The 55,645-nt window shown below is 47.7% G+C and carries 65 protein-coding genes (1 of these 65 only partly in view); 18 read left to right on the top strand and 47 right to left on the bottom strand.

What is annotated here, in order from left to right:
* Positions 1-41 precede the first annotated feature (41 nt).
* The 6 genes from ACQKD4_RS05565 to xerD form a co-directional block, all read right to left on the bottom strand.
* Complete coding sequence (locus ACQKD4_RS05565) at positions 42-398, bottom strand: GCN5 family acetyltransferase (protein ID WP_031423428.1); 357 nt, start codon at positions 396-398, stop codon at positions 42-44.
* An 89-nt stretch (positions 399-487) separates the two neighbouring features.
* Positions 488-928, bottom strand: a complete 441-nt coding sequence (locus ACQKD4_RS05560) for a peptidylprolyl isomerase (RefSeq protein ID WP_074033238.1) — start codon at positions 926-928, stop codon at positions 488-490.
* Positions 929-1,043: 115 nt separating this feature from the next.
* Positions 1,044-2,345: a pyrimidine-nucleoside phosphorylase gene (locus tag ACQKD4_RS05555; RefSeq protein WP_074033239.1), complete on the bottom strand. Its 1,302-nt coding sequence runs from the start codon at positions 2,343-2,345 to the stop codon at positions 1,044-1,046.
* A 28-nt stretch (positions 2,346-2,373) separates the two neighbouring features.
* Positions 2,374-3,183 carry a purine-nucleoside phosphorylase gene (locus ACQKD4_RS05550; RefSeq protein ID WP_214748190.1) on the bottom strand — a complete coding sequence of 270 codons (810 nt, stop codon included), beginning with the start codon at positions 3,181-3,183 and terminating at the stop codon, positions 2,374-2,376.
* A 13-nt stretch (positions 3,184-3,196) separates the two neighbouring features.
* Positions 3,197-4,363, bottom strand: a complete 1,167-nt coding sequence (deoB, locus tag ACQKD4_RS05545) for a phosphopentomutase (RefSeq protein WP_337873982.1) — start codon at positions 4,361-4,363, stop codon at positions 3,197-3,199.
* A 23-nt stretch (positions 4,364-4,386) separates the two neighbouring features.
* Positions 4,387-5,271, bottom strand: coding sequence for a site-specific tyrosine recombinase XerD (gene xerD / locus ACQKD4_RS05540; protein WP_214761483.1), 885 nt, complete (start codon positions 5,269-5,271; stop codon positions 4,387-4,389).
* Positions 5,272-5,493: 222 nt separating this feature from the next.
* On the opposite strand from xerD, the gene ACQKD4_RS05535 reads away from it, so the two are divergent.
* From ACQKD4_RS05535 to ACQKD4_RS05520, 4 genes are read left to right on the top strand one after another with little or no spacing between them, the layout of a single operon-like run.
* A complete protein-coding gene (locus tag ACQKD4_RS05535; RefSeq protein ID WP_427372696.1) occupies positions 5,494-6,507 on the top strand; it encodes an ROK family protein in 1,014 nt (337 codons plus the stop codon).
* The gene (locus ACQKD4_RS05530) at positions 6,504-7,661 is read left to right on the top strand and encodes an MFS transporter (protein ID WP_427372695.1); all 1,158 of its coding nucleotides are present in this window, start codon (positions 6,504-6,506) and stop codon (positions 7,659-7,661) included. Before ACQKD4_RS05535 ends, ACQKD4_RS05530 begins: the two co-directional genes overlap by 4 nt.
* An 11-nt stretch (positions 7,662-7,672) precedes the next feature.
* Positions 7,673-8,053, top strand: coding sequence for a VOC family protein (locus ACQKD4_RS05525; RefSeq protein WP_427372694.1), 381 nt, complete (start codon positions 7,673-7,675; stop codon positions 8,051-8,053).
* A gap of 20 nt (positions 8,054-8,073) precedes the next feature.
* Positions 8,074-8,910: a Cof-type HAD-IIB family hydrolase gene (locus tag ACQKD4_RS05520; RefSeq protein WP_427372693.1), complete on the top strand. Its 837-nt coding sequence runs from the start codon at positions 8,074-8,076 to the stop codon at positions 8,908-8,910.
* Between the two features lie 43 nt (positions 8,911-8,953).
* On the opposite strand, the gene ACQKD4_RS05515 is transcribed toward ACQKD4_RS05520, so the two are convergent.
* Together ACQKD4_RS05515 and ACQKD4_RS05510 are read right to left on the bottom strand one after the other, a co-directional pair.
* Complete coding sequence (locus tag ACQKD4_RS05515) at positions 8,954-9,433, bottom strand: Fur family transcriptional regulator (protein WP_012726507.1); 480 nt, start codon at positions 9,431-9,433, stop codon at positions 8,954-8,956.
* A 112-nt stretch (positions 9,434-9,545) separates the two neighbouring features.
* Positions 9,546-10,076 (bottom strand): NUDIX hydrolase, encoded by a 531-nt coding sequence (locus tag ACQKD4_RS05510; protein WP_214692812.1) that lies wholly within the window; start codon positions 10,074-10,076, stop codon positions 9,546-9,548.
* 72 nt (positions 10,077-10,148) lie between these two features.
* On the opposite strand from ACQKD4_RS05510, the gene ACQKD4_RS05505 reads away from it, so the two are divergent.
* A complete protein-coding gene (locus ACQKD4_RS05505) occupies positions 10,149-10,979 on the top strand; it encodes an aldo/keto reductase (protein WP_427372691.1) in 831 nt (276 codons plus the stop codon).
* 6 nt (positions 10,980-10,985) lie between these two features.
* Here ACQKD4_RS05505 and ACQKD4_RS05500 read toward each other — a convergent pair whose 3' ends face one another.
* The gene (locus ACQKD4_RS05500) at positions 10,986-11,528 is read right to left on the bottom strand and encodes a PadR family transcriptional regulator (RefSeq protein ID WP_074033894.1); all 543 of its coding nucleotides are present in this window, start codon (positions 11,526-11,528) and stop codon (positions 10,986-10,988) included.
* A gap of 129 nt (positions 11,529-11,657) precedes the next feature.
* On the opposite strand from ACQKD4_RS05500, the gene ACQKD4_RS05495 reads away from it, so the two are divergent.
* Both ACQKD4_RS05495 and ACQKD4_RS05490 read left to right on the top strand, forming a co-directional pair.
* Positions 11,658-11,972, top strand: a complete 315-nt coding sequence (locus ACQKD4_RS05495) for a thioredoxin family protein (RefSeq protein WP_427372690.1) — start codon at positions 11,658-11,660, stop codon at positions 11,970-11,972.
* 102 nt (positions 11,973-12,074) lie between these two features.
* Positions 12,075-12,428 carry a hypothetical protein gene (locus tag ACQKD4_RS05490; RefSeq protein WP_427372689.1) on the top strand — a complete coding sequence of 118 codons (354 nt, stop codon included), beginning with the start codon at positions 12,075-12,077 and terminating at the stop codon, positions 12,426-12,428.
* A gap of 16 nt (positions 12,429-12,444) precedes the next feature.
* Here the strand turns inward: ACQKD4_RS05490 and ACQKD4_RS05485 are convergent, their stop codons facing one another.
* The 9 genes from ACQKD4_RS05485 to ACQKD4_RS05445 all read right to left on the bottom strand — a co-directional run bounded on the left by ACQKD4_RS05485 (position 12,445) and on the right by ACQKD4_RS05445 (position 20,739).
* A complete protein-coding gene (locus tag ACQKD4_RS05485) occupies positions 12,445-13,371 on the bottom strand; it encodes an NAD(P)/FAD-dependent oxidoreductase (RefSeq protein WP_427372687.1) in 927 nt (308 codons plus the stop codon).
* Entirely contained in the window at positions 13,368-13,949 is a 582-nt protein-coding gene (locus ACQKD4_RS05480) for a CDP-alcohol phosphatidyltransferase family protein (protein WP_224861370.1), read from the bottom strand. Before ACQKD4_RS05480 ends, ACQKD4_RS05485 begins: the two co-directional genes overlap by 4 nt.
* Positions 13,942-14,829, bottom strand: a complete 888-nt coding sequence (locus ACQKD4_RS05475; protein WP_427372685.1) for an ABC transporter ATP-binding protein — start codon at positions 14,827-14,829, stop codon at positions 13,942-13,944. The genes ACQKD4_RS05480 and ACQKD4_RS05475 overlap by 8 nt, the downstream gene beginning before the upstream one ends.
* Positions 14,826-15,533, bottom strand: coding sequence for an ABC transporter permease subunit (locus ACQKD4_RS05470; RefSeq protein WP_427372684.1), 708 nt, complete (start codon positions 15,531-15,533; stop codon positions 14,826-14,828). The genes ACQKD4_RS05475 and ACQKD4_RS05470 overlap by 4 nt, the downstream gene beginning before the upstream one ends.
* Entirely contained in the window at positions 15,530-16,303 is a 774-nt protein-coding gene (locus ACQKD4_RS05465; RefSeq protein ID WP_427372683.1) for an ABC transporter permease, read from the bottom strand. Before ACQKD4_RS05465 ends, ACQKD4_RS05470 begins: the two co-directional genes overlap by 4 nt.
* A complete protein-coding gene (locus ACQKD4_RS05460; RefSeq protein WP_427372682.1) occupies positions 16,290-17,465 on the bottom strand; it encodes an ABC transporter substrate-binding protein in 1,176 nt (391 codons plus the stop codon). Before ACQKD4_RS05460 ends, ACQKD4_RS05465 begins: the two co-directional genes overlap by 14 nt.
* A gap of 14 nt (positions 17,466-17,479) precedes the next feature.
* A complete protein-coding gene (locus ACQKD4_RS05455; protein WP_427372681.1) occupies positions 17,480-18,223 on the bottom strand; it encodes an SDR family NAD(P)-dependent oxidoreductase in 744 nt (247 codons plus the stop codon).
* Positions 18,220-19,194 (bottom strand): MBL fold metallo-hydrolase, encoded by a 975-nt coding sequence (locus tag ACQKD4_RS05450; protein WP_427372680.1) that lies wholly within the window; start codon positions 19,192-19,194, stop codon positions 18,220-18,222. Before ACQKD4_RS05450 ends, ACQKD4_RS05455 begins: the two co-directional genes overlap by 4 nt.
* Before the next feature lie 108 nt (positions 19,195-19,302).
* The gene (locus ACQKD4_RS05445) at positions 19,303-20,739 is read right to left on the bottom strand and encodes an NADP-dependent glyceraldehyde-3-phosphate dehydrogenase (RefSeq protein WP_074033255.1); all 1,437 of its coding nucleotides are present in this window, start codon (positions 20,737-20,739) and stop codon (positions 19,303-19,305) included.
* A gap of 222 nt (positions 20,740-20,961) precedes the next feature.
* Between ACQKD4_RS05445 and ACQKD4_RS05440 the strand changes: the two genes are divergently transcribed.
* On the top strand, positions 20,962-21,843 hold the full coding sequence (locus ACQKD4_RS05440) for a chemotaxis protein CheV (RefSeq protein ID WP_074033256.1): 882 nt from the start codon (positions 20,962-20,964) through the stop codon (positions 21,841-21,843).
* 36 nt (positions 21,844-21,879) lie between these two features.
* Here the strand turns inward: ACQKD4_RS05440 and ACQKD4_RS05435 are convergent, their stop codons facing one another.
* Complete coding sequence (locus ACQKD4_RS05435) at positions 21,880-22,242, bottom strand: Hpt domain-containing protein (protein WP_427373275.1); 363 nt, start codon at positions 22,240-22,242, stop codon at positions 21,880-21,882.
* 156 nt (positions 22,243-22,398) lie between these two features.
* Here ACQKD4_RS05435 and ACQKD4_RS05430 point away from each other — a divergent pair, with 156 nt between their 5' ends.
* Entirely contained in the window at positions 22,399-23,334 is a 936-nt protein-coding gene (locus ACQKD4_RS05430) for a magnesium transporter CorA family protein (protein ID WP_074033258.1), read from the top strand.
* Positions 23,335-23,373: 39 nt separating this feature from the next.
* Here ACQKD4_RS05430 and ACQKD4_RS05425 read toward each other — a convergent pair whose 3' ends face one another.
* A complete protein-coding gene (locus ACQKD4_RS05425; protein WP_427372679.1) occupies positions 23,374-24,486 on the bottom strand; it encodes a PP2C family protein-serine/threonine phosphatase in 1,113 nt (370 codons plus the stop codon).
* Positions 24,487-24,630: 144 nt separating this feature from the next.
* Between ACQKD4_RS05425 and ytzI the strand changes: the two genes are divergently transcribed.
* On the top strand, positions 24,631-24,822 hold the full coding sequence (gene ytzI / locus ACQKD4_RS05420) for a YtzI protein (protein ID WP_214692862.1): 192 nt from the start codon (positions 24,631-24,633) through the stop codon (positions 24,820-24,822).
* Between the two features lie 15 nt (positions 24,823-24,837).
* Here ytzI and ACQKD4_RS05415 read toward each other — a convergent pair whose 3' ends face one another.
* On the bottom strand, positions 24,838-26,964 hold the full coding sequence (locus tag ACQKD4_RS05415) for a DNA topoisomerase III (protein ID WP_427372678.1): 2,127 nt from the start codon (positions 26,962-26,964) through the stop codon (positions 24,838-24,840).
* Positions 26,965-27,164: 200 nt separating this feature from the next.
* On the opposite strand from ACQKD4_RS05415, the gene ACQKD4_RS05410 reads away from it, so the two are divergent.
* The gene (locus ACQKD4_RS05410; RefSeq protein WP_427372677.1) at positions 27,165-28,028 is read left to right on the top strand and encodes a DMT family transporter; all 864 of its coding nucleotides are present in this window, start codon (positions 27,165-27,167) and stop codon (positions 28,026-28,028) included.
* Here the strand turns inward: ACQKD4_RS05410 and ACQKD4_RS05405 are convergent, their stop codons facing one another.
* From ACQKD4_RS05405 to ACQKD4_RS05395, 3 genes are all read right to left on the bottom strand, one after another.
* Positions 28,029-29,426: an MATE family efflux transporter gene (locus ACQKD4_RS05405; RefSeq protein WP_427372676.1), complete on the bottom strand. Its 1,398-nt coding sequence runs from the start codon at positions 29,424-29,426 to the stop codon at positions 28,029-28,031. It abuts the gene before it with no gap.
* Between the two features lie 78 nt (positions 29,427-29,504).
* Positions 29,505-30,752 carry a peptidase U32 family protein gene (locus ACQKD4_RS05400; RefSeq protein ID WP_427372675.1) on the bottom strand — a complete coding sequence of 416 codons (1,248 nt, stop codon included), beginning with the start codon at positions 30,750-30,752 and terminating at the stop codon, positions 29,505-29,507.
* Positions 30,753-30,755: 3 nt separating this feature from the next.
* Positions 30,756-31,652, bottom strand: a complete 897-nt coding sequence (locus tag ACQKD4_RS05395) for a peptidase U32 family protein (RefSeq protein WP_427373273.1) — start codon at positions 31,650-31,652, stop codon at positions 30,756-30,758.
* A 154-nt stretch (positions 31,653-31,806) separates the two neighbouring features.
* On the opposite strand from ACQKD4_RS05395, the gene ACQKD4_RS05390 reads away from it, so the two are divergent.
* Positions 31,807-32,598, top strand: coding sequence for an SDR family NAD(P)-dependent oxidoreductase (locus ACQKD4_RS05390; protein ID WP_427372674.1), 792 nt, complete (start codon positions 31,807-31,809; stop codon positions 32,596-32,598).
* A 31-nt stretch (positions 32,599-32,629) separates the two neighbouring features.
* On the opposite strand, the gene ACQKD4_RS05385 is transcribed toward ACQKD4_RS05390, so the two are convergent.
* Genes ACQKD4_RS05385 through rnz form a run of 7 tightly spaced genes read right to left on the bottom strand, consistent with a single transcriptional unit; the run spans position 32,630 to position 37,291 of the window.
* Positions 32,630-32,962 carry a hypothetical protein gene (locus ACQKD4_RS05385; RefSeq protein ID WP_427372673.1) on the bottom strand — a complete coding sequence of 111 codons (333 nt, stop codon included), beginning with the start codon at positions 32,960-32,962 and terminating at the stop codon, positions 32,630-32,632.
* Between the two features lie 41 nt (positions 32,963-33,003).
* The gene (locus ACQKD4_RS05380) at positions 33,004-33,549 is read right to left on the bottom strand and encodes a hypothetical protein (protein ID WP_427372672.1); all 546 of its coding nucleotides are present in this window, start codon (positions 33,547-33,549) and stop codon (positions 33,004-33,006) included.
* A complete protein-coding gene (locus ACQKD4_RS05375; protein WP_427372671.1) occupies positions 33,522-34,478 on the bottom strand; it encodes an ATP-binding cassette domain-containing protein in 957 nt (318 codons plus the stop codon). The genes ACQKD4_RS05380 and ACQKD4_RS05375 overlap by 28 nt, the downstream gene beginning before the upstream one ends.
* Positions 34,456-35,142, bottom strand: coding sequence for a hypothetical protein (locus ACQKD4_RS05370; protein WP_427372670.1), 687 nt, complete (start codon positions 35,140-35,142; stop codon positions 34,456-34,458). Before ACQKD4_RS05370 ends, ACQKD4_RS05375 begins: the two co-directional genes overlap by 23 nt.
* Positions 35,093-35,500 (bottom strand): DUF4430 domain-containing protein, encoded by a 408-nt coding sequence (locus tag ACQKD4_RS05365; RefSeq protein WP_074033270.1) that lies wholly within the window; start codon positions 35,498-35,500, stop codon positions 35,093-35,095. Before ACQKD4_RS05365 ends, ACQKD4_RS05370 begins: the two co-directional genes overlap by 50 nt.
* Positions 35,497-36,384 carry a hypothetical protein gene (locus ACQKD4_RS05360; protein WP_274665026.1) on the bottom strand — a complete coding sequence of 296 codons (888 nt, stop codon included), beginning with the start codon at positions 36,382-36,384 and terminating at the stop codon, positions 35,497-35,499. Before ACQKD4_RS05360 ends, ACQKD4_RS05365 begins: the two co-directional genes overlap by 4 nt.
* A gap of 1 nt (position 36,385) precedes the next feature.
* Complete coding sequence (gene rnz, locus ACQKD4_RS05355; protein ID WP_427372669.1) at positions 36,386-37,291, bottom strand: ribonuclease Z; 906 nt, start codon at positions 37,289-37,291, stop codon at positions 36,386-36,388.
* A gap of 71 nt (positions 37,292-37,362) precedes the next feature.
* Between rnz and ACQKD4_RS05350 the strand changes: the two genes are divergently transcribed.
* Entirely contained in the window at positions 37,363-37,539 is a 177-nt protein-coding gene (locus ACQKD4_RS05350) for a hypothetical protein (RefSeq protein WP_214821769.1), read from the top strand.
* A 45-nt stretch (positions 37,540-37,584) separates the two neighbouring features.
* On the opposite strand, the gene ACQKD4_RS05345 is transcribed toward ACQKD4_RS05350, so the two are convergent.
* A complete protein-coding gene (locus ACQKD4_RS05345) occupies positions 37,585-38,712 on the bottom strand; it encodes a M20/M25/M40 family metallo-hydrolase (RefSeq protein WP_214784020.1) in 1,128 nt (375 codons plus the stop codon).
* 173 nt (positions 38,713-38,885) lie between these two features.
* A complete protein-coding gene (locus tag ACQKD4_RS05340) occupies positions 38,886-39,884 on the bottom strand; it encodes an aromatic acid exporter family protein (RefSeq protein ID WP_427372668.1) in 999 nt (332 codons plus the stop codon).
* 77 nt (positions 39,885-39,961) lie between these two features.
* Here ACQKD4_RS05340 and ACQKD4_RS05335 point away from each other — a divergent pair, with 77 nt between their 5' ends.
* The gene (locus tag ACQKD4_RS05335; RefSeq protein ID WP_427372667.1) at positions 39,962-41,032 is read left to right on the top strand and encodes an N-acetylglucosaminidase; all 1,071 of its coding nucleotides are present in this window, start codon (positions 39,962-39,964) and stop codon (positions 41,030-41,032) included.
* A gap of 47 nt (positions 41,033-41,079) precedes the next feature.
* Here the strand turns inward: ACQKD4_RS05335 and ACQKD4_RS05330 are convergent, their stop codons facing one another.
* Positions 41,080-41,625, bottom strand: a complete 546-nt coding sequence (locus ACQKD4_RS05330; RefSeq protein ID WP_427372666.1) for a hypothetical protein — start codon at positions 41,623-41,625, stop codon at positions 41,080-41,082.
* A gap of 255 nt (positions 41,626-41,880) precedes the next feature.
* On the opposite strand from ACQKD4_RS05330, the gene fadH reads away from it, so the two are divergent.
* The gene (fadH, locus tag ACQKD4_RS05325; protein ID WP_427373271.1) at positions 41,881-42,651 is read left to right on the top strand and encodes a 2,4-dienoyl-CoA reductase; all 771 of its coding nucleotides are present in this window, start codon (positions 41,881-41,883) and stop codon (positions 42,649-42,651) included.
* Positions 42,652-42,694: 43 nt separating this feature from the next.
* Here the strand turns inward: fadH and ACQKD4_RS05320 are convergent, their stop codons facing one another.
* The 8 genes from ACQKD4_RS05320 to ACQKD4_RS05285 all read right to left on the bottom strand — a co-directional run bounded on the left by ACQKD4_RS05320 (position 42,695) and on the right by ACQKD4_RS05285 (position 48,437).
* Positions 42,695-43,270, bottom strand: a complete 576-nt coding sequence (locus ACQKD4_RS05320) for an HD domain-containing protein (protein ID WP_427372665.1) — start codon at positions 43,268-43,270, stop codon at positions 42,695-42,697.
* 2 nt (positions 43,271-43,272) lie between these two features.
* Positions 43,273-43,947, bottom strand: coding sequence for a metal-dependent hydrolase (locus ACQKD4_RS05315; protein ID WP_214748101.1), 675 nt, complete (start codon positions 43,945-43,947; stop codon positions 43,273-43,275).
* Positions 43,948-43,977: 30 nt separating this feature from the next.
* A complete protein-coding gene (locus ACQKD4_RS05310) occupies positions 43,978-44,700 on the bottom strand; it encodes an amino acid ABC transporter ATP-binding protein (protein ID WP_074033278.1) in 723 nt (240 codons plus the stop codon).
* Entirely contained in the window at positions 44,697-45,356 is a 660-nt protein-coding gene (locus ACQKD4_RS05305; protein WP_012726548.1) for an amino acid ABC transporter permease, read from the bottom strand. The genes ACQKD4_RS05310 and ACQKD4_RS05305 overlap by 4 nt, the downstream gene beginning before the upstream one ends.
* Positions 45,357-45,416: 60 nt before the next feature.
* A complete protein-coding gene (locus ACQKD4_RS05300) occupies positions 45,417-46,208 on the bottom strand; it encodes a transporter substrate-binding domain-containing protein (RefSeq protein ID WP_031423361.1) in 792 nt (263 codons plus the stop codon).
* A 182-nt stretch (positions 46,209-46,390) separates the two neighbouring features.
* Positions 46,391-46,732: a DUF952 domain-containing protein gene (locus ACQKD4_RS05295; RefSeq protein WP_074033280.1), complete on the bottom strand. Its 342-nt coding sequence runs from the start codon at positions 46,730-46,732 to the stop codon at positions 46,391-46,393.
* Positions 46,733-46,788: 56 nt separating this feature from the next.
* A complete protein-coding gene (locus ACQKD4_RS05290; RefSeq protein WP_012726551.1) occupies positions 46,789-47,217 on the bottom strand; it encodes a BrxA/BrxB family bacilliredoxin in 429 nt (142 codons plus the stop codon).
* A gap of 35 nt (positions 47,218-47,252) precedes the next feature.
* On the bottom strand, positions 47,253-48,437 hold the full coding sequence (locus ACQKD4_RS05285) for a class I SAM-dependent methyltransferase (RefSeq protein ID WP_427372664.1): 1,185 nt from the start codon (positions 48,435-48,437) through the stop codon (positions 47,253-47,255).
* Between the two features lie 99 nt (positions 48,438-48,536).
* Here ACQKD4_RS05285 and ACQKD4_RS05280 point away from each other — a divergent pair, with 99 nt between their 5' ends.
* The 3 genes from ACQKD4_RS05280 (at position 48,537) to ACQKD4_RS05270 (ending at position 50,041) form a co-directional block, all read left to right on the top strand.
* Positions 48,537-49,310 carry a sporulation protein gene (locus ACQKD4_RS05280; protein WP_427372663.1) on the top strand — a complete coding sequence of 258 codons (774 nt, stop codon included), beginning with the start codon at positions 48,537-48,539 and terminating at the stop codon, positions 49,308-49,310.
* 118 nt (positions 49,311-49,428) lie between these two features.
* Positions 49,429-49,809, top strand: a complete 381-nt coding sequence (locus ACQKD4_RS05275) for a hypothetical protein (protein WP_427372662.1) — start codon at positions 49,429-49,431, stop codon at positions 49,807-49,809.
* A 16-nt stretch (positions 49,810-49,825) separates the two neighbouring features.
* Positions 49,826-50,041 (top strand): hypothetical protein, encoded by a 216-nt coding sequence (locus ACQKD4_RS05270; protein ID WP_214748082.1) that lies wholly within the window; start codon positions 49,826-49,828, stop codon positions 50,039-50,041.
* A gap of 40 nt (positions 50,042-50,081) precedes the next feature.
* Here the strand turns inward: ACQKD4_RS05270 and ACQKD4_RS05265 are convergent, their stop codons facing one another.
* The 5 genes in view from ACQKD4_RS05265 to buk are tightly spaced (at most 12 nt apart) and all read right to left on the bottom strand, a layout consistent with a single transcriptional unit that may run on beyond the window.
* Positions 50,082-51,404, bottom strand: coding sequence for a dihydrolipoamide acetyltransferase family protein (locus ACQKD4_RS05265; RefSeq protein ID WP_427372661.1), 1,323 nt, complete (start codon positions 51,402-51,404; stop codon positions 50,082-50,084).
* Positions 51,405-51,416: 12 nt separating this feature from the next.
* Positions 51,417-52,394, bottom strand: a complete 978-nt coding sequence (locus ACQKD4_RS05260; protein ID WP_214782433.1) for an alpha-ketoacid dehydrogenase subunit beta — start codon at positions 52,392-52,394, stop codon at positions 51,417-51,419.
* Positions 52,394-53,401: a thiamine pyrophosphate-dependent dehydrogenase E1 component subunit alpha gene (locus tag ACQKD4_RS05255; protein WP_374193974.1), complete on the bottom strand. Its 1,008-nt coding sequence runs from the start codon at positions 53,399-53,401 to the stop codon at positions 52,394-52,396. Before ACQKD4_RS05255 ends, ACQKD4_RS05260 begins: the two co-directional genes overlap by 1 nt.
* A gap of 12 nt (positions 53,402-53,413) precedes the next feature.
* Complete coding sequence (lpdA, locus tag ACQKD4_RS05250) at positions 53,414-54,823, bottom strand: dihydrolipoyl dehydrogenase (RefSeq protein WP_427372660.1); 1,410 nt, start codon at positions 54,821-54,823, stop codon at positions 53,414-53,416.
* Positions 54,807-55,645, bottom strand: the 3' portion of a protein-coding gene (buk, locus tag ACQKD4_RS05245; protein ID WP_427372659.1) for a butyrate kinase. The gene runs 253 nt beyond the window's last position; 839 of the gene's 1,092 nt are visible here — the last part of the coding sequence; the start codon falls outside the window, past its right edge — the gene reads right to left on this strand; it ends in the stop codon at positions 54,807-54,809. The genes lpdA and buk overlap by 17 nt, the downstream gene beginning before the upstream one ends.

The following is a 55,645-nucleotide window of genomic DNA, read 5'->3' as shown; positions in this document are numbered from 1 at the left end:
AACCCCCATAATCACAATCGTGATTACGGGGGTTTTTGTCATCAGACGACTAATTGATTCCATTTATCCAATAAATCGCCCGTCTTGCCTGTACCGGTTAACGTCAAATCAAGTGGAAGTACGTTTCTCACCTCGTCTAGAAGCTCGTAAGAACGTTTCTCGCCACGGAATGATGGCGACAAGGCGATATGGTCAATGACCATCGTCGTTCCTTGTTGCTCCATTCCAATGATGCCGACGAAGTCTTCACCGACTTTCCACAAATAGAGGAACTTCGACTCTTCCTCGTCATACGATCGGACGAGTTCAAGCAAGCTAAGCGGAGATTTGTCACTGCATGAGAATGCGAGTAGACCCATCGCCGTCTTTTCATAAGAACGTTTATATTTGACCAGCATCGCTGGGTTCACCACCTTTAGTCATTCAAGTTTCACGATGTGAAGACGTGAGAGACATGGTTCATTGTGCCATAACCTTCAGGCAAAAATCAATTCTCGTCCCAAACCTTCACTTCTGCCATCTTCGTTCCTTGACGAAGTTTGACGGCATGTTCAAGACCAGATGTCACTTTACCGAAAACTGTATGGACACCATCCAAGTGTGGTTGTGGCTCATGGACGATGAAGAACTGTGAAGACCCTGTGTTACGTCCTGCGTGTGCCATCGAGAGTGATCCCGCTTCGTGTTTGTGTGGGAAAGAAGTCGATGTCTCACATGGAATCGTATAACCAGCTCCACCCATTCCAGTACCATCCGGGCAACCACCTTGGCTGACGAATCCAGGAATGACACGGTGGAATGTTAATCCGTTGTAGAACCCGCTGTTCGCAAGTTTTTCGAAGTTTTCGACCGTGATCGGTGCCTCGTTGTGGAATAAATCAAATTCAATCATTTCGCCATTTTCAAGTTTCATAGAACCTTTTTTCATGTTTCAAGCAACCCCTTTATTTGAATATGTATCCTGCTGTTTTACACTCACATTACCCATCTTATCAAAAAAACACGTCTGTCTCCACTTTTTTTGTGGAAACAGACGTTCTGCCTTACTGGATGACAGCGTGAACGAGAGGACGAGCTTCTGGTTTCGTCGCACCGATTGTATACGCGTGATCTAGACGTTCGACAGCCGAAGACATGTCTTCCATGTTCGAGCGGAGCACGGCAATCACATCGCCCGCCTCGACACGGTCGCCAACTTTCTTCTCGAGCGTGATGCCCGCCGCGAAGTCGATCTTGTCTTCTTTCGTCGCACGACCTGCTCCGAGAAGCATCGCTGCGACACCGACTTCGTCTGCGATGATTGACTCGACATAACCTGCTTCTTTTGCGACGAATGTCGTCTCGTAGGAAGCTTGTGGTAATTTTGTCACGTCATCGACGAGCGACGCGTCTCCACCTTGTGCTTCGACGAACTTACGGAACACCTCGAGGGCATGACCGTCAGCAATTCGTTTTTCAAGGTCTGCATATGCTTCGTCAAACGTTGGATAGAAATCACCAAGAACAGCCATATGTCCTGCAATCGTGAGCGCGATTGTTTTCAAGTCTTCTACTTCTTTACCTGAAAGAACTTCAATCGCTTCTTTTACTTCGTTCGCGTTCCCGATTTCAAAGCCGAGCGGTTGGTCCATGTCTGTGATGACAGCGACCGTCTTACGACCGACGTTCTTCCCGATTGCGACCATCTCTTCTGCGAGTGCTTTCGCATCATCGAACGACTTCATGAACGCACCAGAACCCGTCTTGACGTCGAGGACGATACTGTCAGCTCCTGCTGCGATCTTTTTCGACATGATTGAACTCGCGATGAGTGGAATCGACTCAACGGTAGCCGTCACATCACGGAGGGCATAAAGACGTTTGTCAGCTGGCGTCAAGTTCCCCGTCTGACCGATAATCGACATCTTAATGTCGTTTACTTGTTTCGTGAATTGTTCTTCCGTCAATTCGACGTTAAAACCTGGGAACGATTCGAGTTTATCAATCGTACCACCCGTATGACCCAGACCACGGCCACTCATTTTCGCGACCGGGATCCCGATTGACGCGACGAGTGGTGCGACAATCAAGCTGATCTTGTCACCGACTCCGCCCGTTGAGTGCTTATCGACTTTCTTCCCTTCGATGTTCGAAAGATCGATCGTATCGCCCGACTTCACCATTTCCATCGTCAAGGCTGCCGTCTCGTTTTCAGTCATCCCGTTAAAATAGATGGCCATCGACAATGCCGACATCTGATAGTCAGGAATCGTTTCGTTCGTGAATCCTTCGACGACGAAGCGAATCTCCTCTTCGTTCAATTCTCCACCGTTACGTTTTTTCAAAATCAAATCGACCATACGCATAACTGTCGTCCTCCTAGAAATAAGTTACTTACATGCTTTTAATCGTGCCGCGCACGAGTGAAAGGAAGTCTTGACGAACACGTTCTGTCGTCTCGATGACTTCTTCATGGTTAAGTGGTTGATCTAAAATCCCTGCCGCCATGTTCGATACACACGAAATCCCGAGGACGCGCATATCCGAGTGACGCGCGACGATGACTTCTGGTACCGTCGACATCCCGACGACGTCACCACCGAGAAGACGTGCCATTTTTACTTCTGCTGGTGTCTCGTATGTTGGGCCTGTGTTTCCGAAGTATACCCCTTTTTGGACAGTGAGTCCGAGGTCAGAAGCGACGCGTTCTGTCAATTTCACGAGCTCTTTATCGTACGCTTCAGACATATCTGGGAAGCGAGTCCCGAATTCACTCGCATTCTTCCCGATGAGTGGGCTCGTCCCGAAGAAGTTGATGTGATCCGTGATGATCATCAAATCACCAGGGTTGAACGACTCGTTACACGCGCCCGCCGCGTTCGTGACGATGAGTGTCTCGACACCGATCAATTTGAGGACACGAACCGGGAACGTCACCTGTTCCATCGAGTATCCTTCATAAAAGTGGAACCGTCCCTGCATCGCGACGACGCGTTTTCCTTCAAGTTCTCCGAACACGAGTTGTCCTGCATGCCCTTCGACGGTTGATACTGGGAAGTGTGGAATCTCTTCATAAGGGATTGCAACCGGATTCTCAATTTCGTCCGCGAGGACTCCAAGGCCTGACCCGAGAATGAGTCCGATTTCTGGTGTATCACCCATACGCTCCTGCAAAAACGCTTTTGTTTCGTTCCAATTTACCATGAATATTGCCTCCTCAAATTTCGTTTAAGAAACTCTTTCCGTTTGATGGTGCCGCAACGTCAAAGTTGTCAGCTACTGTCGCACCGATATCTGCGAACGTACCTCGAATGCCTAGATCAACTGCTTTCGCTCCAGTGTGATGTACGATGAGCGGTACATATTCACGCGTGTGATCTGTACCAGCATGTACTGGGTCATTCCCGTGGTCTGCCGTGATGATGAGTAAGTCGTCTTCACGGAGACGCTCCATCACTTCAGGTAGACGGGCATCATATTCTTCAAGCGCGACGGCGTAGCCTTCCGGATCACGACGATGACCGAACAATGCGTCAAAGTCGACCAAGTTCAAGAAGCAAAGCCCTTCGAAATCTTCTTCGAGTGATTCGACCAACTTGTCCATCCCGTCCATATTCGATTTCGTACGGACCGCTTTCGTCACACCTTCACCGTCGTAGATATCACTGATTTTCCCGAGAGCGATGACATCTTTCCCAGCCTCTTCGAGCGTATTCATGACTGTCTTACCGAAAGGTTTGAGTGCGTAGTCATGACGATTTGCCGTACGTACCCATGCACCCGGTGTGCCGATGAACGGACGGGCGATAATACGACCGAGCATATACGGGTCTTCACGTGTAATCTCACGCGCGTATTCACAAATCCGGTACAACTCGTCGATTGGCACAATCTCTTCGTGAGCGGCGATCTGTAGAACCGAGTCTGCAGATGTATAAACGATGAGCGCGCCTGTCTCGACATGTTCTTCACCGAGCTCATCTAGAATGGCCGTACCTGATGCCGGCTTGTTTCCGATGATTTTACGGCCACTGAACTCTTCTAGACGATGAATCAAATCGTCCGGGAACTCTTCAAAGACACGGAACGGCGTCTCGATATGAAGACCCATGATTTCCCAGTGTCCTGTCATCGTATCTTTACCAGCCGAGATTTCTTCCATGCGACCATACGCGCTTGGCGTTTCCGACACGTCGATTCCTTGAATCGGTTTAATGTTCGCGAGTCCGAGTTTTCCCATATTCGGCATGTTCAATCCGTTATGTTCACGAGCGATATGTCCGAGCGTATCGGCCCCTTTGTCACCGAACTGTTCAGCATCCGGTGCTTCACCGATACCGACCGAGTCCATGACCACTAAAAAAATACGTTTAAACTTCTTCACAAAAAATTCCTCCTTTTCAATGTCTAGGCACGAGGGTGATGCTTGCGATACACATCATGTAGCCGCGACTTATTGACGTGTGTATACACTTGCGTCGTCGCTAAATCCGCATGACCGAGCATTTGTTGAATGGCACGTAAGTCAGCACCGTTCTCGAGCAAGTGTGTCGCAAAGGAATGACGGAGAACGTGAGGTGTGATCTCCTTATCAATTCCGGCAAGCTTGGCACGTCGTTTGATCATCTTCCAAAATCCTTGACGACTGAGCCGTCCACCTCTGCCGTTTAAAAAGAGCGCTTCGGTCTCTCTGCCGCCGAGTCCGTTTCGAGCTTGTTGAATATATCGCTCAACAAACCCTTGCGCGACCGACGAAACCGGAATGATTCGAGCGCGCTCGCCTTTCCCTTCACATTGTAGATACCCCAATTCGAACTGCAAATCATCCAAATCAAGACCTAAAAGTTCACTGACCCGCATTCCGGTCCCATAAAGCAACTCGAGCATCGCACGGTCCCGAAGTGAGAGCGGGTCGGATGTCGGGACGCTATCTAAGAGACGCTCGACTTCCGCTTGCGACCAAGTATCCGGAAGTTGCTTTTCTGCTTTCGGCGTCTCTAGATACAGAGATGGATCGGTTGTCGTGACCCCGGTCATTTTTAGATGATGATGGAACATCCGGATTGAACTGACAGCTCGTCTCAAAGAGGACGAAGCACGTCCCGCCTGTGACAGTTCTTCGATATGCTTAACGATATGAGAACGTGTCACGTCGTTCCAATCTTTCACCCCCAACTGGTTTAAGGTTGATGCGTACTGCGTCAAGTCGCTCGCATACGCCTGTCTCGTGTTAGCGGACATCCGCTTTTCAACCGTCATGTACTGAAGAAATGACTCGATATGCGAACGCATCATACCCTCCTCCTTCCTCATTTCACCTGAATACGCTTACAGCATATCACTTATGTAAACCGTTGTGAAGATGTCTGACCTCATTTTTTATTCACTTTTTTGTGAACATTGATGTGATATAAATGCATCTTAATTTCTTATTTTTCTGGCATATTTCAAAAAGAGGCAGTATACTACGAATGACTTATTAAAATAATTTAAAAAGTAGATTGGAGTGTGGTCGTGTTGAAAGATCTACAACATGAATTACTAGTCGATATCCGAAAGCAGATCGTTCTGCACAACGTATCGACAATCTCTGAATTGAGTAAAGTCACACACGTTTCATTCCCTACCGTCAAAAAGATGATCGATGACATGATTGTACGCGGGGAAGTTATCGAACATGGTCAGAAGGCGCCAGAAGGTGGGCGCCCTGCAAAAAGTTATGGGTATAATCCTGAATTCCGTCACTGTTTGACGTTATATATCGAAGCGAGAGAGATTCGCTACCGCTTGATTAACTGTCAACATCAGATTGTAGAAGATGGAGTGTTCCTAGTCACTGACAGTCATTTAGAAGCGTTAGGAGAACTAGTCGATTCGTTTATTGAGGACAAGACAAAAATCGGAGCGATTTCTGTCGGAGTCGCTGCTGCTGTAGACATGGGTCGGATTGTTTTCGCCCCAGAATACCCGTCGCTTGCACACCTAGATTTAAAACACTGGTTGATGGAACGAACAGGACTTCCCGTCGTCATTGAAAATGATATGAATGCCGCCGTTTATGGATTTTCTAAACGAGATGAGACGACAACATATCAGTCCATCGTCTATCTCGGTCTCGGGAAGAATGGTCCTGGTGCTGGTATCTTGTTTGATGGACACGTCGCTCGTGGACAATCCGGTTTTAGTGGAGAAGTTTCATTTCTTCCGCTTTATGATGATGCATCGTTTTATGACCGTATTAAAGACAAGCCTTATGGACCAAACGTTCTGAAGAGAGAAGAAATTGATGCATTGGGACGTCTCGTCGCTACGTTTGCTGCGACACTCAACCCCCATGCATTCATTTTCTCAAATGTCGATCTCGTTCAAGATGATTTGCTACACATTAACCATGCGTGCGAACGATACCTTCCCTCCCGTCACATTCCCGTCCTTCGAATCGGGCAATGGGAGGAAGATTATTTTTCAGGACTAGCCCGGCTCGGCATTGAATTGACGCTCGAAACCATACAACGAGGTGACGTATGACGATTTTATTATTGGCCGTAATTTATATCGCGTTTATCAGCCTCGGTCTCCCGGATGCCCTGCTCGGTGTCGGTTGGCCACTCATGCATCAAGAGTTTTCAGCCCCATTATCGATGGCCGGTTGGATTTTCATGACGATTGCTGGCGGAACGATTCTGTCGAGTTTACTCAGCGGCAAACTATTAGAGCACTTTGACACGAAACAAGTCACTTTCGGTTCAACGCTACTGACCGCGCTCTGTCTGTTCGGTTTCTATTGGGCGCCTTCAATTGGTTGGCTGTTCGCATTAGCCATTCCGCTTGGTTTAGGGGCAGGTGCCGTCGATGCCGCACTCAATCATTACGTTGCAGAGCACTACGAAGCACATCATATGAATTGGTTACACTGTTTTTGGGGGATTGGCGCAACCGGTGGACCACTCGTCATGGCGGGAGTGTTGACAGAAAATGGATGGCGTGACGGCTATTTGATCATCGCTGCAGTTCAGTTCGGTTTGGCCCTCGTGTTATTGCTGTCCTTTCCACTTTGGAAACAGAAAGGTCAGTCAATTTCACAGCATCAAGAAACAGCCGTCACGACGCTCGATCGCAAGTTACCGACTGGAGTGTCCTATGCGTTGGCCACATTTTTACTTTATTGTGGGGTCGAAGCATTGATCGGCTTATGGACAAGCAGTTACTTTGTACAGATGAAACAATTCTCCATTGCGACAGCTGCGGCATGGGTATCGATTTACTACGGAAGCATCACATTAGGTCGTTTCGTAAGCGGGTTTCTCTCATTTCGTTTCACAAACAAACAGATGATTCGGATGGGACAATCGCTTGCCTTTCTCGGTAGTATCTTCTTTTTTATTCCGACATCCGCGACGATGTTAGTCGGCTTGATCTTGATTGGATTCGGATTGGCTCCGATTTATCCGAGTATGCTTCACGATACACCGAACCGGTTTGGCTCAGCACAATCGAAACGATTGATGGGTTATCAAATGGCATTCGCTTATACCGGAAGTACGTTCTTACCCCCATTGTTTGGTTTGATCGTCTCTCAAACGTCACTTGGCTTCCTCCCACTCGTAACTATCATGATCATGATGGGAATGCTCTTCAGTACAGAACGTTTGAATCGAATCATAAAACTAAATAAAGCCTAGGAGGAGAACATATGAGAATCGAACATATTGCGATTTGGGTGGAAGATTTAGAGAAGATGCGCATATTTTATGAGACATATTTCGATGCGCAATCGAATACCAAATACGAGAATCACATGAAGCGCTTCGAATCGTACTTTTTGACGTTTCCTGATTCAAGTTGCCGAATCGAATTGATGCACCGACCAGATCTTGAGATACAAACGAATGAAATGATTGGGTATGCACACATCGCTTTCTCACTCGGAAGTAAACAAGCGGTAGATGCATGGACAGAGCGTCTTCGACTCGACGGATACACACACGTGGACGGACCACGTACGACCGGGGACGGCTATTACGAAAGTGTCTGTCTCGACCCAGAAGGAAATAAAATAGAGTTGACCATCTAATTTGAAAAGGAGCGAACAATATGATTCAGGCTATTTTACTTGATTTAGACGGAACGCTGTTGAATGACCAAAAATTGATTACCGAACAAACGAAGCGCACGCTCATGGCATTACAACGACAAGGTGTCAAAGTCGTTCTTGCCTCTGGCCGTCCGAAGCGCGGGATGTTGCCATATGCTAAAGAGTTGAGACTACACGAGTACAATGGGCTGATCGTTTCTTCAAATGGAGCTTGTGTCACGGACGCTACGACAGGTGATACGTTGTTTGAACAAGCGATGCAAATCGAGGATGTTCGCTCGATTTTAAAGCATTTAGAGAATTTCGACGTCATTCCGATGATTAACGATGAAACCTATATGTATGTAAAAGATGTATTTGCCGGAATGATTGAGGTGAACGGACAACTCATTAACATCATCGAATACGAGTCGAGAGGCGGACGATTCCAATTACGCGAAGAGCCGAATTTAGTAGACATCATCGAGTTCCCTGTCCATAAAATCCTCGTAGCAGGTCAACCTGATTATTTACAAGAAGTCGCACCTGCTATGGCAGAGCCATTTGCTGATTCTATTACAAGCATGTTCACGGCAGCGATGTATTATGAATTCACCGATTTAGGAATCGACAAAGCGAAAGCGCTTCGTCACGTCTTTGAAGAGTTGTCAATCGACCGTGAACAGGTCATCGCTTTCGGGGATGGTCATAACGACCGTTCGATTATTGAATACGCAGGAGTTGGGATTGCCATGGGAAATGCCGTCGATGCACTGATTGATATAGCGAGTGAAGTCACGACATCAAACAATGAAGACGGGATTTCAAGAGTTCTTGAACGATACATCACACATTGAAAAAAGGACAGATGACCCGATTGGGCCGTCTGTCCTTCATCTGTTAACCGTTAATCACTGCTTTATGACCTTCGAGCGTGACGCCTTTTGCTTGGCATACTTTACAGATGCCGTGAAACGTCAAGCGATGGTCTTTAATGAGAAATTCGTATTTGCTCTCGACTTTTTTCTCGACATCGACGAGCAAGTCTTCCATGATTTCTTCGACCGAGCCGCATTCGACACAGACGAGATGGTGGTGCGAATGATTCGCTCCTTCTGGGCGCAAGTCAAAGCGTGCGACCCCGTCACCGAAGTTGACTTTGTCGACAACACCGAGTTCAGTCAATAACTCAAGTGTGCGATACACCGTTGCGAGTCCGATCTCTGGTGCGATGCTCTTGACGAGCATAAAGACGTTCTCGGCACTCAAATGGTCACTCTCATTCTCAAGTAAGATGCGAACCGTCGATTCACGTTGCGGTGTCAATTTATATCCTTTGGCGCTCAATTGCTGTTTAATTCGTTCAATTCGCGTTTCCATAAGGCGCCCCCTCTTTACATAGTTCACTACACAAAGCATACCGAAGTTTTAATCAATTTTCAATTTAAAATCATTACTATGTAAGTTTACCATATAAAATTTCAGATTAGAATTATTTTAATCTAGACAATTGCCACCATTGAATCGCCATGATTGTCTTCGCATCGGTGATGACACCTCTGTCTAACAAATCAACCGCCTCTTCAAAAGAATATCGTTTCACATTTAAAAACTCATCTTCGTCAAGGTTCATCTCGCCCGCTGATAATCCTTTCGCGACAAACACATCGACTCGCTCACTGCAAAAACCTGGGGCTCCGTAGAAAGAGAAAATCTTTTCGAGCGACTCCGCCGTATATCCGGTCTCTTCAGCTAACTCACGTTCGGCACTCGATACCGGTTCTTCCCCTTTTTCAAGTTTGCCTGCTGGGATTTCAAGCGACATCGATTCAAACGCTTTTCGATACTGCTCTACCATGACAATTTTGTCCGATTCATCGATGACGAGCACGGCAACAGCACCATTGTGATAGACGAGTTCGCGCACAGACGTGTTTCCATTCGGAAGGGAGACGACATGCTTTTCCACATCGAAAATCTTACCTTCGTAGATGACTTCCCGCTCAATCGTTTTTTCTTCCATATGATTACTCCTCACTTTTCGATATACTCTGATTATGAGTCAAACCAACATTTCGAACAAGGAGGAATCCATATGAGTGAACTCGGACTCGGAACGATGACGATTTTGAAACATGGGGAGATTGAGGCGAAGAAGATCCTGGAGATGGCCATCCAATCGGGGATTCAACATATTGATACAGCAGATGTCTATGCACGACAAGCTGTCGAGCGCGTAATCGGGGAAACGTTAGGTCAGGAACGAAAACAACTCTTTTTAGCGAGTAAAGGTGGAAACGAACTGACTGAGGACGGGATGCGTTGGAATCCTAATCCGTCGTACTTAGAGGAAGCGTTACACGGATCGCTCGAACGATTGCAAACCGATTATCTAGATTTATATTATATTCACGGTGGTACGCTCGAGGACAATCTCGACGCGACGATTGAATGGGCGCAAAAACAAAAGCGTGACGGTCTCATCCGACAAATCGGACTCTCGTCCATTCGACCGAACGTCATCAAACATTGGGTCGCTTCTGGAGCTCTCGATGTGCTCATGACGCCGTATTCCCTTCTTGACCGACGACCAGAGACGCTTGATTTGTCGATTCCAGTCGTTGGACGTGGTGTTCTTGCCAAAGGATTACTGACGGATGAATGGGAGACACGACTCGGGGATAAAGGATTTGAGTCGTGGCGAAAAGAGGACCTTGCCAGTGAATTGGCGATGATGCCTAATCCGATTCAGGCGTATGCACTCGAAGCCGCTAAGCGGTTCTGTGACGTCGTCTTACCGGGTGCCTCTTCAGTGAAGCAATTGAACGAGACGATTCGCGCGTACGAGACTGAAATCGATGAAGAAGCTCTTGACCGACTACTCGCCCGTCTGCCAATTCATTCTTATACAAAACACGTGACCTGAACTGTTTCAGGTCACGTGTTTTTCATTACGCGCTTTAATCTGTTCGATTGCCCAGTCTGCCCATCCGGCATAGTTTTCCATCATCCGAATCGCGTATTCACTCGTCAATAAATAACCGAGCGTATCTTCATCAGATTGATGTTCTTCTTGAAACATTCGAATTTGTTGGGCAACTTGTTCGTGATGGGCTTTTGTCTCTTCGATATATCGGACCGCTTCTTCGACTGGAAGCAACTGAAGCAAACTGACTCGCAAAAGGTTCTCATCTTTCATTTTTGGTTGAAACGATGTCGGTTGACGTAGCCAGTTGATCAACTCCTCACGTCCTTGGTCCGTGATCGAGTAGATTTTCTTATCTGGCAACTCCTGTTGCGAAATATGCTCCGCTGAGACGAGGTCATCTTCTTCCATCTTTAACAGTTCCCGATAAATCTGTGTATGATGTGCGTTCCAAAAATGAATCATCTGCGCCTTGAACGTCGCGTTCAGGGCATACCCGGTCGCAGGCTGATGGGTCAATAACCCGAGCAATGCGTGACGTAACGCCATATCCATCACCTTTTCCTTATCATGCTATTTTTATAAGTGTATCACATTCTTCTATGAATTCGAGAATGCCAATCTGTTGACGACTCGTTTAAAACCCGACAAAATAGATAGAAGAAAGGAGAGTTGTCTATGCAACCGATTCATTCATCACAACAATTTGACGAAGCCACAAAAGATCATGGAATGGTAGTCTTCACCACGTCATGGTGCCCGGACTGCAAACGTCTTGACATGTATGTCGACGAGCTCGTCAAAGACTATCCACAGTTTAACTGGCATGTCGTCGACCGCGACGAACTCCCAGAATTATCTGATGCTCAAGAAGTTCGCGGCATCCCTTCACTTCTCTATTATAAAGACGGGGAAAAACAAGAACACCTCCACTCGGCAAACGCCAAGACGGAGATGCAAATTCGTTCATTCCTCGATACGATTCAAGCATAACCTGATTCCTGCAGACCTATCGGCTGCAGGATTTTTTTGTACACGCTTATGTCATCCTCGTCTATACTGTAAGAAATAACCAAACAGGAAAGGAGAATGATCATGATTCGAACTCGCCTTTTTACCGCACTTTGTTTCACTATCTTCATGTTAATCGGCTGTACACAATCATTCACCTCATCACCTATACCACCGGATGATGAGAAGGTCATCATAAATCATGCAATTGAATATCTAAACAATATGGATTGGCTACCAACCGACGAAGATGGCAAACAGGCCACGATTCAATCCATCACAGTCGACGATCGTTTTGAATTAACTGATTCACGCTTTGAAGGGTCAAGGGCCTGGCTCGTCACGTTTCCTTCTGATTCACAGCGCACGGTCGAGATTCCACAAGTGCTCGTTGAATCAGAATCGAATGAAGTGATTGGCTATTTGCCAAGCGAATGACGCTTTAGACCTCCGACTACTTGTAGTGCCGAACATATCGCGAGTCAATGAAACGCTTCACATAATATGGAAGACGTCCATGCCACGTGAACTGTCCAAATGTCAGCAAGGCACGACCTGGTGTCGTCAATAGTATATTCATCGATTGACGTCTTCGAAATGGTTGACTCGTCTCACCGAGTAAGCGCTTGGCGACAAAGCGCCCCGACCTGACAGCATCGACGCCTCCATTTAAGCAGGATGCCATATCTCCTGTTATATATATATTTGTAAACTGATGATGACGCAAATATTCATCCGTCTCTATAAAATTGTCAGGTTTTGCAAGCCCGGATTCAGCCCACCAATCTACGGGAACAACGCCCGTCGCATCTAGCAGGAGCCCCTCTGATGCGTCATCTTGAAGCTGTTGTTTCACGACCATAATACCTGATTTGACTAAAAGACGTTCAATTTTCTTCTGTCTATGAAGCGGCACGTCTGGCAAAATCTTTTTCGCATACAGCGTCACGTCTTTCGTCTTTGCGCACGTAAACGCCAATTCTACACCGGCCTTGCCCCCACCGACAATCGTCACTACCGGACTCGAATCGATACGGCCAAGTAAAGCTTGTGACATCGGTTTAAGCGGCGTCCCAATGCCTCTACTCTTTGCACCAGTCGCCAGCACGAGTTGATCGTAGTGAATCGCCCCTTTTTCCGTTTGTACGGTCTGCTGATGAGGGTCAATTAAGATAACCCGTTCTGCGACCGGTTCAAGTCGTGGCAATTGGACTGTCGCGGAGTTCATGAGCCCGGCAATCACTTGTGGGAAGGCACCTGTATACACCGTCTGACGTTCTCCGATGAATTGAACTTCGTAATGCTCTCGAATCTCATCAAGACGGTCCAAAATTTCAAGCTGTCCGTGACCGAGTCCTGCCAACATCAATACTGGTTTCATCGCAAAATTCTCCGCGCCTCGATGAATCGTTGCGTGATTGTCATCACTTCAAGTACTAAAAAGATGAGCGCAATCACACCGACCCAGTTCGGGAAGAGAATCATCAATGTGAACAAGATGAAGCATTCCGTTCGTTCAATGATTCCAGGTTGATAATAAAATGTCTTCTCTGATCGCCTTGAACTACTTGCACCAACAGCCAAAAATAACGTCATCGCAATGACAAATGATCCAATCAATATGAGAAAGATTGGCATGTATTCCGGATAGCGAAGTGCGAGGGCAATCACGACCGATAATTCGACGAACCGGTCTAAGACGAGGTCGAGCACCGTTCCAAAACCAGTCGTTTTGGATTTTCGTGCCATCGTTCCATCCAAGACATCTAACAAACCAGATAGCCACAATAAGATAACGGCCGTCCAGTGCATGTCATTATAAATAAAGATTCCTGTCGAAACCCCTATGATTCCGCCTAAAATGGTTACTTCATTCGGTGTAAAGTTCCATTTGAGCAGTCGATTCGCCCCCCGTTCAATGACAGGTTGGACGTAACGACTCCCGTATGTATCAAGCATGGTATTCCTCCTTTCGTTTGATTCGATATGTCATTCCGATAACGAACCCTTCATGTGTCGGTAACATGACCGACCTCCCATCCTCGAAATGATATTCTCCAAAGCACTGACCGAAGCGATAAATTTTCTTCATCAATTGCACCGGTTCACCAATCGTTTCGGATATTTCCACCTCGGACAATGGTCGAAGTTTGCCATCGAGCATGACAAAGTCTCCGAATCCAGGTGCGGAGTCATATAACTCCTCTGCGGTCCCTGTCTGCGTCACCTTGCCAGCTTCAAGCAGTGTCACTCGATCTGCCATGAGCATCGCCTCTTCTCGGTCATGGGTGACCAATACTGCCGTGAGGCCGAGCTCTTTGACTAAGTCACGGATGAAACGTTGCAAATCAAGTTTTAGCTTCGGGTCAAGGTTTGTGAACGGTTCATCCAATAACAGAAGTTCCGGTTCTGCTGCTAGAGCCCGGGCAAGGCTCACGCGTTGCTGTTCGCCACCCGATAGTTCGTGTATTTCAGCATCGTACCGCTCAGCGAGGCGAACGACTTGTAACCAATGTTCTGCTTGTTTACGTGAACGCCCACGTGTCGCGAGTGTGACGTTCTCCCCTACCGTCAGATGTGGGAACAACAATGCAGTCTGCGATAGCATCGTCACGCGACGTTTATGGGCAGGAATGTTGTTTAAGGAGCGATGATTCCACCATACATCACCTCCATCAGCCGTCTCGAGACCTGCGATGATTCGGAGAATTGTTGATTTCCCTGAGCCGCTCACCCCGACGATTGCATGAATGTCATGAGGTGCGACCTTAAAATGAACACCATCCAATATGTGTCTTGATCCAAATTGTTTACGTAAATCGTGTACATTCAAACTCATTGTAGACGTCCTTTCAGCATACGCACCATCCACCGATTCCATCCGGAAAGCAAGAAATAGATGACTACGGGGAATAAAATGAGCATCCATGTGTTCGAGAGCGCTAGACTTCTATTGTTTCCCGCATAAGATTGATACAAATCTGTCGTCACCGTCGGAATCAATCCTGCACCGATCAGCTGAATGAGTGCGAACTGACTGAGTAAAATGACGGTCGTGAATAACGCGATAGTTCGCATCGTTCTAGAAAAGAGAGGATACAGTACATAGACGACTCGTCGACTCATTGGCAATAGTCGGGCCTGTTCTAATAGTGGACGACCGATGACCGCCATTCCGTTATAAGCGAGACGGATTGAATATGGAATCGTCACGACGAGCAAGGCAAGTATGACTCCGACATACGTTCCGATTAGTCCAACTTCAGCTAAGATCAGGTAAAGCCCAAACAGTGTGGCAAGCATCGGAATGAACAACGGTAAAAACACGAGCCATTCTATGACACTTTTCCATCTCGATTCTGTCCATAAGAGCCACCAGGCAAATGACGTCGCTAGCCACACATTGATGCCAGATAGAATAATGGTTAATCCAACCGTATGAACAATGGACTCAACATTCCCGATTTCCATTGACGGAGCGACTAAAAATAAACTGACGAACGGGAGTAACACAATAAGTAGGATGAATCCTTGACGAATCATCGCCTCACCCCCCGTTCAATCCGTCGACGAATAGATGCGGTGATCACGTAAGACACGAATACACCGAAACCGACAAGACATGTCCAAATAAGGGCGACGGCATATGGTTCTGTTGCCTCCAAATAGAGTCCCGTAGAGAGTCGTTCGTATGCGAGGACACCGATTAGTTTCGGATAGGTCACACCGAGCAGTGCCGGAACCTCATACGCAAATGAGATGAAAGCAATTAAAATCCAGGTCGAGTCGAGCAACGGTTTAATCAAGAACGGGAACTCTGCATGTTTGAATTGTGCATAGGGAGAAAGTTGGAGCGTCTTCGCCGTTTCTACGTAACTGCGATTCAATTGTTCATACGTCCCGAGCATCATTAAAAAGACGAACGGTGTCTCCTTCCATACGTATGTCAGGATGACCGTCACATAATCTCGCTCGTTCGCCTCAATCCCCAAAAAACCATTGGACCCACTAAATAATAGCCAAAACAAATACGCCGCTGCGATGTGAGGGACGAACATTGGGATTTTCAAGACAGTCGATGTGAATCGCCATCTTTGTTTTACAACCGTTCGTGCAACCCACGTTCCGAAGAAGAGTGATAGGATGGTTGACACACTGACGACATAAAGCGTCGTGAACAAACTATCTCGCCACGTTTCGTCCGTCAGCAGTGCGCCCCAATCCGTCCCTAGCGCCTCCATTCCTAGAAAAAGGAGGGCAGCGAGCGGCAAAAAAGATACGAGAATCGTTAACGCGACACTACTTCGCAACACGCGGCCACTCCTCGCGTACGGCATCAATGATGTTCGGCCCGTAATCTGGAATTGAACGTTCGAGCAACTGTTCCGGATTCGGATACGTCACGCCGTCTCCTAGCTCTTCGAAGGCTTGTTGGTCGTTAGCGTCAAGTTTTGTCAAATCGAGTGATGTCCCATCTCCCCAGTAATCAGGACCTTGTTTCACGAGCTGAGCTTCAGGCGATAACAGGTCTTGAATGAGGACGAGCGCCCCATCAGGATTTGGTGCATTGAAAGGGATGGCCAAGAAGTGCGTCGAGGCAATCGAGTGATCTAAGAGAAGTGCACGTGTCTCTTTCGGGAAAATGCCTTCCTTCACTTCCGCTTCAGCCCGGCGTTCATTGAAGCCCATCGTCATCCACACTTCACCAGATGCATAGAGTTGATCGAGTTGTTCAAGCGTTTTCGGATACGTCTGTCCTTCTTTCCATAAATTCGGGGACCACGCTTTTAAATCATCCCAGAACGACTCTTCAACGGTTGCGTTATTGTTCAATTCGTCACCATAGCGTTCATATAAAAGATGGCGGACAAAAGCGTTTCCGGTGAAATCTGTGACTTCAGGATACGTGAAACGACCTGGGTTGTCTTCGGTCCAGCGACGTAATTCCTCAAACGATTCTGGAGGATTGTCTACTTTCGCTGCATCGTAGTGCAAGATAAACTGTACATTTCCCCAAGCGAGTTCCAAGTCATCTGTCGGTGTACCGGCATCTGATTGTTGAGCCGTTTCGTTTAATAATGTGGCGTTTGGGACACGTTCCATCAGTCCATCTCGAAGGAGTCCTGCTTCTTTCGCATTTCGGAAATTATCGCCGTTAATCCAGACGACGTCGATTGTTCCGACTTGTCTGTCCGCTTTTTTGTCGAGCGATAGCTGACGTACGAATTCAGCCGTATCCATCGCGACACGATTTAATTCGACTTCGTAAGATTCCTCAAGCCGGGGTGCCACGTAGTCATCAATGTAGCTGTTGATTCCCTCGTCTCCACCCCACATATATAGGTTGACGGTCGACCCTTCCGCAGACTCAGCCGCATCATCGAATGAGTCCGAAAACTCAACCGCCTGTTCATTCCCACATGCTGCAACGAAAGCGAGCATAAACGTTGCGAGCAATACTCTCCATTTCTTCATCGTTCTCCCCCTTTTTACTTTTTCTCAAATCCCCGTTTTGCGAGCATTTCGAACATACTTGGGCAGATTGCGTACACATTCGCCCCGATGTTCATCCACCACGGTGCATTGATTTCGCGTTTTCGCGTCAAACTCCCTTTGACAATCACGTCGGCCAATCGTTTCGGGTCAAGCATGATTCCTTTAACGCTTTGGGCATATGTACCACTCTTATCGGCCCGATCAAAGAACGGGGTGGCAATCGGTCCCGGATTGACAGTCATGACATGGACGCCACGTGGCTTCAACTCGAGTCGAAGGGCGTTTGAGAACTGTAAAAGTGCAGCTTTCGATCCTGCGTACACGGCTGATTTAGGTGTCGGAACTTTTGCAGCTTGCGAACAGATGTTGATGATGACACCTCCACGTTCTAACACTCGAGCAGCGTTCCTCGATAACAACATCGGAGCGACGGCATTCACATGCATCGTCTCTTCCATCACATCAGTCGATTGATCAGTCACGAAATCAAATTCAGCCATTCCTGCATTATTGACCCAAATGTCAAACTTCCCAAATCGCTCAATCACATCATCGACAAGAGCATCCGCCTTCGTGACGTCCGCGCGCATCCATTCTCCCTCACACGTGGTCGCAATGGTTTTCAAACGTTCTTCATTTCTTCCAATCAATAACACGCTATATCCTTTTTCATAAAAAGAATGCGCCAATGCGGCACCGAGTCCGCTTGACGCACCTGTAATGACTACCCGTTTCATGACATCGCTTCTTTCTTTGTATAAATCCATTTTTGGTCATCCCGGCGTCTCTCGATGTCGCCACGCTCTTCGAGTAAACTGAGTCGTGCGAACACCTCGCTAAAGACGAGTGGCATCCCACTTCGCATCTTTCTCCCATATAATTTCATCGACCAATCAAAGACACTAAGTCCATCTTCCCATTCAGCAAGCAATTGTTCACTGCGTTCATACCGTTGTCGGATTCGGCTCTCAATCAAATCGTTCGGATGATGAATCGGTTCACCGTGTCCACTGACGACAAGTTTCAAATCGATTCCACGCAACTTTTTAAGTGAATCGATATAGAGAATAACCGGTGAGGCAAACCCTTCACCCTCATACGGCTGTTCGATAAGTGGATTTGGTTCGACCTTATCAATCAAGTGATCTCCTGCAATCAAAACGCCGCCAGGACCAATCAATCCAAGTTGGTCACTCGCATGTCCCGGCAAATGAATCGTCTGCCACGCCCCGTCCGGTGTCAAAGCTTGTCCGTCACTGAATGTCATGGTGACGGTCGTCGGCCCAATCCAACGTAACGCTTCCCGATAGTCTGGCAATTTTTCCACGAGTGGTGCCGGTGCTCCAAATGAGAGGGCTAGTTCATGTAAAAAGTGGTTGCCCCTTTTTAGAAAATTCGGGGTTTGTTCTAAGTATCGAACGAGCTTCTCGTGCCCATACACCGGAATCGATGCATCACGAAGTCGCCACGCCTGCCCCGCATGGTCGGCATGATGATGCGTCAAAAATAAAAAGTCGATGTCAGACAACGATAGTTCAAGCTCATCAAGTTGCCGATTCAATGAAGTCCACGCTTCTTCCGTATCTGGTCCACAGTCGACCATAAAAAAGCGATTCATATGTTCAACGATATATACGTTCACGTTTCCAACTTCGAACGGTGTCGGAATCTCGAGTCTTGCCAGTTGGCTTGAAATCCAGTCCGCCACGTCATCACCACCCCTTCTTCCTGTCTTTCTCCATTATACCCGTCTGAAAGATGCGTTTTCAATCAAACAAAAAAGAGGGGGAAATCTCCCCCTCACGAATGGTGAATATTATAAGTTGATAACCGTCACTTTATCGCGTGTCATCGTCTCTAGGCTACGCCCGATTCCTTGAACGCCAAGTCCCGATTGTTTCACGCCGATGAATGGGAAGTGGTCTGGACCACGTTCTGTACGTCCGTTCACTTGAACCGTACCGACTTCTAACTTGTCAGCGACTGTAAAGGCGCTATTCACATTTTGTGTGAAGACACTCGCTTGAAGACCGAACTCAGATTCGTTCGTGAGTTCAATCATCTCTTCGAGTGATTTCACGCGAATGACAGGAAGGACTGGTCCGAACGGTTCTTCCCATGCGACACGCATGTCTGTCGTCACATGATCGAGCAATGTCGGATAAATGAGGTTTCCTTCACGCTCATTTCCATGAACGACCGTCGCCTTTTTGTTGACCGCATCGTCAATCAAACCTTGAACGTAATCTGTCGTTTTCGCATCGACTAAAGGAACGATGAAGCTGTTCTCTTCAGGCGAACCGACCGAGAGTTTCGCGACGCGTTCTTTCAACATGCCAACGAGCTCATCCGCTTGGTCTTCGAGAACGAAGACGCGTTTGATGGCTGTACAACGTTGACCTGAGTACGAGAATGCACCACTGACAATTTGATCTGCCGCAAGTGTCAAATCCGCATCCTCAAGGACGAGTGCCGGATCTTTCCCACCGAGTTCGAGCACGACCGGTACCATTGACGCTTGTTGTGACAAGTGTTGACCTGTACCTGTTCCACCTGTGAATGTGATCATGTCGATTCCTGGGTGAGACGTCAAGTAGTCCCCGATGACCGAACCGCGTCCTGTCACGAGATTCAAGAGACCTTTTGGAAGTCCTGCGTCATGAAGGGCTTCGACCATCTTGATTCCGCTGATCGCACCTTGTGTCGCCGGTTTGAAGACGACCGCATTCCCCGTGACGAGAGCTGGCGCAATTTTTGCTGCTGCCAAGTTGACCGGGTAGTTGAACGGTGAAATCGCGAGCACGACACCAAGCGCCTCTTTCTTGATGATGGCCATCTTGTTTTTCGAACCACCAGGGAACGAATCACCTTGCATGAATCCACCATTGAAACGAATGCCTTCTTCCGCTGTGTAACGGATGATTTCAGCTGTGCGAACGACTTCTTTTTTCGCGTCGTTCAAGTTTTTCCCGACTTCTTGCATGATGATTTGACCGATCTCATCGACGCGTTCTTCGAGTTTCTCTGCCCATGCATACAACAATTCAGCGCGCTTGTTGACCGGAAGCGCCGCCCATTCTTGTTGTGCACGTTTTGCGCCATGGATGGCTGCATCGACTTCATCGCGTGACATCGCCTGAACGCGACCTACGACTTCGTCTTTATATGGTGAAACGAGTTCAATCGTTTCCTGACTTGATGATTCCTGCCATTGACCATTTAATAAATATGGATATGTGTTCATACTCATCATCTCTATCTGCCTCCTGAGTAAGCTGTAATATCTCGTTGCCAACCCCATTGTATGCAGATTTTTTTGCATTGGACAACTATAACGATTCAGTTTATAAGATGTAAACGGTTACTATGAAACTTTTTGTGAATTCTGACGAGAGTTCGACAATTTTTCACTATAGATTTGATGATCCGAAACCGATAGTAAAGAAGAGAGTACGTGAAATAGGAGGGACAACCATTGAGCACTGATCATAATATTTTACTTGAGGCTGGAACGAACGAACTTGAAATCGTCATCTTCCAAGCTGGACCGTTCTTATTCGGAATCAACGTCATGAAAGTACGTGAAATCATCACGATGCTTCCATTGACACCTCTTCCGGGTACACCAGAAGCAATCATGGGACTGATTGAATTACGGGGCGAAGTCATGACCGTCATCGACCTTCCGATGGTCATCAATCATCCGCGTGAGGTCGGAAGTGACGATCGATTGATTGTCTGTGAGTTTAACGGGGAAAAATCAGTTCTTCGCGTCGACCAAGTGACGGAGATCAAACGCATCTCGTGGGAGCAGATTGATACGCCTTCCGACCTTGCACGCGGCGTCCAAGGCATCACGAATGGTGTCGTCAAAACAGGTGACCAAATGATCATCTTACTTGATTATGAACGAATCGCACTCGAACTTTCTCGTAAAGACATCATGGCCCGCGAATCAGTCAAACGCCTCGGGGCTCGCGAACGTTCGAATAAAAACATTTGGATTGCTGAAGATTCGGAAATGCTACGCTCACTCATCCTCGATACGTTGGATGATGCGGGTTACTTCAACACGACCGTTTTCAACAATGGGAAAGAGGCGCTCGATGCGTTCGAACAAGATGGCGTAGAGTGCGACCTTCTCATCACGGACATCGAGATGCCACAAATGGATGGACTCCATTTAACAAAGCGTCTTCGAGAGATGGACCGTTACGCGTCCCTCCCAATCATCATCTTCTCGTCGCTCATCTCAGACGACTTGAAGCATAAGGGTGAGGCCGTCGGGGCGAACGCTCAAATCACGAAACCTGAAATTGGGATTTTGATTGCGACACTTGACGAATTTGTAGGATAACAAAAAAGTTTGCGACTTCACGGTCGCAAACTTTTTTTACGTCAACTGCTCAAAATGATGATTCCATTCGACTAAAAAACGCTGACTATGCGACTCGATTGTCGCGAGTGTCTCATTTGCACCTTCAAGATGTGCATTCTCGCCTGCCACTTCAAGGTCATGAAAAAGAAGCGCTGTCTGTTCCAAGCCGACCGAATAGGACGCCCCTTTTAACAAATGGGCGAGTTGTTCGACCCGTGAATAGTCGTTCGACTCGACAGCTGCTTGCAGTTCAGGATATTTTTCCTCGAACTGCTTGATATATGTGTTTGCAATTTTATTTAAAAAATCCATATTTCCATTTGCGATTTGGTGGAGCTCCGCTAATTTGGCCTCATTGAACAGAGCGTCTTCGGGCATTCTAGTCAATATAACCCCTCCTCAATAAACGATCATTCAATCGTTCCCTTTCACTGTAACACGTTTTCTAGAGAAAACAAAAAATCTCCTGCTTTGGATTGCACTCTTCATTTTCGCTACCTATAATAAGATTGAGTTAAGGTAGGAGGAAGATGCATGCTGACGATTTACCGTACTGACGCATCAGGCCATGTGGATGAAATCGAAGACTTTGATAAAGGAAGCTGGATTCAGCTCGTGAATCCGACAAAAGATGAGGCCGATCAAGTCATCGAGGCGTCCGGCATTCCAGAAGACTTTGTATATGACCCACTTGATATTGAGGAAAAACCACGTTTTGAAAAAGATGATGAGGGACTTCTCATGATCATTGACGTCCCGTACGTGGAGGAAGATGATACGGGGCGAACTTACAATACAATCCCGCTCGGTATCATCGTGACTGGACGACATTTCATCACCGTCTGTTCCCGTGAGCTTGACGTCTTAAACTTGTTCGCAAACGGCAAAGCACGACTGTTCCGGACGAATTATCGAAGTCGTTTCGTCTTTCAGATCTTACATCGTGTGAGTATGACGTACTTACGCTTCTTGCGACAAATCGACCGAAGAATGGATGAGCTTGAACAGGAACTACAACGTTCGATGCGAAATCAAGAAATCTTTCAATTGATGAACCTGCAAAAATCCCTCGTCTACTTTATGACCTCTTTGAAAGCGAACGATAGTGTCTTAGACCGAATCGTCAAGACACCAAGTTTGGAGAAACATGAAGAGGACGAAGAACTATTAGAAGATGTGTTCGTCGAACACCGCCAGGCCATGGAAATGGCGTCCATCTATAATGATATCATCAGCATTAAGATGGAAGCATTCGGATCAATCATTTCGAACAACGTCAACTTCGTCATGAAGTTCTTAGCGTCGATTACGATTGTACTCAGTATTCCAACGATGATTTCTGGAATCTTTGGGATGAACGTCCAAGTTCCATGGGAAGGACAGCCGTTCGGATTCATCATGGCGATTACTATGATGATTGGATTTTCTGGTCTTGCCTTTTATATCCTATGGCGAAAACGATATTTCTAAACGTACAAGAGCCTGACGCATCATACGTCAGGCTCTTTGTTATGTGATTTTGACCGTGACGAGACAAAGGTCATCCTCAATTTCAATTTTCGGGACGAGTTGCTCTGCAACGTGACGACTATAGTCGAGACCGTACGTGGAGACGTCCTTCTCAAGCCAACGAATCCCATCGTCAATATCTTTGCTATAACATTCCATGAGTCCATCCGTGTACATGTGAAGTGTCATACCCGGAGCAATATCAACTTCTTTAGACTCATAATTTGGCTCTTCGAACATGCCAACAGGTACTCCCGTCGTCTCAAGACGACAATTGCCTTCTTCTGACGTCACAATGACTGGAGGATGCCCTGCATTCACATACTCAATTCGACGCTTCGTTGTATCGATATAGCAATACACCGCTGTAAAGTAACTGTGCATATCGTCACCAGAGAATAAGAACGTCATTTGACGATTCAACTCGGTCATCACGTCGACCGGATATTGAACATTACCAACAAGTCCCGGAAGAATCGAGCGAATACCCATCGTAATGAGTGCCGAAGAGACCCCATGACCCATGACATCAAAGATGATGACACCATACCGGTCCGGTGCGACCTGGAACCACGCATACATATCCCCCGCTAATTTTTTTGATGGAAGATAGAGAGCGCGCACGTCAATCTCTTCATTACTGATTGGTGGCGTGAGCGCACTTTGTTGGATTTTTTGCGCAAGATCCAAATCGTATTGGAGACGGGCCTCATAGATTTTCCGTTCATCGACGGCCGCTTTATAGCGAAGAGCAGAGCGGATTCTTGCAAGCAGCTCCGTCACCTTGATCGGTTTCGTCGTATAGTCTGACGCTCCTGCATCTAGTCCCTCAGCAATCTGCTTTTCATCTGTACGACCCGACACCATGATGACTGGCATTTCTTCGTAATCAGCCATCTGTCGAATTCGTTTACATGTCTCGATTCCAGAAATCCCGGGCATCTCGACATCCAACAGGACGAGATCATACAGCGATGCGGCTTGTGGGGCCATCAATAAATCGAGTGCTTCTTCTCCGCTCGAGACCGATTTCGTCTCATAGTCGTGCTGGTGAAGCAGTTGCTCGAGAACGAGCGTATTGACCGGTTCGTCGTCCACAATCAAAATCGCCATGACTATCCCTTCCTTCTCTACGTAGTGTTCTACATCGTATTGTACCATATCTTTTCAATGTCACACGAGATTACCGCCTGTTCGTTCCAGTTGAAGAATCGACTCACTATTTGGCATACTGAAGAGAGAAAGTGAGGGGTTCTTATGGCCTGGATATTTGCCGTCAGCGGTTTGATTATTTTACTCGTCCTCATCGCATCCATCGTCGTCATTCAAAAAGGATATGCCTACAAAGATAACAAAGACGACATCGTTCTAGACTATGACGAAATCAATCGTCGCATCGAGTCTGACCAAAAACAAGAAAAGACTGACAAGACAGAAGGGCCGCTTTAATACGCGACCCTTCTTTTATTTGAATTCGAATCGGAGCGTCCCTTTTTCAAGATATAAAGAAGCATTGAACGTCTTCTCGCCTTTTTTGAACGTATGCACGTTCGATTGACCTCCGTTGATCATTTGCTTCAACTCATCTTTCACCAGTCCGACACCAAGTACTTGTTTGGAGACGGTGAAGCGACATCCTTCCCGGTAACCACTACAACCGATGAACTTCGGATGCTCAACGAGGGCTTTGCCACAATTCGGACAGACTCCAAACGAGGGTTTCGGTCGAGTCGCTCCTTTTTTCCCGTAACGCTTTGCCTCAATCGTATAACCTTCCGGGTTTGCTGCCTTGACTCGTGACTTCGCCTCTTCAACCAAATGAATCGACATCTTTTTCGCTTGTTCTATAAATTCAGCGGCAGATGCCGATGCTTGGCCGATTTCGTGAAGGCGTTTCTCCCATTTCGCCGTCATGACAGGCGATGCTAAAATACTGTCTCCGAGCACATCAATCAAGAGACGTCCTTTGTCTGTCGGAACGAGCTCTTTTTTCTGAAGTTGAACATAACCGCGCTTTTTCAATCCATCGATAATGTTAGCGCGTGTCGCCTCGGTGCCAAGACCTTCGACTTCTTTCATGATATGAATCAGCTCTTCGTCATCGAGTTGTTTTCCTGCGACTTTCATCGCCATGATCAGTGAACCTTCCGTATACCGCTTCGGTGGCTCCGTCTGTTTTGACAACACTTCAACTTTTTTCTCTTTTAATTCTTCGCCAATTGCCAACACAGGAAGCTCGACGTCTTTTGATTTCATCTCGACGACTTGACGATAACCTGGACTCACGACGACGGTCCCTTTTGCCCGATATAGGTCGTTTCCATCAATCAAATCAACTGTTGTCTTCTCGAGCTTCGCCGCAGGTGCAAATGCCGCGAGAAAACGTCGGTTGATCAAATCGTACAGCTTTGCCTCATCGCCGCCGAGACGTGTGACGTCACCACAAGCTTCGGTCGGAATGATTGCGTAGTGATCACTGACCTTTTTAGCATTGACGTATCGCCGATTTTTTGACGGATCCTCGGTTAAGACGTCGCGAAGACCCTCATAAGCGGCTGACTTCAGCAATCTCGCCTTCGTCTGAGGGAATAGCGTCGCTTCATCTGGGGTGACAAAACCAGAATCCGTCCGCGGGTAACTGATCCACCCTTTCGTGTAAAGCTTTTGAGCGATATCGAGCGTCTTTTTCGCCCCGAAACCGAATCGTTTCCCTGCTTCTGCCTGAAGCCCGGATAAACTGAACCAAAATGGAGGTTGCTCCATCTTTTCTTCTTTATCGATTGTTTTGACCGTGGCGGTGCCAGAAGCTCGTTTCACGACCGCGTCTGCTTCCTCACGCGTTTTGAGCTTCGTCGTCTTTCCGAGTGTATATTTTGCTTTGAAGGTGCCCCGACCTTTTGCAAGTGTCGCCTCGACTTCAAAGTACGGTTCTGGAACGAACTGTTTGATTTCTCGTTCGCGATTGACGATCAAGGCGAGTGTCGGTGTCTGAACACGACCGAGCGAGAACACGTCCTCGATCCCGATTGTTTTCAACAAGGTCGTATATGCACGGGAAGCGTTCATGCCAACGAGCCAGTCGGCACATGCGCGACTCATCGCCTCATGATAATAAGGGACTGTTTGCTCACCCGGTAACAGTTGAGAGAATCCGCGGTCGACCGCTTGCTCTGTCAGACTCGAAATCCAAAGTCGTGCTAACGGTTTTTTGTTTCCGGCGAGTCGAAGAATTAATCGAACAATCGCCTCCCCTTCCCGCTCGGCATCCGAAGCGATAATCACATCGGTGATGGAGCGGTCATGAAGCCATTTCTTGATGGCGTAAAACGGTTTTGATTTTCCTTTCGAGATTCGATAATCGAACCGTTCCGGAACAATCGGAAGTGCCTCGTATTTCCAAGACTTCCATTCAGGACGATAGTGTGAAGGCTCCTGCAGTTCGCAAAGGTGACCGACCGCCCAGACGACAATCGCTCCTTCCGGGAAACGTGAACATGGTGAGATTTCAATCTCATCTTTTCTTTTTTTAGATGGATAGGGAGCCGCCAACTTTTGAGCTTGTGATGGCTTTTCCGCGATGATTAGTCTCATAAGAACTCCTTACTTTGCCTTCAGTTTCGTGGCAAGACGTACATGGTGGGATTGCTTCTTCTATGTATTTTACTATACCAAGTCGAGGATGGACATATCGAGAGGGGAGCATTTGTTTGTATTCTATGAATCATATCTTGCCACACGGCTGTTTTCCGATATGATTAACAGAGAACATACATATGTGAAGGAGTGTCGTCATGTCTTACCTCATTTTATTCGCTGCTGTTTTTTTCTTGTCGACGAGCGTCTTGTTTGTCAAATGGACGTCGGCTCCAGCCGAGACGGCTGCGTTTTACCGTATGCTGATCACATGTCTCATGCTACTTCCATTCGTCGATTTCAAATCACTCATCACAACGCGACTGATGACACGATATGCTTTGTTACTTAGTGGGACGCTGCTCGCGTTTCACTTTTGGCTCTGGTTTTTATCACTCGATTATACAACAGTAGCCAGCTCCACCCTTTTTGTCACATCAAGCCCAATTTTCGTTTTAATCGGAAACGCCTTGATCTTTAAAAAGAACCCTACGCGAAAAGGATTGGCATACGCGCTCGTAGCCGTCCTCGGTGGGATGCTTGTCGCTGCAGGTGACATTCAGCTCGGACGAGAAGCACTATTGGGTGACCTGCTCGCTCTGATTGCCGCCCTCCTCATTGCAGGGTACTGGCTCGTCGGTCAACATGTCCGGACATCGATGAACACGAATACGTACTCTTTTAGCGTCTACCTCGTCGCGACGGTCGTCCTTTGTTTCATGCTCCTCGTACGCGGGACGACGTTCACCGACTTTGAAACGGTCAACTGGTGGTATTTCCTCGCCCTTGCCTTTTTCCCGACGATATTAGGGCATAACCTGTTCAATTATGCACTCGCTCGGGTCAGTGCGACCGTCGTCAGTATTACCATCCTCGGAGAGGCCTTATGGGGAATGCTATTCGGGTACGCCTTTTTCGGTGAACGACTCGGTCCTTTCCAGTGGCTCGGCGCCATCGTCTTGCTTGGCGGGATTTATTTATTCCTAAAAGAAGACGCCCGCTCGACACGAGCGGACGTTTGATTATAAGTTTGTCGCTTTCGGATTCACATCATGCGCTTCTTGATCTTCTTCTGAAGGACGGAACAATAATTTACGGTCCCAGAACGCCAAGGCGACCGCCGTCAAAAACGTCATCGCATCGGCAATCGGAAACGCCAACCATACCCCGAACACTCCGAAGAACGACGGAAGTATAAAGACAAGCGGAATCGTATAGAGCGTCTGACGTGAAAGGGACAAGAACATGGCGACTCGCGCTTTCCCGAGTGACTGGTAAATCCCGTTGACGAGCATTTGAACACTCGGTAAAAACGAGACCGCGAACAAAATGTGAATCGCCGTCACGCCTCCCGCAATCAATGCCTCGTCCGTCGAGAACCATCCCATCAGCGTATTCGGGAATAGCTGCAAGATGAGCCAGATGATCACAGCGATTGCAATCCCTGCCCGCATCGCTGTCCATATGGTCTCACGCATACGATCATACCGTTCGGCACCATAGTTATATCCGACAATCGGTTGCATCCCTTGGACGATACCCATGATTGGCATGCCGACGAGCGCCATGAACTTATTGATGATGGCGAAAATCGCCAACTCCTCTGTCCCACCATACGTTCCGAGCATCACGTTGACGCCAACGAACAAAATGGATTGGGACACCATCATGATGAATGAAGAGGAACCGATTGCCATAATCTCTTTCATCTCATCGAATCGTATCCGGAACTGTCGCCATTTGAAGCGCAGTTCTGTTTTTGGTTTTCGGGCGAAAAAGAATCGAAGCATCAAAATGGAACCGATGACTTGAGCGAGTGCCGTCGAAGTCGCTGCACCATACATCCCCCAGTCGAACGTGAAGATGAACAGTGGCGTCGTCACGAGGTTGACGAGAACGGTCGTCAACATGACCTTCATTTGATACGGTGCCTGACCTTCGGCACGAACCATCGCACTCGAAGCAAGCGTGAACATAAAGAATGGTGAACTGATCAAGACAACCGATAAGTACTGTCGACTGAGCTCCATGATTTCGGACGTCGCCCCGAAGACCATTAAAATCTCATCCAACATAAAGAAGGCGGAACTCACCGCGAGTGCAGCAAACAATCCGACGAGGACGAGCACGTTCAAAAATGTGACAGCCGCACCGGCATCGTCACCTCTCCCTAACTTCCTAGAACTGATGGAGGCGCCACCGAGACCAACAGCACTCGACACGGCCATTAAGATCATCTGTATAGGAAACGCAATCCCGATGGCCGCGACGGCCGAAGCGCCAATGCCACGAGCGACAAAAATCGTATCAATGATATTATAGAGCGCCGTCACGAGCATCCCGATCATCGCGGGTAGCGATAACTTAAACAGGAGTCGGCCGATGGGCTCTGTCCGCAATTGCTCCGTATTTTGGTTCATCCTTCCATCCCTCCGTCTCTATCTCTTAGGGTAGCAGGATTAGACAGTTCGGGCGACTATGTTGGCTCGGTGGATGTGTCAAGCGAAGACGCGTGCAGGAACCCCTTTTCGCTTGCGCATGATGTAATCGGTCGCGACGGGTTTTTCCACTTTAACTCGAATCGTCATCATCGCTTGGTTGGCGGATTCGATTGGCTGACCGTCAACATCCTCAATCGTCTCGATGACTTGGGAGAAACGAACGAATCCAGGTCCGAAAAATTCAACTTCTTCACCGATTGAGAAGTGATTTCGTTGTTCGAGTGTCGCCATCCCGCTCGACGGGTCGTATGCGATGACACGTGCGGCAAATGCGTACTGAGGAATCGAACGTGGTTTCCCAAACAATTGTTCTTTCTCGGTCGGAATCCCGTAATAGAAACCACTCGCGAGTTCTCGCTGTGCCGCTTTCCAAATCTCTTCTTCCCAAGCCGGGTCGAAGACAAAGTTCTCAGGATCTTCACAGTATGCGTCAATCACTTGACGATACACGTTACACACGGTCGCGACGTAATGAATCGATTTCATTCGTCCTTCGACTTTCAAACTGTCGACTCCAGCGTCCACCAAGTCGGGAATATGTCGGACCATCGATAAATCGACCGAACTCATCGAGAACGGCTCTTCATCACGGGCCTCCATCTCTTTCGTCAAGAGATCATCCTCTTCAAAGAAGCCATATTTCCAACGGCACGACTGGGCACAGCCACCTCGATTGGCATCCCGCAATGTCATATGATTCGACAGCGTACAACGCCCTGAGTATGAGATACACATCGCACCATGGACAAACGTCTCGATTTCAACATCGACTTCCTGTTTCATTTGCACAATCTCATCCATCGATACTTCACGAGCCAAAACAACCCGCTCGAGTCCTTCTTCTTTCCAAAAACGAAGCGTCTCGTAGTTCGTCGCGGAAGCTTGTGTCGACAGGTGAACCGGTAAGCCTTCCGCTTCTGTGAGACACGTCTCAATCATGGCAGGGTCAGAGACGATCACTGCGTCAATCCCGATATCACGGAGCGTGCGGAAGAAGTCACCAGCTCCTTCGATATCCCCTTCATGCGTCACCATGTTTGCAGCGACATATACTTTCGCCCCGCGAGCATGTGCGAAAGCCACACCTTCACGCATCTCGTCATAACTAAAATTTCCGGCACGCGAACGTAACCCGAATTGTTGACCGCCGATATAGACCGCATCGGCACCATAATGAATCGCCATCTTCAATTTCTCTAAGTTTCCTGCTGGCGCTAATAATTCTGGCCGTTGTTTCATCTTCATCCCTCACTTGATCTCTTCTGGTTTGCGTAACAATAATCCCGTTCCGAGTCGAAACGCTTCCGGTTGTAATTCTCTGAGGCGGTGCTCCATCTCGATTCGGTCGAATCGACCATTCAATAGATTCGCCCGTGCGACGGTAAACAACTGAACGATTTCAACAAACTGTTCTCCCGCGTGCCAGCCGTCAAGTTTCCACGTATGCAGACCGTTTTTGACTAACGTCGGTAGCTGACCCATAAGCGTCAAATCTTCTGAGAAAATATGTGTGCCATTCTCGTCCTCGTAGATGGGGTAACGACTCGCCGCATCTGCTGGCTCACTCATATAAAACTCACGTTGTTTCGCCTCTTCAGAAGGGCATCCAAGTTCATTGAAATAGTTCGTCACGAGCGGTCGCTTCGAATGATGGATACACGTCGGACCGTACACTTGAACTTCAACGGGGAGACCGATTTGTTGCTGAATCAACACCAATTCCTCGAGAGTGACTTCTCGCGCAACGACGGCTCCGATGGCCTCACGTTTCCCCCAGAACTGAATCTGTTTGGCGGACGTGACAAGCGTTTGGGCATCGTACCAATAGGGGATTTTCGCTTGACGGATCAAACGGATGGCCCCGGGATCCCCGGCTGTCACATCGTCGACGCCGATTGCTTTCAACGTTTGTAAATAATCCGGCAATTCTTGAATATGGTCGTTATGCATCAAATTGTTGACGGCCACCGTCACTTCTTTTCCGTATCGATGGGCAAGCCGTGTGACTTCCCTCACAGCATCGATTGTCCAGTCTCCCTTTTGTCGCAAGCCGAACCTAGAATTCCCGATATATAATCGGTCCGTACCCGCTTTAATTAACGCTTCTGCTTGTTCGACGCTTTGCGCCGTAGTGACGAGCTGAATCATCATATTTGTTCTTCTCCCTACTTTGTGAGTCTAATCACATATTCTTGCTATACTTTAGCATAGGATTGAATGTGCAAACGGGGCAGGATTTTAACAACTCGTGAAGAATTCAGTAACAATGTATGACTTTTCATTAAAGGAGTGGATCACGTTGTCAAAGACAGCTTTAATCACTGGGGCCTCGATGGGCATCGGTTTAGACTTGGCCGTACTCGCCGCACGAGACGGGTACGACTGTATTCTCGTATCCCGAAACGAACCTCGCTTACACGAACTGAAGAAAGTCCTTGAAACGAGATATCGAATCAATGTACATGTCTTCGCGCTTGATTTGGCAAAACATGACGCTGCCAATCAATTGACTTCGATGATTGAAGAGGCGGGACTAACCGTCGACTTTTTGATAAACAATGCTGGATTTGGAACGTCAGGTGCGTTCGCAGACCTCGATCCTGAGACAGAGGCGGACGAAGTCCGATTGAACGTCAACACATTGACGGAACTGACGAAAGCCTATTTACCGGGTATGCTCGAACGAGATCACGGCTATGTGCTAAACGTCGCTTCCGTCGCTGCGTTCCAACCTGGTCCGTATATGGCCGTTTACTATGCGACGAAGGCTTACGTCCTCTCACTTACCGAGGCGCTGCATGCCGAAGTGAAAGGAAGCGGTGTTCACGTCAGTGTCCTCTGCCCTGGCCCGACAGATACAAATTTCTTTGATCGCGCAGGGAGTGAATTGTCCTTCTCAAAAATGCCATCTCACCTCGTCGCCTTCTTCGGTTATAAAGGTGTCATGAATAATAAGCGCGTGATTGTGCCTGGCCTCTCGAATCAACTCCTAGTCGGGTTGGCCAAGTTGATGCCACGTGCTCTCAGTCTCGAAGTATTGCGTCGTGTCCAAAAACCAACAGACGGGTCAGCCGCTGAATCAACGACATGAAAAAAGGAGCGACCGTCGCCGGTCGCTCCTTTTATAATTCAGAATGTATTCGTGAGACGTTCACGAGACGACGAAGGAAAACCCCCGCAGGAATAATCGTCATGAGTGCTGTCGATAGGACTACTCCCCACGCGAGCGCAGCATCCAACGTCAATTCACCAGAGGTCAATTGATCGATCACGCTCAACTGTTCTACTGATAGAACAATCATCAGCGCTGGCCATACACTCGCCGCTAGAATGCTTAGCATGGCGAAACGGGCCCTCGTATAACGTTTCACTAAAAGAACAAGGTTTAATAAGATAAACAACAACCCTACGAGTAGAAACATGCCGACTTCAGTAATGTTAATATATGCACTCATCCGTCGTTCACCTCACTCAATATGATAGGAATATTGTATATTTACCCGAGTTGACGAAGGAATATGCGCTCAAATAACGGACGAATCATGACCAAGAAGACGACATTCGAAATACCGTGGGCCAGATCAAATGGAAAACTGAGTAAGAATAACTTCACGACATCCGTCCCGACCACTTCAATGAACGCCAAGTTTGTCGTCCACCCATATAAAAAACCTGATAGTAAACCGAGCAGTAAGAAGAGGATTGTCGATTTCAATAGAATCGGTCGAAATAAACGGACGAGCACAACGACAAGGAGCCATCCTAAAAATTGATAAAATACAAAGGGACCAATCCCAAGCAAAAGTCCTGACAAAATCGGAACAAAGAGCGCGAGGATGGCGGCCCCGTTCAAACTGACCAGTAAGGCCGTCAACATGATTATGGCCGTCGTCGGTTGAACATTCGGTATCGTCATAAAGAGCCAACGCCCAATGACCGCAAGTGCTAATAATTGAACGAGTGGTTGAATCGGGATTCTAGATTTTTCGAACCGGTACAACACGACAATCGCAATCAGGATGGCGAAGACGTATGTGACCATAAGGTGCTCCGATCTTGAAAAAGGTTCCGATCGCCTTGAAAGACGACTTGACCGCTCGCTAGATAAATCACATCCGTCGCAACCTGTATGAGGCCCATGTCATGTGTTGCACAGATGACGCGGGCCGACGTTGCTTTTTGTTGAAGCGCATCAAAGAACGCGTCCCGCTCTCCCCTCGTCAAATCCACGGTCGGTTCATCGAGTAAAAGGACACTAGACGGATCGTGTAGGACGGATTGAAGTTGGGCGACCCTTCGCTTCCCTTCTTGTGGGAACGGACCCACTTCTGGATTGGCAGGAAGGTAGACTGCTCGTTCTCCCTTTTTCACTCGCCCCTGAAGTGGACGTCTACTTCTAGCTAATAGTTCGAGTAAAGTTGACTTCCCACTCCCGTTCGTCCCGACACAAACTGTGAGTCCAGGCTCATTCATCTGAACCGTCACGTGATCAATCGCATAAGTCGCTTGCAGAGGATGCCGGTAAGATACGTCGGTCGCATCGATGGAAGGTTTCGTTTTCGATTCGTTGAACGTGAACGTCGCTTCTCCTGTAGGTTCTTTCGCTCGCTCGGTATAACCGATTTGCACCCCAATTCCAGAAATACGACGGAGCAACATTTCTAAATGCTCTCTACGAAATTGGTCTAGATGCCGAAATGGTTCAATCAAGACGATTGAATCCGGTCGATTTAACAGGGCGTAGGCGACTCGAACAATCTGTTGTTCTCCACTCGAACATGCATCAAACCGCTTCGGATAAAGCGCGTCGATTTGTAATAGTGTAGCGAGTTCCGCCCCTCGAAAAGAGTCGACGCTCGAAAGTAAGTGCCCAACCTTTCCCGAGAACGATTGCGTCATCTCAATCACATACGGGCGGTAACGTTCGACGTAATGCTCGAACGAACCGTCAACGGTAGATAGCCATTGCATCACGCATCCCTCCTTTCGTGAGATATGGATAGATTAGCCAAAGTCCGACAAACAGATGGATTGAAGCCAGACCGATCATCCCAATGAGGACGATTTGCAACAAATCCTCTAAACGAAAGCGCCGTATCGGGTCAACCGCAAACTTCGGCTCAGTTTGCTGGCTTTCAATTCCAATTTGTACACCTTCTCGCCAGTATGCTCTCGGATGACTCCTGACTGCCTGACGTACCGCCTGCTCCATTGACGGGATGAGTGCCCATGCACCGTATAAGAGTGAAGATGACCGTGGAAAGTTCGATAAGAGCGGGAGCAACCGTTCGAGACGAATGATGCGTGCAATCCATAACATCCCGAGTAAAAAGGCAGCCAATTTCAAAAGCTGACGCCATATGTATCCATAAGAAATTTCCCAACCAATTAGGATGGGCATGATTGAAATCAGACCAAACGCAATCAGTATGGATAGCATTGACCAAGGGAAACGACGTTCAATGATAAGTAGCAAAAGGAGTCCAACCACAAAAAAAGTGACGTCTTCGACATTCATTAATATGTAAAGGTGACAGAAGAGATAGAAAAGGAGCGTGACAGGATGTCTCCGCTCCCAATCTGCCTCATTCGAAGAAAGCCACTGCATCTTCTTCAAACCGCCATTGAATGACATCCGTCGATTCCACTTCTTTGGCGCCCGCACCTTCATCCCCGGGTGCACCGTTGAAAGCAAATACCCATCCTGACGATTGTCCTTCAGATTTTTCTTCGATTCCTTCGATTGCCGTCACATAGGACATGTCACCGCTCCCTGTCACCTCAAGGTCAAGCCCTGTTGCTTTTAACGCATCGAGTACAGTCGCGTCCTCTTCTAAGCAGACACTTTTCTCTTGATAGAGCGTTTCCTCAGTCGCTGCGTTATAGACCGAGATAGTCGGACTCACTCCGCACGATTCTTGTTGCGCCTCTTCCCCGCCACATCCGGCAAGTAGTGCGGTCGCTAGTAGAGCAATCGTTACATATGATTTCATTGGTCTGTCAAATCCTCTCGTTGGTGTATCGAATAATTGTAAAGAATCGCATAGCGTTCACCTGTACTACGACCCTCTTGCGTCAGTCCGACGAGCTGGATACTGTTAGCAAGGACGGGTTCACGTTGTAGCCAGAACTTAACGAGCTCATTGTCACGGTTGATCATGAGCATCGACTCATTCTCGAACGTATACATATCATACAGCCCATCGTAAGAAAGTTGTAGGATTGGGGCGGCTATGACATCTGTATATTCTTCCCATGAAGGTTCCCTTAAAGTAGACAACATATGGTCAAATTCGACGAGCTTTTCAAAGAATGCCTGACCTGATTCTTTTCGTAATTCATCGACCTGTTCATAAGATAATTGTCCGTCTGCGTACGTCACGCGAATCTGTTGGAACGATTCAGCTCGTTCGACCATCAGCAAATACTCAATCGTTTGGACGTCCCCATCCCGATGAATTTGAAGTTTACTTCGGTCTAGCTTGATGGAGTCACTGTTGACTCGTTGTAAGATTTTCTCTGTCATCTCATCGAAAGATTCATCCGTGACAGAAACGGCGCCGATTTGTTGCGATTCCGCACGAAACCCAGATTGGTCAAACAATGGTACGAACAATAAGACGATAAAAAAGAAAAATCCTAAAAGTGCTCCATACCATTTATAGCGGCTGTTCTGTTTCGGGAAGAATAAAAAAGACAATAAAAACCCGATTGGGATATGAAATCCACCGATCGGAAACGAAACGATGCCGAGCAGTGAATAAAATAAAAACTTCGGAAAGAAATTGGCTTCCGGTTCTTTCAATTGGTTCAAGCGGACACCTAACAGGACGCTGATCACTAAAAACGCGGCCCAAACATAGAGTTGAATGGTCACATCAATCCCCCACTGTATATTCTAAAAAGTCGGTCGCAACTAAACTAGATGGAAAATCCGAAACGACCTCTTGTTCAAATTCTTCCTCTCGTCCGACATATCGAGCGGAAATATGCGTGACAATCAATTGGCCTACTGCAGACGCTTTCGCAAGAGTAGTCGCTTCAAGCGTCGTCGAGTGACCATATTTTCGGGCGAGCGGTTGTTCACTTTCCATGAATGTCGCCTCATGAACGAGGAGGTCGGCCCCTTCTGCTAACAATCGCGCGTTCTCGCATGGCGTCGTGTCCCCAAGAATCGCAACGACTTTGCCCGGAGTCGGTTCAGTGACGTATTCTTTAGAATCGTACCATTTTCCTTCATATTCGAACCGTTCTTGTTCTTTAATTGTTTTATAGATGGGTCCACTTGGGATTCCAAGCTCTCTTACCCGATCGACGCGCAACGTTCCCGGTTTTTCCGGGCCTGTGACACGAAACCCATAAGAAGGGAACCGATGCTCTAATTTTCGCACAGTGATCGTATGACCGTCTTGCTCAAATGTGTCTCCGTCCGTGAATTCAATGACGTTCAACTCATAACCGAGATGAGAACCTGTGACGCGAAGTGTCGCTTCGAGCCATTTTTTCAATCCTTTCGGACCATAAACCGTGAGGGGATCCGTTCCGTCTAGCGCAGAGCGGGTCGATAAAAATCCAGGTAATCCGAACACATGGTCACCGTGCAAATGTGTCACCCATACCGCTGTCACTTTACGTGGTTTGACTTTCGTGTAGAGCATCTGATGTTGCGTCCCTTCCCCACAGTCGACCAACCAGGTGACTTTCGGTAGAACGAGCGCAAGACCTGACACGTTGCGTTGTTTCGATGGCATACCCGAACCAGTTCCTAAAAACTGTAACTTCATAAATAAATTAGTCCTTTCTTCAAGTCCGTTCCATGCTATACTTGTGGTAATCGCTGAAAAGGATGTGATTTGTGATGACCAAGGCAGAACAACCCGAATCCATTTACGAGACGATTCGAGACCGTGCGGCTTTGATAAATCGCTTGCACCAACAGGAACAAGGCACCTCTATCCGCATTCACGACATAGCGATCGAACTTCATTGCACAGACGAGTTGATTTTGGAGTCTTTGGAGTTCGCAGCATAACAAGTACGAACACATACGAAGAGCCGACGAATGGTCGGCTCTTTTTTATTGCTTGGGTGATGCGACTTCTTCGACGATTGTGACGACATACTCGACGAGTTTGTATAACTCTTCAAGTGGCATCCGCTCGTTCGTCGTATGAATTTCTTCATAACCGACCGCTAAGTTGACTGTCGGAATCCCGCCACCGGCGATGACGTTCGCATCTGAACCGCCGCCTGAGTGCAAGATTCGTGTCGGACGTCCGATTGTCGCCGCCGCACGTTTTGCGACCTCGACAACTTCATCGCCTTCTTCAAACTTGAATCCCGGGTACATGATGTCGATATCGACTTCAGCACGACCACCGAATGACTCCGCCACTTCGATATAGGCTTGCTTCATCGTTTCCGCCTGTTTCTCCATTTTCTCATGAATGAGCGAACGAGCCTCAGCTAGTACTTCGACATAGTCACAAACGATGTTTGTGGCACGTCCCCCTTCGAAGCGTCCGATGTTCGCCGTCGTCTCTTCATCGATTCGACCGAGTGGCATCTTCGCGATGGCTTTTGCTGCGATTTGAATCGCTGAAATCCCTTTCTCAGGAGCGACACCCGCATGAGCCGTCTTGCCATAAATCTTCGCGTTCACTTTCGCTTGTGTCGGTGCCGCGACGATGATGTCGCCGACTGGACCGTCCGAGTCAAGCGCAAAACCGAACTTCGCGTCGATTTTTGATAAATCCAAGACTTTCGCCCCGACGAGTCCTGATTCTTCCCCGACCGTAATCACGAATTGAATCTGACCGTGTGGAATCTGTTTTTCGTTCAACACGCGAACAAGCTCGATCATCGCTGTGAGACCTGTCTTATCATCTGCACCGAGGATTGTTGTGCCATCCGTGACGACATAACCATCTTTGATGCTCGTCTTGATTCCCTTCCCAGGTGTCACCGTATCCATGTGAGCTGTGAAATAAATCGGATCAACATTCTCTTTCGTTGCAGGTAACGTGATGATTAAGTTGTTACCAGAATGTGCTGTCTTCGTTGATGCATCGTCTTCATACACATCACATCCAAGTTCTGTGAATACCGCTTTCAAGTGTTCACAAATGACAGCTTCTTCCTTCGTTTCTGAATCGATGCCGACCAATCCTAAAAATGTGTCGAGCACACGTGTCTCGTTTACCATAAACAACATCCCTCCATCCAAACATTTCTTGACCATTATAACAAACTCCCTTAGATTGCACGAATCTTTTCCATTCTGTACAATGATGGCAAACACGTACATGGAGGCAAGTTATGAAGAAAAAGCAAAAAAGACGACAACGCATCATTCAAATTGGCGTCATCGTCATCGTCTCAATCTTTTTGATCAGCACGTTTCTCTCGAGTATGACCATGTTCTTTTAAGAGCAAAATATAACGCTCTTTCAAGATCAAATAACTTTTCACATCCGATAAAATGTTTAACAAGGATGAGCGTACCTCAAATTCTTCACGTGTCGTGGGGAGAGGTACGTTTTTTCGATAATGCTCAATCATCTCTTCAAGCTCTTGCAGAAAGACCGAAGCATCCGCTTGTTCATTCACGTGGTCCCCTACGCGGCGCAAAAATGTTGCAACAGGTTTTGCTTCATTGACGACCATGGTGATTTCTCTTGCGTTATCAGCAACCCGTTTCAAAATATCGTATTGTCGCTCCCGCATCCGGAAGTAGAGATAGTCCATGTCTTCATTCCGTTTCCCGATGGAGTTACCCATACGACGAAGGGCCAAATCTTTCCCTTCTTTCAAATAGTCCCGTGTCTTGATCAGCATCATCGAATGGTTGTTATACACACCGGTCTCGACACAGGCTGCCACATCGTAAAAGAGTACGGCAAGCGATCGATCGATACTATCTTTGATTCGCTCGATTTCACGGTCTAGCGTCGGCATATACATGTTGACGACGAGTCCGACCCCGACACCAATCGCGATGAGCAATAACTCGTTGATGAACAATTCAAGCGAGAACTGCGCCTCGGTATAGAGATGCGTCAAGATCACGACACTCGTAATGAGTCCATCTTGCAGTTTCAGTTGTTGTACGAGCGGAATGAAGATGACAAAATAAAGTGTGAGCGTCACCGGTGAATAGCCGAGTAACGTAAACATCGCGGCGCCCATCCCGATGGCGAGAAGACTCGCCATGACACGCTCATACGAGGCGCGAATGGATTTCTTGCGTGTCTCTTGAATACTCAAAATGGCGATAATAGCAGCAAATACAAAATAATCAAGATGAATCGTCTCGGAAATGAGCATTGCGATACCCGCTGCGACCGCGGTTTTTAACGTCCGCGTTCCAATTTTCATACTGATTTCCCCCTTCTCCATCAAATTGTTGACTAAATCAACTCGTTTGGCAATTCAAAAGTTTGGAAGTGATCTGATTGAAACGAAAGAAAAAACGTACGATTTGGCCGATGATTGCGACGCTTAGTCTCGCCATCGCCGCATTTTTATGGATTCAGTCCGCCCGTGAAGACACGTATACTGTCGAAACCGTCACGAACGGAGACCGTGTCACACGGTCGTTCGAATCTCTTGCCGAGGCAAAACGCTACATGGCAGCCGGAAACAACCGCACCTTATTCTCCCCTTCTGGAGAAGTTCTCGACTTCACAGGCACCGGTGTGGTCGTTACTCCAAGCGATGCCATCACGAACCTTTACGAAGATCAATCGTTTAAAAAACGTCAGTCTTATGTCGCTGGTGGTACAAGACTTCAACTCCTTGAACGAGGCGAAGACCATTTGAAAGTACGCATATCAGGCGCAGACGTCTATGTAAAACCTGATCAGATGGCATTGTTCCCAGAAGCCGTCGTGGAAAGACGTGGATATTACGAGATTCGAGATGGTGATGTGTATCATTCCGTCGAGGCGAATGCGAATCTCGCCGGCACGTTTCTTGTCGGACCGACAGAGAAGCGCTCAGAAGATCGTTTTTATACGGAACGTGTCCGAGACGTCTTCGACTCTCCCTATCAATTCGCTTCAATCCGATCATCGTCACCGTATTCCGCCAAAGCGTTCGATCAGTATTTACAATCCATCGACTCGCCTCTCGCTGGAGAGGGCGACGCCTTCAAACGTGCGGAAGAAACGTATGGAGTCAATGCCTTATTCCTACTCGCTGTAGCCGGTCATGAGTCGAGTTTTGGGACGTCCGACATCGCACGGGAAAAACGTAACTTGTTCGGATTCCGAGCAACAGATGACGACCCGAGCGGCAACGCCACAACCTTTGAGACGGTTGAAGCGAGCGTTGACGCGGCTGCCGAACTGTTCGCCACAAAATATGTAAAAGGTCAATACGCACGCGGAGATTACCCTGGTAACAAACAAGAAGGAATTAACATCTTCTACGCCTCAGACCCGTATTGGGGTGAGAAAGTCGCCGGTACGATGTATGCAATCGATCGTGAACTTGGCTTAGAACAATTGAAACAAATGAAATGAACAGTAGCCCGGCTCAAATGAGTCGGGCTGATTGATATATCATTGATTCATAGAGTATCCTTCACTTCTTTTTCGTAAAGCTCGATGAGTCGATTGTTGTCAAGCACTTGCTCACTTGACTCTTCGTATCGTTTCGTGATGAGTGGGATTAGTTTTTCCCAAACAACCCATTTCACATATTGATCGCGATCATAATTATGATTCAGCTCATATACACTCATTTCTTTTGCCTCGGCATACCGTCTTTGTGACTCGACTACCTCCGCATCAGGTCCTCGTTCAATCCAACCATCGACTTCTTCATCTGTTACGACGACCCCATACTCGTCTTTCGCATGAGTCAACCAAGCACGTTCAAAATCAGCTTGCTCTGTAGCGCGCGATATGAGTTTGTTCACATCAATGCTTTCATCAAATATACTCATCTCCACGTACATTCGTTCCGCCAACTTCCGTTCGAAATCATTCTTGATTTGCGGGGCCACATCGCGTTGGAAATCAGTTAAGATACCTTTTAGTTCGCCCACAGTCATCTCAGGAGCGGTCTTTGTTTCCACTTGAGAATTCGTCATCTTTTCAATCGGTGCGGACAAATTATCATCTCTCATATTCGTAAAAACGAGCGCTATCAAAACAAATATAGTGAAAAGTGTTATTCCTAACAGTCGCTTCATGGCTTAGCAGCTTCCTCCATATGATTGACATCATCTCACTTACTTCAATCGTATCATATTTTATATACGCTTCTTGTCGAAGAAATGATTCAACACCAAATGACATCTGATTGAAGGAATTTCAAATCAGAAGACGAATACATAGAATGAACGACCATTCATTTTCAAGGGGGAATCAATATGAAAACGATTTGGATTACCGGGGGATCGTCTGGTATGGGGAAAGCCATGGCATTAAAATTTAAACAAGAAGGATGGAATGTCGCCATCAGTGGTCGAAACGAGGAACGATTGCTAGAAGCGATGAACGAACTGAACGCTATTGAAGCAGGTCAAGCGATGAGTGTGCAACATGATGTTCGTGATTATGAAGGATGCGCTCAAGCACTCGCTGACATCGTATCCGCTTACGGCCCGGTTCACGCACTCGTCAACAACGCGGCAGGTAATTTCGTCTGTCCGACACTCGATTTGTCTCCGAACGGTTGGGCAAGCGTCATTGACATCGTCTTGAACGGCACATTTAACTGTACCCATGTTCTCGGGAAACATTGGGAAGCAGAAGAATTGCGAGGCGGGTCAATCATTAACATGGTCGCCTCGTATGCATGGCAGGCAGGTCCTGGTGTCGCACCGAGTGCTGCAGCAAAAGCGGGCGTCCTCAATTTGACGAGAACGCTCGCAGTCGAATGGGGCTATCAGTTCGGCGCCCGTGTCAATGCCATCAGCCCAGGACCGATTGAACGGACAGGCGGTGCCGAAAAACTCGTGTCCCATGTGAAAGAAGTAGAGCGGATTCGCCGGAACGTCCCGCTCGGACGCTTTGGGACACCGGAAGAAATCGCTGACTTGGCTTACTGGATAGCCTCTGACGAGATGCGTTATTTGAACGGGGATTGTATCTCTCTTGACGGCGGCCATTGGCTAAACAAACATCCATTCTAATCTAATCAAAAGGACGACCGAGTTAGATGTCTCGGTCGTCCTTTTATATGTCTTCTCCATCCCACTCTTCGTGAAACTGCACTAAAAAGCGCTCCATAAAAGCATGTCGTGACATCGCCAATTGTTTCGCTTTAGCGGTATGCATCCCAGACGCCAGATTCAACAGTTTATCTTGAAAATGTTGAATGGCACTCTGATCTGACAAATCGAGCGGTGTTCCCCGAGAACCAGCGTATTGGAATGTTCGCGCAATCCCGATGGCCCCGATGGCATCAAGACGATCGGCGTCCTGCAAAATTTCACTTTCGCGTGTCGTAGGCTGAATCCCTTTTGAGAAAGATACTTCATCGATTATAGTCAGCACCAGGTTTGCTTGCTCTTCAGTGATGCCGAGAGCAGTCAGATGATGTTTGACGAGCCCTTTCGGTCGACCAAGCTTATGGTCTTCCACGTCATGTAGATACGCAGCAAGGAGGAGCACTGTCTCGTCGACAGGCTCATTCTCCATCAAGCGCTCCACCAGTCGAACGACGCGCTCAATATGAGCGGTGTCATGCCCTGTATGGTCCTCTGCATGAATCTGTTCGACGAACGCTTTCGTCGCTTGTATCACATCCACGCTTAAATCTCGATCGTCGTATTCGGTTCAATCAAAAGACCACGACGATGTAACTGGTCACAGAATGCCTGAGCGTCCTGCTTGATCGGCGGGAACGTATCAAAGTGGATTGGGACGACCCGTTTGGCTTGGAGCCACTGCGCCGCATCTAATGCATCTGCAGGTCCCATCGTGAAGTTGTCTCCAATCGGAAGGAAGGCGACATCAATTTCGAAACGTTCTCCGTACATTTTCATATCCGAGAACAGACTCGTATCTCCTGCGTGATAGAGCGTCAGCTCATTCGTCTCAATGATGAATCCGGCTGGCATCCCCATATAGATCGGTGTGTCGCCCATATCGAAACTCGAACTATGGAAGGCTTGTGTCATCGTGACACGTCCGAACGGGAAAGCGTGTCCGCCACCGATGTTCATTCCGTGTACAGAAAATCCTTTCTTCTCATAATAGGTCGCGAGCTCATGCGTCGCCACAATCGTCGCACCCGTCTCTTTCGCGATCAATTCGACATCTTCGATATGATCAAAGTGAGCATGGGTAAGCAACAAATAGTCTGGGCGTAACGTGGAAGGGTCTACTTCCGTATGAGGGTTACTCGTCAAAAATGGATCAATCAACACGTTAACGCCATCGATCTCAAATCCTACTGTCGCGTGTCCATAATAAGTGATTTTCATGTGCATTCATCCTTCCTTCATAAGTTCAGATTACAACACTTTTTCTAAGAAACGTTTCGCACGGTCTGTCTGCGGGTTCAACAACAAGTCGGCCGGCTTTCCTTCTTCCATCAGAATTCCCTCGTCAAGGAAGAGGACACGGTCTGCCACTTCACGAGCAAAGCCCATTTCGTGTGTGACGACGACCATCGTCATCCCTGTCTCAGCCAACCCTTTCATGACATCGAGTACTTCGTTGACCATCTCAGGGTCAAGTGCCGATGTCGGTTCATCGAATAACATGACGTTCGGTTCCATCGCCAAAGCACGCGCGATTGCGACACGTTGTTTTTGTCCACCCGATAATTGGCTAGGGTAGGCGTCGATTTTCTCAGAGAGACCGACACGTTCGAGCAATTTTTTCGCACGTTCGAGCGCTTCAGCTTTACTGACTTTCAAGACATTGACCGGTGCATACGTCAAATTGTCCAATACGCTCATATGCGGGAAGAGGTTGAACTGTTGGAACACCATCCCGATATTTTGGCGAGCCTTCGCGACGTTCGCCCCTTTTTTCGTGAGTTCGAATCCATCCACACTGACCGTCCCGCTCGTCGGGATTTCTAGCATGTTCAAGCAACGCAGAAATGTCGATTTACCAGACCCAGACGGTCCGATGACGGCGACCACTTCACCACGTTCAATCGTCGTCGTGATTCCCTTCAATACTTCTAAGTCACCAAATTGTTTGTGTAGGTCTTTAACTTCGATCATCTTCCATCACTCTTTCTTAACCGTTTTTCTAGACGTTGTCCAAGATACGTCAAGATCATCACTATCGTAAAGTATATCACACCGGCGAATAGAAGCGGTTCGAAGTAGATTGCCTTCTGCCCACCGACAATCTGTGCCCGGCGCATGATGTCGAGTACACCGACCGTCGAGACGAGAGCCGACTCTTTCGTCAATGTAATCATCTCGTTGACGAGGGCGGGCAAGATGTTCTTGAACGCCTGCGGCAAGATGATTGAACGTAATTGTTTGACGTATGGGACACCTAAAGCATCAGATGCTTCCCATTGACCTTTATCGACCGCTTGAATACCAGCACGAATAATCTCTGAAATATACGCCCCTGAGTTTAATGAGAAGGCGATGACTGCCGATTGATATGGCGTCGTGATATAGCCAGTCAGTTGTGGCAACCCGAAGTGAATGATGGCGAGTTGCAAGATGAGTGGTGTCCCACGGAATACAGCCGTGTATGCATGTCCAATAAAGTTGATGAGACGATTCGGTACGATTTTCAGTGTTGCAACGACAATACCAAGTGAGATCCCGATCAATGCCGAGACGATGACCACCTGGAACATGACTGGAATCCCTTCAAGTATGTAAGGGATAGAATCATAAATCCGGCTAAAATCCATTGTAAGTTCCTCCTAAAAAAAGGCTGACCGATTCATCTTCAGTCAGCCTCGTACGATTCATTATTCTGCTGGTGCAGCCTCTTCTTCAAACCATTTTTGTGCTAACTCTTCGATTTCTCCACTGTCGATCATCTTCTTCAACTCTTCGTTGAATTGATCACGGAGTTCATCGTCTTTACGGAAGGCAGCAGCAGAGCCCGCTTCTTCTTCGTCCACGATTTCAAAAGTTGTCAATTCGCTGTCTTGCTCAAGGTATTTCTTCGCGACCGTATCTTCGATGACCATCGCGTCAATACGCCCTGTCTTAATTTCCTGGATGATTTCAGGGATCTTGTTCAATGAGACGATTTCAGCATCCGCGATTTGATCCTTTGCGATTCCTTCTTGAATCGAACCGAGCTGGACACCAATCTTTTTGCCTTTCAAATCTTCAAGTGATTGAAGTGAGTCATCTTTTGACAAGATCAAGTTCACCGCTGTGAAATAGATATCCGAGAAATCGGCATTTTCTTTACGCTCCTCTGTCGGTGTCATACCAGCCATGACGAAGTCGACACGACCCGCGTTAAGGGCTCCAAGCAAGCTTCCGAAGTCCATATCTTCAATTTTCAATTCATATCCCATGTTTTCCGCCACTTTTTTGGCGATGTCGATATCAAATCCGACGATTTCGTCGCCGTTTGCTGTGTCGACGAATTCATACGGGAAGTAATCGGCACTCGTACCCATGACGATGACTTTGTCATCCTCACCATCGGTCGATGTCGATCCTCCTTCGTTCACGTCTGCCCCACATGCGACTGAGAACGCGGCCAGTCCTGCTAAACATAATGCTAGAAAACCTTTTTTCATCTTCATCTCCCTTTCGTAGTTGAATGATAATTATCAGAACTTTAACAAAATTATGACATATGTGTGAACGTAGCTCAACTGTTCTAGGACACATCAGTTGTCCGACTTGTGTCTTCAACCACTATATACACATAATTATTACTTGTAAAGTATATTCATGCATTTTATGCAAAAAAAGAAGGTCACATTCGCTCGAAAGCGAAATATGTGACCGTTCCATTGTCGCGAGACCCATATGGTTGGACTTGTTTGACGGATGACATCGGGATGGCACTATACACGTGCGGATAACGTTCCCCGTCCTCATCTAACTCATAATGTAACAGTTGTCCAAGACGATTGACGTAAAGGGAGACGAGCACGACCGCTTCTCCCGGATACGACGCTTTGACGACCTTTCCGATCTGTTGCGGCGTACAACATTTAATCGTCCCTTCCGATTGAAGCGACGGTTCATTGATCTCACCGCGTGACAGGGCAATCATATACTCTGCCTCCGTCATAATTTTGATGACTGGTTCCATATACACTGCCCCTTTTCACAAAAGCGCAAAGGCATTGCCTTTGCGCCGATGCTTGATTATGCGAAGTAGATATCGAACAATGTTTGTAATTGGTCGACAAGTTCTTCAGCAGTTGACGACTCGATCTCACTACGCTCTACCATCGTCACGATGTTTCCATCCTCGAGGAGGGCAATCGATGGTGAAGACGGTGCATATCCTTCGAAATACTCACGTGCACGATCTGTCGCTTCACGGTCTTGACCTGCAAACACGGTCACGAAATGGTCAGGTTTGACGCCTTCCATCTTGTTTACGTAAGCCGCGGCCGGACGAGCGATTCCGCCTGCACAACCACAAACCGAGTTAACGAGTACAAGTGTCTTCCCTTCTTTTTTCAGTGCCCCGTCTACTTCTTCCGGTGTCGTGAGCTCTGTGTATCCTGCAGCACGCACTTCGTTACGCGCTTGTTCGACTACATCTTGAAAATATAATTGAAAATCCATGTTGTTTCCCCTTTCGACATTTCGTCTATACTCCCTTATTTTACGTCTTGTTCTACCTCGAGGACAAGTCTATCGCTCAATTCACGTTCTAAGAACGGATCTGCCTGTAACATTTGTTTAAAAGCGAGGTAACGAGCCTTCGTCTCATCACTCGCTACACGATTCGTCAAATAGGCACGAATCATGATGTTTTTTGGCGTATGCTCGAGGTCGATGAACTCCAGTAACTGAGCTTCATAACCGACAAGTCCAAGAAGTTCAGCCCGAATCGAATCTGTCGCGAGCGAGGCGAACCTTTCTTTGATCAATCCGTGCTGGAGCATCACGTCTAGATTCGGTGCTTGAAGTTGACGATTTAACTCCTTCTGACAGCAAGGGACGCTCAAAATGACTTTCGCCCCCCAACGGACGGCACGGGCCAATGCCATGTCGGTCGCCACGTCACATGCATGAAGCGTCACGACCATATCGACAGCTGTCTCCCCTTCATATTCATTGATGTCTCCAACTAAGAACTCAAGTCGCTCATATCCTAAGTCTTTCGCAATCGATGCACATTCTTCGATGACTTCTTTTTTCAAATCGAGACCTGTGATATGAACATCATATCCTTTCATCTCGTGTAAAAAGTGATAGAGCGCGAACGTCAAATACGACTTCCCTGAACCGAAATCCAAGATTCGGACGGTACGGTCTGTCGGCAAGTGTTTAAGCGAGTCCTCAATGAACTCAAGGAAGCGGTTGATTTGTTTAAACTTGTCATACTTTTGACGCTTCACTTTCCCATCACTCGACTGAATGCCGAGTCGAATTAAGAATGGGACTGGTTCGTCAAGTGGTAGCACATATTGTTTTTCCCGATTGTGGCTCAACTGAATTTCTTTTTGAGCTGTCTGTCTCTCTTTAAAGGTCACTTTAAATTTTTTGGATAACTGAAATTGAAGGTCAGACTCTTTTAATTGAAATTGCCCCTGTCTGAACGTTTCAAGAAGGTCGAACAATTCTTCTACAGCCTCATCCGGTGGTAAGTTTTTATGGTTCATCACCCGTTCGTACTGATATTCGAACTGGATGTGGTATGCATTCCGAAGCATGACCGGTTTCAATTTGACGCGTCTGAGATCACTTGATTTTTGACGAGGTTGACTGATTGTCGCCGACACGAGATGATTTGATTGGATCACGTCTTCGAGACGTTCTTGTAACGCTTTATATTCCAATGGATTCAATCCTTTTTTAGAAATTTTGAAACATATTGTTTCACCTGTCCGTACATACTATTACACGAAGACGACGTTACGTCAAAGGAGGATACACATATGTTTAAAAAGATTTTATCATCAATCGGAATCGGTGCCGCAAAAGTCGACACACGTTTGAATGAAAGCCATTGTACACCCGGTGGTGAACTCAATGGAGTAGTCCATGTAGAAGGAGGTTCAGTCGAACAGTCGGTCGACAGCATCTATCTTTTCTTCAACACGCTGTATAAACACGAAGTCAACGACAAGTCGACATACTCGACGTTTACGATTGAAAAGATTTTATTGAATGAGGCTCCATTTATGATCGGACCTGGAGAAGTGAAAGAGATTCCGTTCACGGTCAACGTCCCGTTCAATACCCCACTCTCTGTCAGCCAATCAAAATCATGGATTGAGACCGGGCTCGATATCGCCCAAGCCGTCGATCCAAAAGATGAAGATGCGATTACCGTACAACCGAACGCGGCACAACAAATCATTTTAGATGCGATGGACGAACTCGGTTTTCGCCTGAAGAAAGCCGACACAGAGATGCTCCCGGCACGCCATCGTTCAGGTCGTCTCCCGATTGCACAAGAACTCGAATATTCAGCGAACGGCTCACGTTTTGGGCGTCAGTTAGATGAAGTCGAAGTCGTCATCTTACAAGAAGAGGATTCGATTGAATTACTCATACAAGTCGACCGCAGTGTCCACGATTTCGGTAGTCTTTTCGCTGATTTGACAGGAACGGACGAATCGACACATCGTGTCCGCTATGATGTCGCACGTTTGTCACCAGCTGAAGTTCGTCGCGACATCGAATCGATAATTGAACAATCGATATAATGAACTTACCGACACGCCATTTCTATGAATGGCGTGTTTTTCTGAGATGTTGAATTTTAACATCCATTATTTTACAATAAACACATAGAATCAACTCTTTTTTGGAGGTGACTACATCTTGTTCGCTTTAATAATCATCGGGAGTCTGGGTCTTGCGACGCTTGCCTCACCGATTCTAGAAACCAGCTTCTCTGACTCACTCGCTTTCTTCACGCTCGGTGGGCTCGAAGTGCTGATCGGTTTGATTGCTATGAGTTTAATGCGTAATCCGTCGTCAAACGCCTTATCCTTCATGAAGTTCATGCCCTATCTTGTACTATTGATTCATTTCCCTGCCTCACTCCTTTTGCTTTGGATTTCTTCGGTCAGACATGATGGGGTCTCTGCATTTTCATTAAACTATGTCTTCATATACTGGATGTTCCTGCTCCTGTTCGTCGTGATCAGCAGATTGACGTATCTTGCCTATCAACGACGATTTCAGAAGGCGCTTGATTAGAAAGGATGATTCAACGTTGGATTTACTTCAGTTACTCCAAGACCGAGCAATCCCGCTTACACTATTCGCGACGCTCGGCCTATTCAGTCTCGTGTTTGCATTTTCACTCTATAAATCCAAACAACGACTCTCCAAAGGACTCGTCACAATAGGCATGTCCTTGTCGTTCCTTCTCTTACTGATCTCAGCCGCAAGCTTCGTCTTCACGGTATTCCTTGGCTATAACTCATGAAAAATGGAGGCACCCCGCTGGGAGCGCCTCCATTTTTTAATCAATATACGGTATATGTGTCCGGGTCGATCGACTCGAGCGACTGCTTGATTGCTTGCAAGAACTGACCTGCGACGAGACCGTCGAGGACACGGTGGTCGACCGACATACAAAGGTTGACCATATCGCGTGCCGCAAACATTCCATTCATCCATACCGGACGCTTCACGATTGACTCGACTGAGAGGATTGCCGCTTGTGGGTAGTTCAAAATCGGTGCCGATTGGATCGAACCAAATGCACCTGTGTTGTTGATGGTGAACGTCCCACCACGCATCTCTTCTGCCTTCAAACGGTTCTCACGCGCTCGCGTTGCCACGTCTTGAAGGGCCACGGCGAGACCTTTGATGTTCTTCTCATCCGCTTGGCGAATGACCGGTACGTAAAGGGCGTCGTTTGCCGCGACGGCTACCGAGAGATGGATGTCTTGGTGAACTTTGATGTGATCTCCTGCCCACTCCGAGTTCATCATCGGATACTTCTTCAATGCTTCGATGGCAGCCTTCATGAAGAACGGCATGAACGTCAATTTGACGCCTTCCCGTTTCATGAACTCGTCTTTCAATTTCGCACGGGCTTCAACGAGGTTCGTCACATCCACTTCAATCATGAGCCATGCGTGTGGCGCCTCATGCTTCGAGCGGACCATATTGTTCGCAATCGCTTGACGTACCCCGGCTGTCGGAATCGATTCATAACGTCCAGATGACGTCGATGATGATGCTACCGGTTGTGACGGTTCAACGACAGGACGTGGCGCTTCAGTCGGAACGTCCATCTTTGTTTGTACCATCGTCTCTTGGACAGGTGCTTGTGTCGCTTTCTCAGGAGTCGATGCCGGACGTCCTTCTGATAAGTAACGAAGAATGTCTTTCCGTGTGATCCGACCGCCTAGACCGCTTCCGCTCAATTCATTCAAATCGATGTTGTTCTCATTGGCGAGTCGGATGACGGCAGGAGAATATCGACCGTTCCCACTCTGTTTTTTCGGAGCCGTCGCGACAGCTTGCTTCGCTGCTGTCGGTACTGCTGGTTCCGCTTCGGCGACCGGTTCAGTCTTCGTCTCAGTCACAGTTTCCTCTGCGCTCTCGACTTCCATCGTTAGGACAGGTGTCCCGACACTGACCGTCTCACCTTCTGGAATGAGAAATTCTTTTACGATTCCTGCACTTGTTGCCGGAATTTCGGCCGTAACTTTATCTGTCATCACTTCGGCGAGTGGTTCATACTCTTCCACACGGTCGCCCGGTTTGACGAGATATGTCGTAATCGTGCCTTCCGTCACACTCTCACCAAGTTGGGGCATTGTAATCGTTTGTTCCATGGAGCCGCCTCCTTAAAACGCGGCGAGCTGACGCGCCCGCTCGGCAATTTTTTCTGGGGATACGATAAAGAATTTTTCCATAGGTGGTGCATATGGCATAGCCGGAACATCAGGACCCGCTAAGCGTTCAATCGGCGCATCGAGTTCAAAGAGCGCCTTCTCTGCGATAATCGCCGCTACTTCTCCGATGATGCTTCCTTCTTTGTTGTCCTCTGTCACGAGTAACACTTTACCCGTCTTCTTGACCGACTCGATGATTGCATCCTGGTCGAGCGGATAGACGGTACGAAGATCAAGAATATGCGTGCTGATTCCTTCCTCTTCGAGTGTTTTCGCAGCTTCTTGTGCCATATGGACACAAAGGCCGTACGTGATGATTGTGATATCGTCACCTTCACGTTTGACAGCAGCCTTACCGATTTCAACCGTGTATTCATCCGTTGGCAAGTCCGCCTTCAAAAGACGATAGGCACGCTTATGTTCGAAGAAAAGGACAGGGTCGTTCGAACGGATTGCTGCTTTCAACAATCCCTTCGCATCGACTGGGTCTGATGGAATGACGACTTTGAGTCCTGGCGTCGAACTGAACATCGCCTCGACCGATTGCGAGTGATAGAGTGCACCATGAATGCCACCCCCGAACGGAGCCCGGATGACCATCGGACAAGTCCAGTCATTATTTGAACGGTATCGAATTTTTGCCGCTTCCGATACGATTTGGTTCACTGCTGGCATGATAAAGTCTGCGAATTGCATTTCTGCAATCGGACGCATACCGTACATGGCAGCCCCGACTCCTACACCGGCAATCGCACTTTCAGCGAGCGGTGCGTCGATGACACGGTCTTCACCATACTTCTCAATCAGCCCTTGCGTGGCACGGAATACACCACCACGTACGCCGACGTCTTCCCCGACGACGAAGACGTTTTCGTCGCGCTCCATTTCCTCATGAATCGCTTCATTGATCGCTTCGATAAACGTTTTCATCATTTTTCCTCCTCATAGACGTAATCTAGTGCAGATTCAGGCGATGCATACGGTGCTTTGTCCGCATATGTCGTCGCTTCATTCACTTCAGCATCGATTTGTGCATCGATTTCAGCAAGTGTCTCCGCCGTTGCAATACCGTCGTTCACAAGTCGTTGACGGAACAATTGAATGCCATCCCGCTCTTTTAATCCAGCCAATTCTTCAGCTGAACGGTATGCTTTGTCATCATCATCTGATGAGTGTGGTACAAGACGTTCGACTTCTGCTTCGATTAGCGTCGGTCCTTCTCCGCGAAGTGCACGTTCGCGCGCTTCCTTCACGACCGCATATACAGCAATCGGGTCTGTCCCGTCGACTGTCACACCTGGCATGCCGTAACCTTTTGCACGGTCTGATACGCGCTCGCATGCCAACTGTTTTGTAAGTGGTACCGAAATCGCATACTTGTTGTTCTCACAGAACAAGATGACCGGTAATTTATGGACACCAGCAAAGTTTGCCCCTTCGTGGAAGTCACCTTGGTTCGAAGAGCCTTCTCCGAACGAGACAAATGTCACGAGTTCTTCTTTTTTCATCTTCGCCGCAAGTGCAATCCCGACCGCATGAGGGACTTGTGTCGTAACCGGAGATGAACCCGTCACGATGCGATGTTCTTTCGAGCCGAAGTGACCAGGCATCTGACGACCACCCGAGTTCGGGTCTTCCGCTTTCGCAAATGCCGATAACATCAAGTCTCTTGATGTTTGACCGAAGTGAAGGACAACCGCCACATCACGATAGTAAGGCAAGACGTAGTCGATTCCTTTCTCGAGCGCGAACGCCGCACCGACCTGCGCAGCTTCTTGTCCTTGACATGAAACGACGAACGGGATTTTCCCGGCGCGGTTCAACTTCCACATCCGTTCATCAATCTTACGGGCGCGTACCATCGTTTCATACATCGCCAATAAATCTTGTTTGGTTAAACCAAGCTCTTCATATGAGTTTACAGTCATCTGTTCCATCCTTGTTCCTCCTTAGGCGTGAATCGGTAATCCATCGACGGCAAGTGCCGCTTCCTGGAAGGCTTCGCTCAATGCAGGGTGTGGGTGCACAAGTTGTCCCATCTCCCAAGCCGTCGCGTTCAAGACGAGCGCGAGTCCACCTTCTGTGATGAGTTCAGTCGCTTTCGGTCCGACGATATGAACACCGAGAAGGTCATCTGTTTCTTTGTCCGAAACGAGTTTGACGAATCCGTCTGCTTGTCCTTCAATTCGCGCTTTCCCGAGTCCGTTGAATCGATATGTCCCCGTCTTCACATCATGTCCGGCATCTTTTGCCGCCTCTTCCGTCAAGCCGACCGAAGCGACTTCAGGAACGCTATATACACAACGTGGGATGAGCGCGTAATCAAGTGGTGTTGGTTCAAGTCCAAGAATCGTTTCGACCGCCTTCACGCCTTCTGCAGACGCGACGTGAGCGAGTTGTAATTTTCCGATACAATCCCCGATTGCGAAGATATGACGTTCTTTCGTCCGATACTGACTATCGACTTGAATGATCCCGTTCTCTACGACGATGGAAGTGTTTTGAAGTCCTAAGTCTTCCGTGTTGGCAACTCGGCCAACCGAAACGAGGACACAGTCTACTTGTAACATCTCTTCCCCGACAGCAAGCTCCACTGCATTTTCGTGAATCAATGTTCGTTCAGCGTCGACCGTCACGCTCTTCTTCACACGTACGCCACGTTTTTTCAGTAGACGTTCTACTTCGCGAGAGACCGCCTTGTCCTCAAGTGGAAGTAATCGATCTCCTACTTCGATCAACGTCACGTTCACATCTAAATCAACGAGCATGGACGCCCATTCGACTCCGATGACACCACCACCGACAATCGCAATCGATTCAGGTAGTGTCTCAAAATTGAGGAGGTCGTCCGAGTTTAAGATACGTTCGTGATCGAACGGCAATCCAGGAAGTTCACGCGGAATCGAACCTGTTGCGATAATCAATTGGTTTGGCAAGATGAGTTCTGACTCACCGCTTTCATCTTCAACGGATACGGTCCCAGGTTGTGGCGAGAAGATACTTGGTCCAAGGATCGAGGCTTTTCCGTGAAACACTTCAATTTTCCCTTGTTTCATCAAGTGCTCGATTCCTTTTTCAAGACCAGCCACAAGATCGCGTTTATACGTTTGGGCTCGTTCCATGTTGAACGTCACACTTCCCGTTTCTACGCCGTACGTTGCCCCCTGTTTCGCCGTTTGATAGACATGGGCAGCTTTTAGAAGAGCTTTCGTAGGGATGCAACCTCTATGTAAGCAGGTGCCGCCTAATTTTCTCGCCTCGACGATTGCGACAGATTTACCAGCCTGTGCAGCCTTGATCGCAGCCACATATCCTCCTGGTCCTCCACCAATGACGACAACATCAAATTCTCGTGCCATGTGTATCCCCCTCATATTCTCTTGCGGTCTCTTCCTTCTCGATGACGCGAAGTGCACCTTCTGCCAAGGCTTTCAATTCATCTTCACCTGGATAAACGTATACCGGCGCGAGGAATGCGACACGCTCTTTAATCTTGTCAGTCAGCCAGTCAGAATAAGCGATTCCACCTGTCAATAAGATGGCATCCACTCGACCACTGAGCGTCGCACCATGTTTTGAAATTTCTTGTGCGACACGATAAGCCATCGTCTCATAAAGGAGTCTCGCCTCATCATCTCCCGATTCCATCCGTTGCTCAATCTCAATCGCATCGAATGTACCGAGGTGTGCGAACAACCCACCTTGACCGACAATTTTCTTTTTCATTTCCGATTCTTTATACCTGGTACTATAACATAGTTCTACTACCTGTCCAACAGGAATTGAGCCTGCCCGTTCTGGAGCAAGTGGTCCATCACCGTCTAGTCCGTTGTTCACATCGATGACGCGGCCATGCTGATGCGCACCGACCGTAATCCCTCCGCCCAAGTGAGCGACAATCAAATTCAGCTCATTGTAATCGCTTCCATTTTCAGTCGCAAAGCGTTTGGCGACGGCTTTTTGATTTAGGGCATGAAAAATACTACGGCGATTGATGTCGGCCATTCCGGTCTTTCTTGCCAACTCATGCATCTCATCGACAACGACAGGGTCAACGATGAAACTTGGAATTCCTTCATTCTCGCCTATTTTGGATGCAATCAATCCACCGAGGTTAGACGCATGCATTCCGAATCTTCCGCTCGTCAAGTCCTCTCGCATCAAATCATTGACGGTATACG

The sequence above is a fragment of the Exiguobacterium sp. NPDC077395 genome, assembly GCF_050269125.1.
Taxonomy (GTDB): Bacteria; Bacillota; Bacilli; order Exiguobacteriales; family Exiguobacteriaceae; genus Exiguobacterium; species Exiguobacterium aestuarii_A.
This window is presented reverse-complemented; position numbering and strand designations above follow the sequence as displayed.

Excerpts from the sequence above, each read along its gene's own strand:
- ACQKD4_RS05565 (WP_031423428.1), bottom strand. The coding sequence starts at position 398 with ATGCTGGTCAAATATAAACGTTCTTATGAAAAGACGGCGATGGGTCTA.
- ACQKD4_RS05560 (WP_074033238.1), bottom strand. The coding sequence starts at position 928 with ATGAAAAAAGGTTCTATGAAACTTGAAAATGGCGAAATGATTGAATTT.
- ACQKD4_RS05555 (WP_074033239.1), bottom strand. The coding sequence starts at position 2,345 with ATGCGTATGGTCGATTTGATTTTGAAAAAACGTAACGGTGGAGAATTG.
- ACQKD4_RS05550 (WP_214748190.1), bottom strand. The coding sequence starts at position 3,183 with ATGGTAAATTGGAACGAAACAAAAGCGTTTTTGCAGGAGCGTATGGGT.
- xerD (WP_214761483.1), bottom strand. The coding sequence starts at position 5,271 with ATGCGTTCGCATATCGAGTCATTTCTTCAGTACATGACGGTTGAAAAG.
- ACQKD4_RS05530 (WP_427372695.1), top strand. The coding sequence starts at position 6,504 with ATGACGATTTTATTATTGGCCGTAATTTATATCGCGTTTATCAGCCTC.
- ACQKD4_RS05525 (WP_427372694.1), top strand. The coding sequence starts at position 7,673 with ATGAGAATCGAACATATTGCGATTTGGGTGGAAGATTTAGAGAAGATG.
- ACQKD4_RS05520 (WP_427372693.1), top strand. The coding sequence starts at position 8,074 with ATGATTCAGGCTATTTTACTTGATTTAGACGGAACGCTGTTGAATGAC.
- ACQKD4_RS05515 (WP_012726507.1), bottom strand. The coding sequence starts at position 9,433 with ATGGAAACGCGAATTGAACGAATTAAACAGCAATTGAGCGCCAAAGGA.
- ACQKD4_RS05510 (WP_214692812.1), bottom strand. The coding sequence starts at position 10,076 with ATGGAAGAAAAAACGATTGAGCGGGAAGTCATCTACGAAGGTAAGATT.
- ACQKD4_RS05505 (WP_427372691.1), top strand. The coding sequence starts at position 10,149 with ATGAGTGAACTCGGACTCGGAACGATGACGATTTTGAAACATGGGGAG.
- ACQKD4_RS05500 (WP_074033894.1), bottom strand. The coding sequence starts at position 11,528 with ATGGCGTTACGTCACGCATTGCTCGGGTTATTGACCCATCAGCCTGCG.
- ACQKD4_RS05495 (WP_427372690.1), top strand. The coding sequence starts at position 11,658 with ATGCAACCGATTCATTCATCACAACAATTTGACGAAGCCACAAAAGAT.
- ACQKD4_RS05490 (WP_427372689.1), top strand. The coding sequence starts at position 12,075 with ATGATTCGAACTCGCCTTTTTACCGCACTTTGTTTCACTATCTTCATG.
- ACQKD4_RS05485 (WP_427372687.1), bottom strand. The coding sequence starts at position 13,371 with ATGAAACCAGTATTGATGTTGGCAGGACTCGGTCACGGACAGCTTGAA.
- ACQKD4_RS05480 (WP_224861370.1), bottom strand. The coding sequence starts at position 13,949 with ATGCTTGATACATACGGGAGTCGTTACGTCCAACCTGTCATTGAACGG.
- ACQKD4_RS05475 (WP_427372685.1), bottom strand. The coding sequence starts at position 14,829 with ATGAGTTTGAATGTACACGATTTACGTAAACAATTTGGATCAAGACAC.
- ACQKD4_RS05470 (WP_427372684.1), bottom strand. The coding sequence starts at position 15,533 with ATGATTCGTCAAGGATTCATCCTACTTATTGTGTTACTCCCGTTCGTC.
- ACQKD4_RS05460 (WP_427372682.1), bottom strand. The coding sequence starts at position 17,465 with ATGAAGAAATGGAGAGTATTGCTCGCAACGTTTATGCTCGCTTTCGTT.
- ACQKD4_RS05455 (WP_427372681.1), bottom strand. The coding sequence starts at position 18,223 with ATGAAACGGGTAGTCATTACAGGTGCGTCAAGCGGACTCGGTGCCGCA.
- ACQKD4_RS05445 (WP_074033255.1), bottom strand. The coding sequence starts at position 20,739 with ATGATGAGTATGAACACATATCCATATTTATTAAATGGTCAATGGCAG.
- ACQKD4_RS05435 (WP_427373275.1), bottom strand. The coding sequence starts at position 22,242 with ATGCCCGAAGACGCTCTGTTCAATGAGGCCAAATTAGCGGAGCTCCAC.
- ACQKD4_RS05430 (WP_074033258.1), top strand. The coding sequence starts at position 22,399 with ATGCTGACGATTTACCGTACTGACGCATCAGGCCATGTGGATGAAATC.
- ACQKD4_RS05425 (WP_427372679.1), bottom strand. The coding sequence starts at position 24,486 with ATGGCGATTTTGATTGTGGACGACGAACCGGTCAATACGCTCGTTCTC.
- ytzI (WP_214692862.1), top strand. The coding sequence starts at position 24,631 with ATGGCCTGGATATTTGCCGTCAGCGGTTTGATTATTTTACTCGTCCTC.
- ACQKD4_RS05415 (WP_427372678.1), bottom strand. The coding sequence starts at position 26,964 with ATGAGACTAATCATCGCGGAAAAGCCATCACAAGCTCAAAAGTTGGCG.
- ACQKD4_RS05410 (WP_427372677.1), top strand. The coding sequence starts at position 27,165 with ATGTCTTACCTCATTTTATTCGCTGCTGTTTTTTTCTTGTCGACGAGC.
- ACQKD4_RS05405 (WP_427372676.1), bottom strand. The coding sequence starts at position 29,426 with ATGAACCAAAATACGGAGCAATTGCGGACAGAGCCCATCGGCCGACTC.
- ACQKD4_RS05400 (WP_427372675.1), bottom strand. The coding sequence starts at position 30,752 with ATGAAGATGAAACAACGGCCAGAATTATTAGCGCCAGCAGGAAACTTA.
- ACQKD4_RS05385 (WP_427372673.1), bottom strand. The coding sequence starts at position 32,962 with ATGAGTGCATATATTAACATTACTGAAGTCGGCATGTTTCTACTCGTA.
- ACQKD4_RS05380 (WP_427372672.1), bottom strand. The coding sequence starts at position 33,549 with ATGGTCACATACGTCTTCGCCATCCTGATTGCGATTGTCGTGTTGTAC.
- ACQKD4_RS05375 (WP_427372671.1), bottom strand. The coding sequence starts at position 34,478 with ATGCAATGGCTATCTACCGTTGACGGTTCGTTCGAGCATTACGTCGAA.
- ACQKD4_RS05370 (WP_427372670.1), bottom strand. The coding sequence starts at position 35,142 with ATGTCATTCAATGGCGGTTTGAAGAAGATGCAGTGGCTTTCTTCGAAT.
- ACQKD4_RS05365 (WP_074033270.1), bottom strand. The coding sequence starts at position 35,500 with ATGAAATCATATGTAACGATTGCTCTACTAGCGACCGCACTACTTGCC.
- rnz (WP_427372669.1), bottom strand. The coding sequence starts at position 37,291 with ATGAAGTTACAGTTTTTAGGAACTGGTTCGGGTATGCCATCGAAACAA.
- ACQKD4_RS05345 (WP_214784020.1), bottom strand. The coding sequence starts at position 38,712 with ATGGTAAACGAGACACGTGTGCTCGACACATTTTTAGGATTGGTCGGC.
- ACQKD4_RS05340 (WP_427372668.1), bottom strand. The coding sequence starts at position 39,884 with ATGAAAATTGGAACGCGGACGTTAAAAACCGCGGTCGCAGCGGGTATC.
- ACQKD4_RS05315 (WP_214748101.1), bottom strand. The coding sequence starts at position 43,947 with ATGAAAATCACTTATTATGGACACGCGACAGTAGGATTTGAGATCGAT.
- ACQKD4_RS05310 (WP_074033278.1), bottom strand. The coding sequence starts at position 44,700 with ATGATCGAAGTTAAAGACCTACACAAACAATTTGGTGACTTAGAAGTA.
- ACQKD4_RS05305 (WP_012726548.1), bottom strand. The coding sequence starts at position 45,356 with ATGGATTTTAGCCGGATTTATGATTCTATCCCTTACATACTTGAAGGG.
- ACQKD4_RS05300 (WP_031423361.1), bottom strand. The coding sequence starts at position 46,208 with ATGAAAAAAGGTTTTCTAGCATTATGTTTAGCAGGACTGGCCGCGTTC.
- ACQKD4_RS05295 (WP_074033280.1), bottom strand. The coding sequence starts at position 46,732 with ATGGAACCAGTCATCAAAATTATGACGGAGGCAGAGTATATGATTGCC.
- ACQKD4_RS05290 (WP_012726551.1), bottom strand. The coding sequence starts at position 47,217 with ATGGATTTTCAATTATATTTTCAAGATGTAGTCGAACAAGCGCGTAAC.
- ACQKD4_RS05280 (WP_427372663.1), top strand. The coding sequence starts at position 48,537 with ATGTTTAAAAAGATTTTATCATCAATCGGAATCGGTGCCGCAAAAGTC.
- ACQKD4_RS05265 (WP_427372661.1), bottom strand. The coding sequence starts at position 51,404 with ATGGAACAAACGATTACAATGCCCCAACTTGGTGAGAGTGTGACGGAA.
- ACQKD4_RS05260 (WP_214782433.1), bottom strand. The coding sequence starts at position 52,394 with ATGAAAACGTTTATCGAAGCGATCAATGAAGCGATTCATGAGGAAATG.
- ACQKD4_RS05255 (WP_374193974.1), bottom strand. The coding sequence starts at position 53,401 with ATGGAACAGATGACTGTAAACTCATATGAAGAGCTTGGTTTAACCAAA.
- lpdA (WP_427372660.1), bottom strand. The coding sequence starts at position 54,823 with ATGGCACGAGAATTTGATGTTGTCGTCATTGGTGGAGGACCAGGAGGA.